This is a genomic window from Nonomuraea roseoviolacea subsp. carminata (assembly GCF_024172185.1).
GTDB lineage: Bacteria > Actinomycetota > Actinomycetes > Streptosporangiales > Streptosporangiaceae > Nonomuraea > Nonomuraea roseoviolacea.
The window spans coordinates 1,025,134-1,082,804 of record NZ_JAMZEC010000001.1; the positions used below are offsets into that span (position 1 = coordinate 1,025,134).

Consider the following 57,671-nt stretch of genomic DNA (forward strand, 5'->3'; position numbering starts at 1 on the left):
GGAGCCGCCGGCCGGGGCGGGCCCGGGCGAGCGGGTGGTGGCCGCCGCCGTGGCCATGCGTGACGCGCTGACGGGGGTGCCGTGGATCGTGGAGGTGCTCAGGGCCGACGACCTGATGTCGGCCCGCGCCCTGTGGTACCCGGAGGAGATCATCGACGCCGCCGTCCAGGCCGGGCTGACGCCGGAGGAGGCCGTGGACGCGTACCGCATCATCTGGCACTACACGGCCGGCGAGATCACCGCGCGGTCGGCCGCCGCGCGCCGCCGCGAGGACGACCGGCCCACGCATCGGGGCCGGGTGTTCGAGGACCTCGACGCGACCCGGCTCCCCCGCCTGGCCGCGCTCGGCGCGCGCTGGGAGGAGCTGACGTCCCGCGACACGTACGACAAGGGGGTCCGAGCCCTGGTCCGCGGCCTGCTCCCCCACCCATGACCGGCCATGCCAGACCCCGGCCCGCCCCCTCACCCCCGCCCCGGCCGTGTCGAACCCGTGCCCGCCCCTTACCTCCACCCCCAGCCATGTCGAACCCCATCCCGCAGTTCGAGGCCCGCCCCCTTACCCCGCCCCCGGACGTTCCGAGCCCCGGCCCGCCCGCTCCTCACCCCGACTCGGCCGTTCCGCCACGCCACCCGGCCTCAGCTCATCGCCCTGACCGCCTCCACCCCAGCCCCCGTCGCGAGCGGCTCTCCTCTGGAGACCGCGCCTCAGCTCCCGGCCGGATGCGCCACATCCGCCACCGGGCCTGCCGCCGCCCCGATGGGCTCGGCCGGATGCGCGACAGGGCTGGGTCCACCAGTGGGCCCCACCCTGAGGCCGCCTGCTTGCCTCGCTCCTCACCGGGCCGATCGAGAGCTGACCGGGCTTCTCACGTCCGAGGCCGGTCGAAAGTCTCGGCGGCTCGCTGGAGTCGAGCGCGGCGCGGGGCGAGCGCACGGCGGGCCAAGGCCGCGGAGGGCTAGCCGGCGGACGCGGCACGGGCAGACCGGCAGGACCCCCGGTCGAGGAGAGCTCGACGCCCGCCTCCCGTGGCGGGCTGGGCCTCACCCCCGGGTGCCGTCGCGGTCGCGGGCCGCCGGGGCCGCGAAGTTGAGCTGGGACTCGGCGTCGAAGCCCGCGAGCTGTAACAGCTTCTCCAGCGCGGCCTGCCGCGTCTCCTCCACGGTCTCGCCCCGCTCGCCGAAGCAGTCGGCCGCCACGTCGAGCACGGCCATGACCACCGCCGCGTCCGGGTACGGCACGTCGATCACGATGGCGCCGTCCTTGGCCCGGTCGGCGGGCACCAGGTGCAGCCGCAGCAGCCGGCGCATCTCCTCGGCCATGGCGACCCCCAGCACGGCCGCGCGCTCGAACTTCTCAGCAGCAAGCATGACACTCTCCAGTCGCACAGGTGTTCGGGAACACCAAAGCTAGCCTGCGCCACCGACAGAATCCGCCTTCCAGAACCCCGCCCCGGCACGCGCGCGGCAAGATCGGCCGCAATAGGCTCGAACGGTGTACGAGAAGTCCGTCGTCGCCGACGACCTCCACGTCGCCCTCGGCGGCGAGCCCGTGCTCCAGGGGTTCTCGCTGAGCACCTCCCCCGGCGAGATCGTCGCCGTCGTGGGCCCGAACGGCTCGGGCAAGTCCACCCTGCTCCGCTGCCTGGCCGGGTTGCAGCCGGTCGAACGCGGACGGGTCACCGTGTTCGGGGTCGCGCCCTCCGACGACGCCGCGTTCTGGCGGGACGTGGCGCTGCTGACCGACGAGCCCGCCTGGTACCCGGGCCTGACCAGCCGCGAGCACCTGGAGCTGGTCGAGGCCGTCCACGGCAAGCCCCGGATGACCGCGGAGACCGCGCTCGGCCTCTTCGAGCTGACCGGGCGCGCCGACGCGCCGCCGCAGAACCTCTCCACGGGGCAGCGTCAGCGCCTCTCCCTCGCCGCCGCCTTCCTCAGGCCCAGCCGGCTGCTCCTCCTCGACGAGCCCGAACGCGGCCTGGACACCTCCTTCCGCGTACGGCTCGCGGAGCTGGTCGCCGCGTACGCGGCCGAGGGCGGCACGGTGGTCATGGCCACCCACGACCCCGCCCTGGCGGACTGCGCGCGCCAGGTCTCCCCCGCCGGCCAGGCGACGCCATGACGCCCCCGCCCTCCCACTCCCCCGCCCGAAGGACGACCGCGTGAACGCCTCCGCGCCCCCTTCAGGAGGACGATGACCGGGCTCTCCCCGCTCCCCTCTCATCGAAGGACGACGGCAGGCTCTCCCCGCACCCCTTTCGCATGACGACGGCTGGGCTCTCTCCGCCCCTCTCCCGGGGGAGGACGGCTGGACTCCCCCGGTCCCCCCGCTCCCCCGTCTGAAAGCCCCCACCCTCCCTCTCGAAGGACGACCGCGTGAACCCTCCCCCCTCCCCCACCCCCGCCTCCGTGCGGCAGTTCCTGCGGCGGCGGCGGGGCCCAGCCGGCGCCCTGGACCGGTACGTCACCGGGTTCGGCCTGGCCCTGATCGCCGTGATCGCCGGGCAGCCGGTGTCGTCCCTGATCGCGAGCATGGCCGGGCAGGTGACACCGGCGCGCATGAGCGCGGGGCTGGCGCTGGTGGTGCTGGCCTTCGCCGGGTTCGTCGCCGCGGCCCGGGCCGCGGGGCCCGTCGCGCTGCCCGCCTCCGACGCGTCCTGGCTGCTGCTGTCGCCGCTGGCGCGGCGCGGGGTCCTGGGCCGGACGACCCGCCTGCTCGCGGTGACCGCCGTGGTGGCGGGCGCGCTGCTCGGGCTGGGGCTGCTCGCGGCGATGGGCGCTCCCGACGGGCTCCTCTGGCGGCTGGTCGCTGCGCTGGTGCTGGGCGTGTCCGCGACGGCCGGCGCCATGGCGCTGGCGGTGCTGGAGCAGGCGTCGAGGCTCTGGGACGGCTGGCTGGGGATCGCGCTGACAGGGCTGGTGACGCTGGCCGTGGTCCTGAGCGCGGCGGAAGTCGCCGCCGAGACGGCCCGCCCGGCCCTGACCGGCACCGGCCTGGCCACGGAGACCGGGTTCCTGTCCCAGAGCGGGCTGACGTCCGGCGGTGCGCTGACGTCCGGGGGTGCGCTGACGTCCGGCGGTGCGCTGACGTCCGGCGGTGCGCTGACGTCCGGGGGTGCGCTGACGTCCGGCGGTGCGCTGACGTCCGGGGGTGGCGGGCTGGTGTCGGGCAGCGAGGCGGCCTCCGGGACCGTCGCGGGGGTCGTCCCGGCGGTTCACCATGCGGTTCTGGGGGCCGTGGGCGCCGTGGCCGCCGCTCCTCCGGCGGCTGTCGCGGTCGTCGCCGCCTCGGCCGCTCTCCTCGTACGGCAGGCATGGACGGCCATCGGACGCATGCCGGCCCGTGCCGTGCTGGCCGCCTCCACCCGGACGGCGCACGTCACCCGCGCGGCCGTGCTCCTGGACCCCGGCGTGCTGACCTGGATCGCCGAGGACAACCACTGGCGGGCCGGCAGGCTCCGGTCGAGAAGGTGGCCGTCGCTCCCGGCGCCGGCGGCGCTGGCCTGGCACGACTGGCGCCGCCTGGCCCGCCGTCCGGGCCGCCTGGCCGCGATGGCGGCCTCCGCCGCGCTCCCCGCCGTCCTGGCCCGGGCCCTGGGCATCACGGCGCCGGGCACCACGGCCACCAGCATCGCTACGGGCATCACGGTGACCGGGCCGGGCGTGACCCCCGATATGTCGGCGCTTGGTGCAACGCCAGATATGTCGGCGCTGGGGATGACACCAGATATGTCGGTGCTTGGCGTGACGCCGGACATGATCGGATTAGCCGGGAGCGCGCCTGTCGCGGCCGTGGCGGCACCGTCCCTGACCGCCGTGGCCGTGACCGCCGGTGCCGTGCTGGCCGGCGCCATGGCCGTGGCCGCGGCCGTCGCGACGGGCGCGCGGCGCGACGCCGACAACCCCGCCCTGAGCCGGCTCACCGCCGTCGGCCTCAGACCGACGCTGGCCGCCCGCGCGGTGCTGCCCGCGCTGCTCGCCGCCGCCTGGACGGCCGCCGCCCTCACCGGCCTGACCCTGGTGGGCGCGCTGCCGTCCGGGGCGTGGTGGGCGTTCGGACCGGCGATCGCCCCGGCCGTGGCGGCGGGGGCACTGCGGATGGCGCGGCGGCGTCCGGTCGACCACTCCATGCCGGTCATCGACACCCCGGGCGGCGCCATCCCCACGGGGCCGCTGCTCTGGGCGCTGACCGGCGCCGACGTGGCCCTGGCGGGCTGCCTGCCGGCGCTCGTCGCCCTCCTGGCGCCGCCGGACGACCTGGCCGGGCCGCTCGCCCTCCAGGCCGTCGCGAGCGCGGCGGCGCTCGCGGCCTAGCTGGTGCGAGCCCGCAAACCCGCGAACGGCCGCTGAGCCGCTACCGGCCCGCGAACGCCCGCTGAGCCGCTACCGGCCCGCGAACGCCCGCTGAGCCGCTACCGGACCGCGAACGCCCGCTGAGCCGCCACTGACCCGGGAACGCCCACTGAGCCGCCACCGGCCCGCGGGGGCCGTCAGCGCTCGGGCTTTCAGCGCTTGGACTTGTCGGCGCTGGAGTCGGTGGACAGGGCGGCGACGAACGCCTCCTGCGGCACCTCCACCCGGCCGACCATCTTCATGCGCTTCTTGCCTTCCTTCTGCTTCTCCAGCAGCTTGCGCTTACGGGAGATGTCACCGCCGTAGCACTTGGCGAGGACGTCCTTGCGGATGGCGCGGATGTTCTCGCGGGCGATGACGCGGGCGCCGATGGCCGCCTGGATGGGCACCTCGAACTGCTGCCTCGGGATCAGCTCGCGCAGCTTCTTGGCCATGTCGACCCCGTAGCCGTACGCCTTGTCCTTGTGCACGATCGCGCTGAAGGCGTCGACCGCCTCGCCCTGCAGCAGGATGTCGACCTTGACCAGGTCGGCCTCGGCCTCGCCGGCCGGCTCGTAGTCGAGCGAGGCGTAGCCGCGGGTGCGGGACTTGAGCTGGTCGAAGAAGTCGAAGATGATCTCGCCGAGCGGCAGCTCGTAGCGGATCTCGACGCGGTCCTCCGACAGGTAGTCCATGCCCTTGAGCTGGCCGCGCCGCCCCTGGCAGATCTCCATGATCGCGCCGATGAACTCGGCCGGGGCCAGGATCGTGGACTTGGTGACCGGCTCGAAGACCTGCGCGATCTTGCCGCCGGACGGGAACTCCGACGGGTTGGTGACCGTGTGCTCGGAGCCGTCCTCCATGATCACGCGGTAGACGACGTTGGGCGCGGTCGAGATCAGCGACAGGCCGAACTCGCGCTCCAGCCGCTCGCGCACGATCTCCATGTGCAGCAGGCCGAGGAAGCCGACGCGGAAGCCGAAGCCGAGCGCGGCCGAGGTCTCCGGCTCGTAGACGAGCGCGGCGTCGTTGAGCTGGAGCTTGTCGAGGGCCTCGCGCAGCTCGGGGTACTCGTCGCCGTCGATCGGGTAGAGGCCGGAGAACACCATGGGCTTGGGGTGCTCGTAGCCGGCCAGCATCTCGCCGGCGGGCTTGGCGGCGGAGGTGACGGTGTCACCGACGCGCGACTGGCGGACGTCCTTCACGCCGGTGATGAGGTAGCCCACCTCGCCGACGCCGAGGCCGAGCTCGGACGGCTTGGGCTCGGGCGAGATGACGCCGATCTCCAGCGTCTCGTGGGTGGCGCTGGTGGACATCATGAGGATGCGCTCGCGCTTGCTCAGATGGCCGTCGATCACCCGGACGTACGTGACGACGCCGCGGTAGGTGTCGTACACCGAGTCGAAGATCAGCGCGCGGGCCGCGGCGTCGGCCTTGCCGACCGGCGCGGGCACGGAGGCGACCACGTGGTCGAGCAGCTCGCGCACGCCCTCGCCGGTCTTGCCGGACACGCGCAGCACGTCGGACGGCTCGCAGCCGATGAGGCCGGCGAGCTCCTCGGCGAACTTCTCGGGCTGCGCGGCGGGCAGGTCGATCTTGTTGAGCACCGGGATGATGTGCAGGTCGGCGTTCATGGCCAGGTAGAGGTTGGCCAGGGTCTGCGCCTCGATGCCCTGCGCGGCGTCGACCAGCAGGATCGCGCCCTCGCACGCCTGGAGCGAGCGCGAGACCTCGTAGGTGAAGTCGACGTGGCCCGGCGTGTCGATCATGTTGAGCACGTGGCCGTCCCACGGCAGCCGCACGGCCTGGGACTTGATCGTGATGCCGCGTTCGCGTTCGATGTCCATCCGGTCGAGATACTGGGCGCGCATGGAACGGTCGTCGACCACGCCGGTGATCTGCAGCATCCGGTCGGCAAGGGTCGACTTGCCATGGTCGATGTGCGCGATGATGCAGAAGTTGCGGATCAACGCGGGGTCGGTCTGGCCAGGCTGAGTGCGCACCGAAGTCCGTTTCGACAGGGTTGAGGTCAAGCGTCTTTCATGGTGACATGCCCGGGTGATCCCCCGAACCGTCATCCGCCGCGGCCTGCGCCTGCTCGCGCTTGCCTTGGTCGTCGTGGTCGCGCTGGTCGGCCTCCTGGCCGCCGCGTTCCGCGTCCAGTTTACCGGCGACCCGGCAGGCTGGGCGAAGAGCACGGACAACGACGCCCTCTGGCTCGGCCACATGTGGGTGGACGGCCGCCGCACCCGGGCGGACGTGGCGGAACTGGCGGAGCGGCTGCGGGGCACGGGCATCAGGGACCTGTACGTCCATTCGGGGCCGTTCGAGGCCGATGGCCGCCTTGATCCCGCCAAGTACCCCGCCGCCCGAAATTTCGTGAAGTGGGTGCATGCGGCGCTCCCCGGCGTCCGCGTCTCCGCCTGGCTCGGCCAGAAGGTGGACGGCGTCCTCGACCTGGACGACGCCCGCTCCCGGGCCAACGTCCTGGACGGTGTCCGCGCGGTGGTCGCGGCCGGCTTCGACGGCGTCCACTACAACTTCGAGCCCATCGGCAGCGGCGACGAGGAGTTCCTCGACCTGCTGGCGCGCACCCGCCCCCTGACCAGGCTGCTGTCCACCTCGACCCCGCAGATCGAGCCGTACCCGCTCATGCGCCCGGCGGCCCGGCTCGCCCTCTCCCACGACAAGTACTGGTCGCAGGACTACTTCCGGCGGGTGGCCGAGCGCGTCGACCAGGTGGCGGTCATGACGTACGACACGGGCATGCCGATGCGGCCGCTCTACGGCGGGTACGTCGCGCGCCAGGCGGAACTGGCCCTCGACCTGGTCCCGGAGGACCGGCTGCTGCTCGTCGGCGCCCCCGCCTACCACGACCACGGCGTCTCCTGGAGCGACGACGCGGAGAGCGTGGCCGACGCGGCCCGCGCCGCCCGGCTGGCCCTGTCGGAGCACGGGTCGGAGCACGGCCGGCGCGAGCGGTTCGGCCTCGCAATGTACGTGGACTTCGCGGCCACGGAGCAGGACTGGAGGGAGTACGCTTCGGAGTGGCTCATCGACGGAGCCCACCCAGGTCGTTGATTTGAGCAGCCACCTGGGTTATTGGTAATCTGTTCAACTGCGTGTGGCGCGCCCTCTCTCGAGCCCGCGCGCCCCATCCATCACCCAGACTTTCACCGAGGCTTCTTCGTGGCGAACATCAAGTCCCAGATCAAGCGCAACAAGCAGAACGAGAAGGCTCGCCTGCGCAACAAGGCGGTCAAGTCGTCCCTGAAGACGGCCGTTCGCAAGTTCCGTGAGGCGGCCGAGCAGGGCGACGTCGAGCAGGCCGCGGCGCTGCAGCGCGACGCCGCCCGCCAGCTCGACAAGGCCGTCAGCAAGGGCGTCATCCACAAGAACCAGGCCGCCAACCGCAAGTCGGCGATCGCCAAGCAGGCCGCCGCCCTGGCCGCCAAGTAGGACGGTTCTTCCGAGCGCCGCACTTCCTCGTGAGGTGCGGCGTTTGTGTTTGCGCGCCCGATAGCGCCCCGTGACCACGATGTCCAGCCGCGCTGTGTCACAGTTTCGATATCACATCGGTATCGCCGGGCCGTATCGGGTCCGTCACCGTTGACAAGATCCCTTGCCCTGTCCACCGCCGTTCCCCAGAGTTCTCTGAGAAACCGGCGGAAGGGGGCACGGTGCGGGGGCCGTGGGTGCTCAGGCGCGCGCTCAGCGAGCCATTGCTGCTGCTGGCGGCGTTCGGATCGATCCTCCTGGCGACGACCACGCTGGTCTCGCTCACCATGTACGCCACGTCCACGGCCGAGGCGGGCGTGCGCCGGGCGATGGAGACCGCGTCGCTGCGCCAGGTGGCCGCGATCGTCTCCACCCCCGTGACGGCCGAGACGTTCCCCCGGCTCGACGCGGCCGTGCGCGAGCGGATCGGCGCCGCCTACGCGGGGGCCCCGGTCACGATCACGACCGCCTTCCGCTCCGACTCGTACGTGCTGCCCGGCCAGGAGCGCCGCGAGCGCCCCGGGCTGCTCAGGTTCGGCTCCTACGACTCCCTGGACCGGCACGCCAGGCTGGTGACCGGCTCGTGGCCGCGTCCCGCCCCGGCCGGGGCCCCCGTGGTGGAGGCTGCCGTGTCCCTCTCGGCGGCGTCGGCGGCCGGGTGGGAGGCCGGGCAGGAGTTCTCGACCCAGGGCCGTCTCGACCACCGGACCGTGCGGGTCCGCGTCACCGGCGTCTTCCAGCTCGACGACCCGTTCGGCGACCGCTGGGCCGGCGAGCAGCTCCTCAGCCGGGGCGTGGAGAGCGGCGACTTCACCACCTACGGCCCGCTCATGGTGCCGCGCGAGACCTTCCTGCCCCGCTTCGCCACCAACGTGAACACCACCTGGACCGCGGTCCCCGACCTGCGCGGCATCACGCCCGAGGCGCTGCGGCCGTTCGCCGCGCGCGTGGCGGGGCTGCGCCAGGCCCTCCAGGACGGCGGCTGCGGCTCCTGCACCGCCACCAGCCGCCTGCCGGAGTTGCTGACCCAGCTCGGCACGGCCGCGCTGGTGGCCCGCTCCACCATGCTCATCCCGGTGCTCCAGCTTCTGCTGCTCGCCGCGTACGCCCTCATGCTCACCGCGCGCCTGCTCGCCGACCACCGGCGGATGGAGGTCGCGCTGCTGCGCTCGCGCGGCGCGGGGACGCCCCGCCTGGCCGCGCTCGCGGCCGGCGAGGCGCTGCTGGTGGCGTTGCCGTGCGCGCTGGTCGCGCCGTTCCTGGCGCCGCCGCTGCTGTCGCTCGTCGGGTCGCTGCCGTGGATCGCCGCCTCCGGCGTGCGGCTCGCGCCGCGGGCCGACCTGGGGACGTTCCTCGTCTCCACGGGCGTGGCGCTGGCCTCGGCGGTGCTGCTCGTGCTGCCCGCGCTCGCCGGCGCCCGCCGTACGTACGTGGAGGAGCAGGCGGCCCGCGGGCGCGGCGGGCGGGGCCTGGGCGAGCGGGCGGGCGCCGACGTCGCGCTGCTCGTGGTGGCGGCGCTGGCCATCTGGCAGCTACGCCGGTACGGCGCGCCCGTCACCGCCACCGCCACCGGCGAGCTGGGCATCGACCCGCTGATCGTCTCCGGGCCCGCGCTGGCGCTGCTCACGGGCGGCATGCTGGGGCTGCGGCTGGTGCCGCGGATCTCCCGGCTCGCCGAGCGGCTGACCGCCCGCCGCCGCTCGCTCGCCCCGGCGCTCGGCGCCTGGCAGGTGAGCCGGCGCCCGCTGCGGTACTCCGGGCCCGCGCTGCTGCTGACCATGGCCGTCGCGATCGGCGTCATGTCGATGGCCACGGCGGCCACCTGGCGCACCTCCCAGCAGGACCAGGCCGACCACCGGGCGGGCGCCGACCTGCGGCTGTCCGGGCCGCCCGACGGGCCGGAGCTGGGGGCGCTCGGGCGCGGGACGGCGTTCGCCGCGCTGCCCGGCGTCACGGCGGTCTCGCCCGCGTTCCGCGGACAGGCGGAGTTCGGCGGCGGCGACGCGGTCCTGCTCGGGCTCGACGCCGCGCGGCTGACGGAGCTGTTCCGGCTGCGCCCCGACCTGTCCGACCGCGGCGCGGGCGAGCTGTCGCGCGCCCTGCGCCCCGCCGGGCCGGGCTCCGGCGGGCTGGAGATCCCCGGCAAGCCGGCCGCGCTCGCCGTCGAGGCCCGCTCGGACGCCGCGGCGCCGCTGCGGCTGACCTTCTCCGACGCGCTCGGCGTGTGGCGGGAGCTGCCGCTCGGCACCCTGAAGGCCGGCGCCAACCGGCTGGAGGCGTCCCTGGACGGGCTGACCGGCCGTGACGGGAAGATCGCCTACCCGCTGCGCGTCCGCGGCCTGGCCGTCGGGCCGGTCGCGGACGGCACGGCCGAGGTGACGCTGACCGGCCTGGTCGCCGGCGGCCACCCGGTCGCCCTGCCGGGAGCCGGGACCCTGGAGGTCACGGCGGCGCGGCCGGTCGTCTTCACCCCGGGCCGGGCGCCGGCCCAGGAGCCGCTGCCCGTGGTGCTCACCGCCGGGCTCGCCGAGTCGCTGAAGCTGCGGACCGGGCAGATCGGGCGCGTCACGCTCGACCGGGACGTGGTCGAGGTGGAGGTGGCGGGCATCGTCGAGCGGATGCCCACGACGGCCGGCGACCAGCAGGCCGTCCTCGCGGACTGGGGCGCGCTCCAGGCCCGCGCGCTGGCGGCGGGACAGCAGCCGAGGCCCGCGACCGAATGGTGGCTGGCCGTGCGCGACGGCGACACCGGGCCCGCCCGCGCCGCCCTCGGCCGCCACCCCCAGTGGGACGTGACCGCGGTGGACCGGCGCGAGGTGACCGCCGCGCTGCGCGACGACCCCCTGGCCGGCGGCCTGCAGGGCGCGCTGATCCTCGGCTTCGTGGCGGCGCTGGTGTTCGCGGTGCTCGGGTTCCTCGTCAACGCCACGGTCGCGGCGCGGGAACGGTCGGCGGAGTTCGCGGTCCTGCGGGCCCTCGGGGTCAGCTCGCGGCAGATGCTCGGGCTGCTGGTCGTGGAGCAGGCGTTCGTGGTCGGGCTGTCGCTGGTCGCGGGCACAGCGCTCGCCGCCGTCATGGGTGTGCTGGTCGTGCCGCACGTCGTGCTGACCGGGCAGGCGTCGGCGGTCACGCCGGACGTGGTGCTCGACGTCCCCTGGGCCGCGACCGCCGGCATGCTGGCGCTCGTGACGGCCCTGCTGTTCGTCATCGTCGCCGGGCTCGCGCGCAGCGTGCGCGGGCGCGGCGCCCGCCTCGGGGAGCTGCAGTGAAGCCCTTGACGCGCGTCCGTCTCGGGAGGGCGCTGTGAGGTCATGTACGCCTCCGTCTCGGGAGGGCGCTGTGAGGTCGTTGGTGCCGGCGCGCGTCCACCTCGGTCCGGTGGCGCTGCTCGCCGTCCTCACGCTGAGCGCGTGCCTGCTGGTCGGCGGGCTGCCGCGCGCCCTGCAGGCGTCCTTCGACGACGCGCTGCACGCGGCCCTGCGCGGCGCTCCGGCCCTCCAGACCGACCTGCTGGCGCAGGTGGAGCCGCCCAGCGCGGAGAACAGCCTGCGCGAGCCCGCCCAGTTCGCCGCCGCCGACGCGCGGCTGCGCGCGCTCCTGCCCCCGGCGCTGCGGCCGCTCGTGCTGCCCGCCGGCCAGGGCACCAGCCACATGAGCGCCGTGACGTACGACACGCCGGTCCACGGCTCCAGCGGCAAGCGCTACCTCAACGTCGGCTGGCTGTCCGACGCCGACCGGCGGGTGCGCTGGACCGAGGGCCGCCCGCCCGGCGCCCCGAGCTCCATGACGTACCAGCGGGAGACCATCCCCGTGTTCGAGGTCGGCGTCTCCGAGGACGCCCGCGCCAGGATGGGGCTGAAGGTCGGCACCACGCAGATCCTCGGCGAGAGCGACTACGCGGCCGTCAAGGTCGTCGGCGTGTACGCGGCCGTGGACGCGGCCGACCGCTACTGGAGCCTCCACAACGACGTCGTCCGGGTCGTCGAGACGCTGCCGCCCGGCGGGCTGGAGGTGGAGCGGCGGGCGACCGCGCTCATCTCCGCCGCGAGCCTGTCCCGGCTCGACGGCGACGACCGCAACCTCGTCTACACCTGGACGCTCGGGCTCGACCCGGGCGCGCCCACCTCGCTCGACGCCGCCGACGTCGAGGCCGCCATCACCGACTACGTGCGGGCCGTGACGGTCGAGCCGGCCACGACCGCCGGCCGCTACCAGCTCAACACCCGGCTGCCCGAGCTGCTCGACAAGTTCCTCACCGCGCAGAACACGGCCCGGACCGTGACCGTCCTGGTCCTCGGCGGGCTGCTGGCCGTGGCCGTCGGCGTCATCGTGCTGGCCGTACGACTGCTGTCGGAACGCGCCGACACCGCCCTGGCGCTCGCCCGGGCGCGCGGCGCGTCGCTGCGGCGCCTCGCGGCGGCCGGGGCCGGACCGGTGGCGCTCGCCGCCGTGCCGGCCGCCGTCGCCGGGTACGCCCTGTCCTGGCTGGTGCCCGGCCCGCCCACCCTCGTCGTCCACGCCGGACCGGCGCTGGTGCTCGCCGTGGCGCTCGGCTACGCCGCCGCGCGGCCGGTCGTCGCCCACCGCACGCCGCTGCGCGAGCGCCGCGACGACGTGGCCGCCGCCCGGCCCCCGCTGCGCCGGACCACACTGGAGGCGCTGGTCGTGGTGCTCGCGCTGGCCGGGGCATATCTGCTGCGCTCGCGCAGCCTCGCCGGCGAGGCCGGGGACGACCCGTTCCTGCTGGTCGTGCCGGTGGCACTGACCGTGGCCGCCGCGCTGGTCACGATCCGCTGCTACCCCTACCCCCTCCGCCTCCTCGTCCGGCTGGCCTCGCGCGGCCGGGCGGCCGTGCCGTTCCTCGGCCTGACCCGGGCGGCGCGGGCGCGGCCGGCCAGCGTGCTGCCGGTGCTCATCCTGCTGCCGGCGCTGGCCGTGTCGGTGTTCGCCTCAGTGATCTCCGGCGCGGTGGAGACGGCGCAGCGGCAGGCCGCCTGGCAGGCCGTCGGCGCGCCGATCAAGGTGACGTCCCGGGTGGAGCTGCCCGCCGGCGTGGTGGAACGGGTCAGGGCGGTGCCCGGCGTCGAGCTGGTGGTGCCCGCGCAGACCGGGCAGGTCCAGCTCGGCTACACCGGCGAACGGGCCGAGGCCATCGCCGTGGACGTGGCCGCCTGGCGGCGGGTGCTGGAGGACTCACCGGCCGGCCTGCCCGCGCTCCCCGCGTCCGCCTCGGGGCTGCCCGCGCTGGTGTCGCCCGAGCTGCACGGGCGCGGCACGATGGACATCGGCTGGCAGGCCCGAACCAAGATCACCGAGGCGGGGGTGGTCACGGCCGTGCCCGGGTTCTTCACGCGCGGCAAGTTCCTCGTGACGCCGCTGCGGGTGAACGCGCGGCCGTCCGTGAACACCCTGCTCGTCAAGGGCGACGCCGACCCGGCGGCGGTGGCGCGGGCCGTCGGGCAGCCGCTCGCGGTCGTCACCTCCCAGGCCGCCGAGCTGGCCGCGATCCGCGACGCCCCGCTCACCGGCACCGTGCGGACCGTCCTCGGGATCACCACCGTGGCGCTGGCCGCGTACGCGCTGGTGGCCGTGGTCGTCATGCTGGTGATCGGGGCGGCGGACCGGACGCGGGCGCTGGCCTTCCTGCGTCCGCTCGGGCTGTCGGAGCGGCAGGCGCGCGGGCTGACCACCCTGGAGATCCTGCCCCTGGTGCTCGTCACCGCCCTGGTCGGCCTGGGGCTGGGGCTCGCCCTCCCGGCGGCGCTCGGGCCGGGCATCGACCTGTCGTCGTACGCGGGCGGGGTGGCCGTCCAGGGGTACGCCCCGGACCTGGCCGTGCCGGTGCTGCTGGCGGCGGGGCTCGCGGTGGCCGCCGGGCTCGGCGCGTACGTCCACACGGCGGCCGGGCGCGGACGCGGGCGCGGCTCGGGTGCGACGCTCCTGCGGACGGGCGACCTCACATGACCGGCCACGCCCCCATCCGCGATTCCCGCCCCGTCGCGGGCGGGCTCCCTTCGACCGACCCACGCCCCCACCCCGTCGCGGGCGAGCTTCCTTCGACCGACCCACGCCCTCACGCCGTCGCGGGCGGGCTCCGTTCCATCGTCACCGATCCCCACCCCCACCCCGTCGTGAGCAGGTGATCCCGCCATGAACCCCACCCTGTCCGAGCTGGAGGCCCAGGCCGGCGCGCCCAGGGCCGCCTTCGGCGGCGACGCCCACATCGTGTGCGACAACCTCGTGCGCATCTACAAGACCGAGGGCGTCGAGGTGGTCGCCCTCCAGGGCCTGGACCTGCTCATCGACGAGGGCGAGCTGGTCGCGGTCGTCGGCGCGTCCGGCTCCGGCAAGTCCACCCTTCTCAACGTGCTGTCCGGCCTGGACGTGCCCACCGCGGGCGTGGCCAGGGTGGCGGGCATGGACCTGCTGTCGATGACGGCCAAGGACCGCCTGCGCTACCGGCGGGAGGTGGTCGGGTTCATCTGGCAGCAGACGGCGCGCAACCTGCTCCCGTACCTGACCGCGCGCGAGAACGCCGAGCTGCCGGTACGGCTGGCCGGCCGCCGCGGCAAGGGCCGGGCCATGGAGCTGCTGGACCTGCTGGGCGTCGCCGACCGGGCCGGGCGCAGGCCCGGCGAGCTGTCCGGCGGCGAGCAGCAGCGGGTGGCCATCGCCGTCGCGCTGGCCAACTCGCCCCAGCTCATCCTGGCCGACGAGCCCACCGGCGAGCTGGACAGCGACACCTCGGAGGAGGTGTTCGACGCCCTGCGCAAGGCCAACAGGGAGCTGGGCGTGACCGTCGTCATCGTGACCCACGACCCGCTCGTGGCCGAGCAGGTGGACCGGACGATCGGCATCCGCGACGGCCGTACCAGCAGCGAGACGCTGCGCCGGGAGGGCGCGGAGGGGCAGGTCGTCGCCGAGGAGTACGCCGTGCTCGACCGGGTGGGGCGGCTGCAGCTTCCGCGCGACTTCATGAACGCCCTGAACATGGAGCGACGGGTACGCCTGGAGCTCGAATCCGACCATATCGGCGTATGGCCGGCCAGAGAGGAGCCCTCGAGTGAGCAGTGAGCCCTTGGTCGTGGTGGAGGGGCTGCGCAAGGTCTACCGGACCGGACCGAAGGAGGTCGTGGCGCTGCGGGAGGTGACGTTCGAGGCGTACCCCGGCGAGCTGATCGCGATCCGCGGCCGGTCCGGGTCGGGCAAGACCACGCTGCTCAACCAGATCGGCGGCCTCGACCGGCCCGACGCCGGCCGAGTGGTCGTCGCCGGGCAGGAGGTCACGGCGATGGCCGAGGACGACCTGGTGGGGCTGCGCCGGGACGTGGTCGGGTTCGTGTTCCAGTCGTTCGGGCTGGTGCCGGTGCTGTCGGCGGCGGAGAACGTCGGCGTTCCCATGCGGCTCAACCGCATGCCGGCCGGCGAGCGGGAGGAGCGGGTGCGGATGCTGCTCGCCCTCGTCGGGCTGGACAAGCACGGCAACCAGCGGCCGTACGAGCTGTCGGGCGGGCAGCGGCAGCGCGTGGCCATCGCCCGGGCCCTGGCCAACCGGCCGCGGCTGCTGGTGGCCGACGAGCCCACCGCGCAGCTCGACTCGCAGACCGGGCGGCAGATCATGGAGCTGCTGCGGGCGCTGGTGCGCGGCGAGGGCGTGACGGCGCTGGTCGCCACCCACGACCTCGGCCTCATCACGCTCGCGGACCGGGTGCTGGAGATCGCCGACGGGGTGCTGCACGAGGTGGTCCCACAGGCGTCCTGACGATCGCCGCGAGGTTCGCCGCGGCGACCAGCGCCCCGGCCGCGAGCAGCAGCCCGGTCGTCCCGGCCAGCGCGGCCAGCGGCACCGCCACGGCCAGCCCGAACGGCCGGGCCGCGAACGAGATGAGCTGGTCCAGCGACCGCACCCGGCCGAGCGCGCCCTCCGGGATCTCCTGCGCCACGACGGTCTCCCACAGCGGGCTCAGCACGCCGAGGCCGCACATGGCGGCGAAGTAGGCGCCCGCGATGACCCAGGCGGGCGCCGGGACGGCCAGGGCCGCCAGCGGCAGGGCGTACAGGGCGGCGGCGACCTGCACCACGACGATCGGCCGGCGCATCCTCGTGGTGCCGGTCGCCGCGCTGATCGGCCCGAGGATCGGCAGGCGCGGCGCCGCCAGCACGCCCAGGACCAGGCCCGCCGTGCCGGCCTGCGCGACCAGCACCCACGCGCCCTCGCCGCCGAGGTGCGCGACGGCGGTCAGCGGGCCGAGGGTGAGGAAGAGGCCGGCGGTGAGGTGCCAGACGCCGTGGCCGAGGACGCTCCGCAGGAACCAGGGCCGCACCCGGACCTCGCGCCACCCCTCGGCCAACTCCCGCCCGAACCGCTTCTCTGCGGTCTCTCGGTTCGCCGACGCGCCAGTCCGTCGATCGGCCGAAGCGTCCGTCCGGCGATCCGCTGACGCGCCAGTCCGTCGATACGCGGGCGCCTCAGCCCCGCGGAAGTCGGGCGCCTCAGCCCCGCGGAAGTCGGGCGCCTCAGCCCCGCGGTTCTCGTACGCCTCAGCCCCGCGGAAGTCGGGCGCCTCAGCCCCGCGGTTCTCGTACGCCTCAGCCCCGCGGAAGTCGGGCGCCTCAGCCCCGCGGTTCTCGTACGCCTCAGCCCCGCGGTTCTCGTACGCCTCAGCCCGGCGGTTCTCGCGCGCCTCAGTCCGGCGGTTCTCGGGCGTGACGTCGCCGGAGGTGCGGATGCCGCCCAGGGTGAGGGCCGAACCGGCGAACAGCAGGCCGGTCAGCGCGGCGGCCCAGCCCGGGCCCACGGCCATCGCCATGCCACCGGCCACCGCGGGGGCGGCCACGCCGGACACGCTCGTCACGACACCGATACGCGCGTTCACGCGCAGCCGGTCGGCCACCGGAACAAAGGCCGCCACCAGGCGCGGTACGGCCGGCATGCCGAACGCGATGGCCACACCGGACACCGCCGACAGCACGGCGAGCACGGCCAGCCGCCCGGACCCGGCGACCAGTTCGGCGCCGATCGCAACCTGGGCCAGGCAGCGTACGAGGTCGGCCAGCAGGATGACCCGCTCGGGACGCAGCCGATCGGCCAGCACCCCGCCCACCGGGAGGAACACGAGCAGCGGGACCAGCTCGCAGGCCAGCACCACTCCCAGAGCGCCGGACTCGTGTCCGTGGGTGCGCAGGACGGCGAGGGTGAGGGTCGTGGGGATGAGCGCGGTGGCCAGGGCGGACAGCCCGCGCCCGACGAGCAGGCGACGTGTCATGGCCAGGGAGCATATTTCGCCAGCGAATCTTTCGTCAACGAATATTATGTTGACTACCGTATTACGGCTCGAACGATCTTTCGCCGGCGAACGCTTCGTCGCCGAACGCTCCCGCCTCGGCCGACGTATGATCGGGTGCGTGGAGGACGACTCGGTCGATCGGCACCTGGCGCGCTGGCGCGGCAAGGCGCCCTACGACGAGCGGGTCGAGGGTGTCGTCACGCGCATGCAGTTCCTGGTCAAGCACCTCAAGCAGTTCAAGGAGGCGGCGCTGGCCCAGGTGGGGATGCAGGACTTCGAGTTCGAGACGCTGCACCGGCTGGTGGCGGCCGGCGGGTCGGCCACGCCGTCGAAGCTCGCCGCCGAGATGCTGCTGTCACCGGCGGGCATGACCGGCCGCCTCGACACGCTGGAGCGCTCGGGCCTCGTACGCCGCGTCCGCGGGTCGGACGACCGCCGCCGGGTGGACGTGGAACTGACCGCCAAGGGCCGCGAGCTGTGGACGGAGGCGATGGCCATCCGGGCGCGGGTGGAGTCGGAGCTGGTCTCGGCGCTGGACGCGGACGAGCAGCAGACCTTGGACGCCCTCCTCAAACGCCTCATGATCCAGGCGGAATCCCGCCGCTGACCTGCACCCGGCCCTCCACCACTGAGGAGCCCGAACCGGCCGACGCCCTATGAGCACCGAACCAGCGACCCCACGCCCAGCCCTCCGCCACTGAGGCGTCAAGGTAGGCCCGGACCCCGCTCCTTCGCTGCGTAGCGTATGAAGGACCCGAGGCGCCCCGAGCCGCAACTCTCCACTACTGCCGGGCAGCCCGTGCTGCGTCTCGGCTTCTATCGGCCCGTGCGGCTGGCCACGATGACCTGGACGGCGTGTTCCAGCGCGTACGCCGGGTCGGCGCCGCCGCCCTTCACCTGTTCGTCGGCGTCGGCCACGGCCTGGATGGCCCGCGACAACCCCTGCGGCCCCCAGCCGTTGAGCTGCCGTTTGACCCGGTCGATCTTCCAGGGGGGCATCCCCAGGTGGCTCGCCAGCTGGCCGCCCCGCAGGTTGCGCGGAGCCCCGGCGACCTTGGCGATCGACCTCAGCCCGCCCGCCAGCGCGCTGACCAGCAGCACGGGGGCGACTCCGGTGCCGAGCGCCCAGCGCAACTGCTCCAGGGCCTCGGCCAGCCGCCCCTCCACCGCGGCATCCGCCACGTTGAACCCCGTGACCTCCGCCCGGCCCTTGTGGTAGCGGGCCACAGCGGCGACGCCGACCGTCTTCTCCTCGGTGTCGAAGATGAGCTGACTGCACGCGGCGGCCAGCTCGCGCAGGTCGTTGCCCACGGCGTCCAGAAGTGCCTGGGCGGCGTCGGAGGCGATCGAGCGGCCCGCCCGCTTGAACTCGCTCTTGATGAAGTCGAGCCGCTCCCCCGCCTTGGTCGGCTTGGCCACGGTGACGACGTGCGCCTTGGCCTTCTTGAGCCCGTCGACCAGCGCCTTGCCCTTGGCGCCGCCCGGATGCGCCAGCACCAGCACGGTGTCACCCGACGGGTGGGAGGCATAGGAGACGACCTCCGCGGCGACCTCCTTGGCCAGGTCCTGCGCGGACCTGATCACCACCACCGACCGGTCGCCGAACAGCGACGGCGAGGTGAGCTGGACCAGGTCCCCGGTCCCCACCTTGGACCCCACGAGGTCGTGCACCTCGGCACCCGGATCGCCGGCCCGCGCCGCCGCCACGACGGCGCCGACGGCCCGCTCGGCCAGCAACTCCTCGTCGCCGACGACCAGGGTCACCAGTGCTGGATCGCTTCCCGCCATGTCGAGCAGCATCCCACGCTCCACCGACAACCGGGTACTCGACGACCCCGTCCGCCCCATCACCGACTCACCATCCCGGACCTGCCCTCTCTTGGGACGAGCGACGTTCGCACAAGACCCAACCCACCATCCGTCAGGCAGGACCTGGGCCAGCACCCGACAGGCAAGCCTTAGACCACCTGACAAGCAAGATGTGGACCAGCACCGGACAGGCGCGACCCAGGCCACCCACCTGGCAGACTGCCCCAGCATCACGGAGGCGGCTCGGAATCCTCCTGACCGGCCGCTATCACGGAAGAGGCCCGGAATCCTCCCGTCCCCCGCCATCACGGAGGAGGCCGGGCATCACCTTGCCTGCCCCGGGACACGATGGCCAGGCGTCCCTCCCGTTCCACCACCGCGAGATCTCCCGACCGATCCGTCCGGTACACGCGGGCGCCCAGGCGTTGCAGAAGCGACAGAGTCGGTTGCGCCGGATGGCCGTAGTCGTTGCCCGCGCCCACGCTGATCAGGGCGGCGCGGGCTCCGACGGCGGCGAAGAACGCGGGGTCCTGCCGGGGTGAGCCGTGGTGCGGGACCTTGAGGATGTCGGCCTGGGGAAGCAGGCCGCCGCGCAGCAGATCGTCCTGGGCCTCGGTCTCGATGTCGCCGCTCAGCAGCGCCGAGCCGGTCCGCCAGCGTACGTGGACGACGACACTGGAGTTGTTGGCGGCGCTGCCCTCGCCCTGGCCGGCGGGCGCGGCGCGGGCGGGTTCGGGGGCCAGGACGGTCAGCTCGGACGGGCCCAGCCGCCAACGGGCGCCCGGCGGCGCGGTCCACTGGGGGATGCGGCGCCGGGCGAGGTCCGCCGACAGCCGGGACGCCTGCTGTTCGAGTGTGCGCTGCGGGCTGACGACGACGGCCCCCACCCGCCGGCCCCTCAGGACGCCGGACAGTCCGTCGATGTGGTCGGCGTGCGGATGGGTGAGGATGACCAGCGGGACGTCGGTCACGCCAAGGCGGCGCAGGCAGCGGTCCATGGTGACGGGGTCGGGGCCGGTGTCCACCACGACGCCCCGTCCCTGGCCCGCCGCCAGGACCAGGCCGTCACCCTGGCCGACGTCGCACACCACCATCAGCCACGCCTTCGGCGGCCACGGAGCGACGATCGGCCGTACGACCAGCAGCACGACCAGCGCGCCCGCCGCCACCGCCAGCGCCACGGCCCGCCAGGCGCGGCGCCTGGTCAACAGCGTCGCGACGACAGCCGCCAGGGCGAGCAACCCGAGACCCGCGAGGCCGCCCGGCCACGGCAGGGTGGCGAGCGGAAGGCCGACAGCCCAGCCGGCCACCGTGATGATCCAGCCCACCGCGTAGCCGGCGGGGACGACGATCAGCTGCGCCGCCGCCGGCCAGAACGGCGCCACCAGCGCGGCGGCGAACCCGAGCAGCGTCGCGGGCGCCACCGCCGGACCGGCGAGCAGGTTGGCCGGGATCGCCGCCAGGGACACCTGGCCGGCCATGAGCACGAGCACCGGTGTCACGGCGACCTGCGCGGCGCAGGGCACGGCGACGGCCTCGGCCGCCCATCCGGGCAGCCTCGTCCTCAGCTTCAACCGGTCGCGCCAGCGGGGCGCCAGGAGGAGGATTCCGGCCGTCGCGCAGACCGACAGGGCGAAGCCGTACGAGACCGCCAGGTCGGGCGAGAAGAGGAGCAGCAGGAGCACCGCCGCCGAGAGAGCGGCGATCCCGTCCTTGGGCCGGCCGGTGGCGAGGGCGACGGCCGCGACCAGGCCCATGAGGAGGGCTCTCAGCACGCTCGGCGAGGGCCGGGCGACCACGGCGAAGCCGATCATGGCCATGGCGGCGAAGCCCGCCCTGAGGGTGAGCGGGAGTCCGACGAGGCGGGACAGGGCGAGCGCCGCGCCCGCCACGATGGACAGGTTCGTGCCGCTCACGGCATTGAGGTGGTTCAGGCCGGAGTCCTTGAGGTCTGCGCTGACGTGGGGGTCCATGCGGGAGACGTCGCCCACGACGAGGCCGGGCAGAAGGCCGCGCTGATCGGCGGGGAGGACGTCGGCCGCTGTGCGCAGACCTTGCCTCAGGGTGCCGGCGACGGCTTGGACGCGGCTCGGGGGCGTGAGGACGCTGGGGGTTCCGCGGACGAACAGGACGGCGGCGGTCAGTTCGCCCGGGGTGGGCTCGGCGAGCCGCGCGGTGACCTGGACGCGCTGGCTGGGTAGGAGAGGACGCCATCCGGGGCCGTGGGCGAGGACGAGGACGGGGAGGCTCACTGCTTCGCGGCGGCGGGGTGTCCGGTAGGAGTCGAGGGTGGCGTGGACGACGGCCTGCTCCTGGCGGAACCGGCCGAGTTTGATCCTGGGGTCGTCGGTGAGGGTGATCTCGGCGGTGATCGTCGCTCCTTGGTGGGCGAGCACGGCGACGGGGCCCGTGGTGACGGCGTGAACGCGCGCGGCGACGGACGCTGAGGCGGCGGCCGTGCAGACCAAGGTGGCGATGATGAGGTTGCGCCAAGGGCGTGGGCGGTGGCCTCGATCTTGGTGGCGATCGTGGCCGGGTCGGGTGTTGCCCGCGCGACTGTCTTCTCCTTGGGTGTGCCGGTCATGGTGGGGGTTGTCGCCTAGGTGGCGCGTGGTGTCTGCGTGGGAGTCATTGTCCGCGCGAGGGGTGCCGTGCAGGCGCAGACGGTCGTCTGTGTGCGGGCTGCCGTCCGTGCAGGGTTGGGCGCCATGGGGCTGCTCGTGCGAGTGGGGGTGGTCGCGGGAGTGCTGCTTCGTGTTGCCTCCGGAGTGCCTGTCTGTGTGGACGTTGGCTTCGCGGGTGCGGTCGGCGTGGTCCGCTCCTCCGGAGCTTTCGTGTGTGTGGGGAGTGGCTTCCTGGGTGAGGTGGCTGCGGCGGCGGGTGATGAGTGCCGCGGTGAGGGATCCGAGGGCGGCGAGGGCTGACACGGTGAGGGCGGCGGCGGGAGAACTGTGCAGGAGTGCCAGGGTTGCGGCCCAGGTGGCGAGGGCCGGGCAGGTGAGGATCCAGACGTGAGCTCCGGCCGCCGCATTGGTTGTTTCCTCGGCCGGTGGCGTGACTGGGTGCGGGCTGGTGGTTCGATCGCCGGATCCGTCGAGGGCGGGGTCGGAGGTGGAATCGCGCGGCGTGTCGGAGGTCGACCCGGGGGTGGCGTGGCGGGGCATGTCAGATGCGGACCTTGTCCTTGAGTTCCTCGTACTTCTTGGTGCCGATGCCGGGGATCTCCTGGAGCTGGGTCACGCTGGTGAAGCCGCCGTGGGTGGTGCGGAAGTCGGCGATGCGTGCTGCCAGGACCTCGCCCACGCCGGGAAGCTGCTCCAGTTGGTCGGGGGTGGCGGTGTTGAGGTCGAGGACCGTGGTGGCGGGGTCCGTGAGAGGCGGGGCTTGGGGGTTGCCGACGCCGGGGGCGCCGACGGTGATCTGTTCGCCGTCGATGAGGCGTCTGGCGAGATTGACCGTGGAGGCCGCGGCGGGCTGACGTACTCCCCCGGCGGCCTTCACCGCGTCGGCCACGCGGGCGCCCATGGGGAGGGTGTACATGCCGGGCTTCCGTACCTTGCCGGTGATGTGGACGGTGACCTCGCCCGTGGGGGTCGGCGAGAGGAGCGGCGTTGGGCGGGACACCCTTTCTTGGGGTGTGGGGGATGTGATGGGGAGCGGCTCCGGGGTTGGTTCTGAGCGCCAGAGGAAGACGCCTGCCGCCAGGGCTGCCAGGGCCGCGAGGAGGACGAGCACGCGCAGGCCCGGGCGGCCGGGGTCGAGGGCCGGTGCCTTGGCCGTGATGGCTGCTCGGAAGGCTTCGAAGGAAGGGGGCAAGGTCGGGGGCAGTGGTGGTCGGGATGGGGGTGGGGCGGGTGCCGTCCTCTCACTGCCCCCAACCTCGTCGCTGCCCGGCGTCTCGGTGACGCCACCGATGTGCCGGCTGAGGGCATGCCAGTTCAGAGCATGAGGGCTCAGGGCATGCCGCACTGTGTTTTGGGGGCGCTGGGCAAGGTCGTGCGGGGTTGGGGCGTAGGCGTCGCCTACGGGGATGTGCGAGGCGTGCCGGACATGGGTGTCGGCGTCCGTGGAGTGGTCGTCAGCAGCGTGGGGGTCCCAGGAGGCAGCCGTCAGAGAGCGCGAGTCCGTGGAGCGGGCGGGTCGTGTCGGGGCGGGGTGAGGGCGGCGGTGCGGTCTGGCGGCGTCCCATGCGCGCGCGTCGTCAGGAGGGTTGAGGGTGCGGGAGTCGGCCTGCGTCGGGTGAACAGCGGGGTGGCCGGCGGCGCTCGGGGCGCTCTCTTGGGGATGTACGTCGGCGATGTGGTGGGCGGCTGCGTGGTTCGTGGAGTGCGTGTACGGGTGGCGGCGTTCACCGGCGCGGATCGACGGGGCGAGCGGCGCAGTGGGTTGAGGGTGGTCCTGCGGGAGGGCGGGCGGCCGAGCAGCCGGAGTGTCCTGGAGGGCGGATATGGGGCGGGGGCGGCGGCGGGCAGGAGCCGTGAGGGAGCGCAGCCGCGCCTCGGCCACGGTCCGCTCGTCGATCAGGTCCTGGGAACGCACGTCCCAGAACGTACGGCCCCACCCCGCTCCCGGAATCGGGCGAACGAGGTTCTGGGGATGAGGGGCCGAGCGTCGCGCGTTGCTGTGGAGAACCGGCCGGAAGCCGGCCTACGGGCCGGCTTCCGGGCACACCGTCAGGCCGAGCATGCCGGGTCCCACGTGCACCCCGATCACCGCCCCCACCTCGACGAGCTGTAAGTCCGTCACCTCGGGCAACCGCTTCGGCAGGCGCTCCGCCAGGGCCCTGGCCCGGTCCCACCCCGCCAGGTGCTGGACCGCCACCCGCGCCGGACCCCGGCCGGCCGCCGCGACCGCCAGGTCCTCCAGGCGGGCGATGGCCCGCGTGGCCGTGCGGACCTTCTCCAGCAGGACCACTCGCCCGTCCACGAAGTGCAGCAGCGGCTTGATGGCGAGCGCCGAGCCGAACAGCGACGCCGCCGTGCCGACGCGGCCGCCGCGGCGCAGGGACTCCAGCGTGTCGGCGTAGAAGAACGTCCGGGTACGGGCCGCGCACCCCAGCGCCGCCCGGACCACCCCCTCCAGCTCCTCCCCCCGGGCGGCGGCGTCGGCCGCGGCCAGGACCGGGAAGCCGAGTCCCATGGCGATGGAGCCGCTGTCGATCACCTCCACCGGCAGCGGCGCCTCCTTGGCGGCGATCCGGGCCGACTCGGCCGTGCCGGACAGCTCCCCCGACAGGTGGATCGACACGATCTCGGTGGCTCCGGCCGCGGCCAGGGCCGCGTAGCAGGAGGCGAAGCGGGCGGGCGCGGGACGCGAGGTGGTGGCCGCGTGCAGGTCTCCCGTGAACGCCCCCTCGTCGCACGACGTGCCGCCCGACACCACCTGTACGGGTACGACCGAGACGCCCGGCGTCGGGGGCAGGTAGGCGGTGGAGTCCGTGACGACGGCGACCGAGGGCGGCATATCAGGAGAGTAGCCAGTTCGGGATATTTCAACCCTGCCGGTCAAAGGCCGGTCGGACGATGCGCCGTTCGCGCGTCACTGGACGGGGATGCCGCCTCGCCACACCCGCCGCGGCTTGAGGCCGAAGGACCAGGCGAAGGCGCCTTCGTGGTCGGCGTCCCACTGGACGATGTCGGCCAGCCGGCCCGGGGCGAGGACGCCGCGGTCGGGCGCGCCGAGCACCGTGGCGCCGCCCAGCGTGGCCGCGCGCAGGGCGTCGTTGACGCTCATCCCGAACGCCGACACCGCGAGCGCGATGACCAGCGACATCGAGGTGATGCCGCAGTAGCCGGGGTTGTGGTCGCTGCCGAGCGCGATCTGCACGCCGTGCTTGATCATCTGGCGCACCGGCGGGAGCTTGCCGCGCTGGAGCGCCGTGGCGGGGCTGACCACGGCCGGCACGCCGTACCGGGACATGATCGCGATGTCCTCGTCGGACATGTGGTGGAGGCCGTCGGCGGAGGCGCAGCCCAGCTCGGCGGCGAGCTGCACGGCGCCGCGGCGGCTGAACAGGCCGGCGTGGATGCGCGGCAGCAGGCCGACGTTGCGACCCGAGGCGAGCACCCAGCGGGACTCCTCGGTGGTGAAGTGGCCCTCGTCGCAGTAGACGTCGACGCTGTCGGCGCCCGCCGCGGCGGCGTCGGCGCACCAGGCGCCCACGGCCTCGACGTACTCGCGCTGGCGGCCGAAGTACTCGGGCGGCACGACGTGCCCGGCGAGGAACGTGACGTGCACCCGCGGCATCATCGGCTCCTTCTCCAGCTCGCGCAGGAGCCGCACGTCGGCGAGCTCGCCGTCGCGGGTGAGGTGGTAGCCGGTCTTGGCCTCGACGGTCGTGGTGCCGCTGAGCAGCCAGCCGCGCAGGCGCTCGCGCACGCCGTTGCACAGGGTCCACGGGTCGGTGCCGCGGGTCACGGTGACGGTGGAGCCCACGCCGCCGCCCGCGGCGGTGATGGCGGAGGAGGTGGAGCCGCTGGTGCGGATCGCCAGCTCGGCGTAGCGGTTGCCGGCGTAGACGGGATGCGTGTGCGCGTCGATGAGGCCGGGAGTGACCAGGGCGCCGCCGAGGTTCTCGACGTGGTCGACGTCGACGATGTCGTCGACGACTCCGGGGACGCTCTGCGGGAGGTCGGGAGCCCGTCCGACCCAGGCGATCCGGTCGTTGTGCACGAGAATGGCCGCGTTGCTGAGGACCTCGTTGCCGGTCCACAGGCGGCCGATGTTGGTCAGCAGCCGAACGGTCACCGCATCACCACCCCGCACGAGCACGTCACCCAGCGCACGGAACGCGCGGCGGCGCCCACTGAGTCGGCTCCGGGTAGGGACGACATGGGGGAGTCTCCTGCTCTCATCCGCTTGGCTGTGCGGTGACCGGATCGCCGGACTCATGATCCGGCGATTTCAGTTCAGTTACGTTATTTCACAGGCTGGCTCGGTGTACAGGGTTATTCGGAAGAAAGCCCAATCATCCCAGTGGTCACCGCGCCCCGATCGTTCCCTGAGACCCCCGCAGGCACCAAGAATCGTCATCTGAAACCCGCGACGTTAGTGTGGTAAGGCTCGGCATATCCTAGCAATCCGAGGGTTCCACGGCCACTGTCGCTTTTGGGCAGCTCTGCGAACTATTTCGACAGAGCTGCCCAACCATCGCATCAGGAAGAGACGCGTTCCACCGGTTTGCCCACGCGCTCCAATTCCTGGAACAGGCCGCCCAGCACCCGCGCGTGAAGCACGGTGCCGTCCTCGACGTGGTCCACCGAGAGCACCTCGCCCTCCTTGTGGGCCCGCGAGATCAGGTCGCCCCGCTCGTACGGCACGAGCAGCGTGACCTCGTGGTCGAGCCGCGGCAGCCGCTCCTCGATGAGCTCCATCAGCTCGGCGATCCCGGCGCCGGTGCGCGCGGAGACCACGATGCTGTCGCGCTCGCGCCGGGAGATCCGGTCGATCACGTCGGGGTCGGCGGCGTCGGCCTTGTTGATCACCACGATCTCGGGCAGGCCGGAGGCGCCCTCGATGTCGGCGATGACCTCGCGGACCGCCGCGAGCTGGCCCTCGGGGTCGGGGTGCGAGCCGTCGACCACGTGCAGGATCAGGTCGGCGTCGCCGACCTCCTCCAGCGTGGAGCGGAACGCCTCGACGAGCTGGTGCGGCAGGTGGCGCACGAAGCCGACGGTGTCGGCGATCGTGAACAGCCTGCCCTCCGGCGTGCGCGCCCGGCGCACGGTCGGGTCGAGCGTGGCGAACAGCGCGTCCTCCACCAGCACGCCCGCGCCGGTGACGCGGTTGAGCAGGGAGGACTTGCCGGCGTTGGTGTAGCCGGCGATGGCGACCGCCGGGACCTCGCGCTTGGCGCGCCGCTGGCGCATGGTCTCGCGCGAGGTGGACATGCCGCTGATCTGGCGGCGCAGCTTGGACATCCGCTCGCGGATGCGGCGGCGGTCCAGCTCGATCTTCGTCTCACCGGGGCCGCGGCCACCGATGCCGACGCCGCCCGCGGCGCGACCGCCGACCTGGCGCGACAGGTTGCCGCCCCAGCCGCGCAGGCGCGGCAGGAGGTACTGCAACTGGGCCAGCTCGACCTGCGCCTTGCCCTCGCGGCTCTTGGCGTGCTGGGCGAAGATGTCGAGGATCAGCGCGGTGCGGTCGATGACCTTCACCTTGACCGTGTCCTCGAGCTGGCGGAGCTGGCCGGGGGTCAGCTCGCCGTCGCAGATCACGGTGTCGGCGCCGGTCGACTCGACGATGTCGCGCAGTTCGAGCGCCTTGCCCGAGCCGATGTAGGTGGCGGGGTCGGGCTTCTGACGGCGCTGGATGAGGCCCTCCAGGACCTCGGATCCGGCCGTCTCGGCCAGGAGCTTCAGCTCCATCAGGGAGTTCTCGGCGTCCTCCGCCGTGCCCGAGGTCCAGACGCCGACGAGGACGACCCGCTCGAGCCGCAGCTGCCGGTATTCGACCTCGGAGACATCCTGGAGCTCGGTGGACAGGCCGGCCACGCGCCGCAGCGCCTGGCGCTCCTCAAGGTCCATCTCGCCGGTCTCGAACGGTTCGAGCGCGGAGTATTCGTGCATTCGTGTCATCTCTAATAGGCAACGTCTGGACACCGTGGTGTCTTCCCCGATGGTGACACGACATCCGCGCTGCGAGCACCTGGTTATCGGGGCAACACGCGGCTAGGCGGGCGAGACGGTGATGTCGCCCGACCCGGCCTCCAGCGTGAGCTTGCGCGGAGAGGAGTCGTCGTCCTTGACGGAGATGTTCTCGTCGCCCGAGCCGGTCTTGGTGGTCACCGCGTACGAGCCGTCGGGGACGCGCAGCCCGATGTCGCCCGACCCGGCGTCGATCTGGACGCTGTCCGGCGCCGCCACGTACTTGAGCTCGACGCCGCCCGAGCCCGCCTCGGCGATGGTGGACTTGGTGCCGAGGCCGGTGCCGTCGATGTCGCCCGAGCCGGTCGAGACCTCGGTCGTCCCGGTGAGCGAGCGCAGCGTGATGTCGCCGGAGCCGTTCTTCACGGTCACCGCGAGGCCCTTGGGGACCTCGACCTTGTAGTTGACGTCGCAGTCGCCCCAGCCCTTGATGCCGCTCGCGCAGGTGTAGGTGAGCAGCAGGGTGTCGCCCTCGACCTTGTGCTCGGTCTTCGGCTTGTTCTCACGCCACTGGACGGTCTCGGTGACGCGCACGGCGGTCCCGTCGTACTCGGTGACCGCGACGTCGCCCGACCCGCTCTTGACCTGGAGCCGGGAGACCTTGTCGGTGACCTGGTAGTCGACGGTGTCCTGGTTGGTGGGACCGGCCAGGCTCTTGAGCCCGCAGCCGGTCAGCAACGCCGTCGAGGCGAGCAGCCCGCCCGCGATCACGATCGTCTTCATGTCCTGGATCCTCGCGCGCGACGGGCCTTCCGGCATCGGGGATCCCCCCTGAACCGGCCCCGGGGTACCCCCACCTTTGACCCTGGAACGGGCGTGAAGTAGCTTCGCTTCCATAACTCGGAAGTGAATTTCCACAATGCGGAAAAGGGAGCGACATGGAGATCAACGGCCCGATCCTCGACCGGTTCGACGAGATCCTCACGCCGGAGGCGCTCGGCTTCGTGGCGGCGCTCCAGAAGGAGTTCGGCCCCCGCCGCCTGGAGCTGCTCGAGGCCCGGCGGGCCAAGCAGGAGGAGCTGGCCGCCGGCGGCACCCTCGACTTCCTGCCCGAGACGCGGACGGTCAGGGAGGAGGAGTGGAGCGTCGCCCCGCCCGCACCCGGCCTGGAGGACCGCAGGGTCGAGATCACCGGCCCGGTCGACCGCAAGATGACCATCAACGCGCTCAACTCCGGCGCCAAGGTCTGGCTGGCCGACTTCGAGGACGCCAACTCCCCGCTCTGGGCCAACTGCGTCGGCGGCCAGCTCAACCTGCGCGACGCGCTCGACCGCGCCATCGACTTCGAGTCGGGCGGCAAGACGTACGCGCTGCGTCCGGACGACGAGCTGGCGACGATCGTCGTGCGCCCGCGCGGCTGGCACCTGGACGAGAAGCACGCCAAGGTGGACGGCCGGCCCGTGTCGGCGTCCCTGTTCGACTTCGGCCTCTACTTCTTCCACTGCGCGCAGCGCCAGCTCGACAAGGGCAAGGGCCCGTACTTCTACCTGCCGAAGATGGAGTCGCACCTGGAGGCGCGGCTCTGGAACGAGGTGTTCGTCCGCGCCCAGGAGCTGCTCGGCATCCCCCGGGGCACGATCCGGGCGACCGTGCTCATCGAGACCTACCCTGTTGCGTTCGAGATGGAGGAGATCCTCTACGAGCTGCGCGAGCACTCGGCGGGGCTGAACGCGGGCCGCTGGGACTACCTGTTCAGCGTCATCAAGAAGTTCCGCACCCGCGGCCGGGAGTTCCTGCTGCCCGAGCGCAACGCGGTCACGATGACGGCGCCGTTCATGCGCGCCTACACCGAGCTGCTGGTGCGCACCTGCCACAAGCGGGGCGCGCACGCGATCGGCGGCATGGCGGCGTTCATCCCGTCGCGGCGCGACCCCGAGGTCAACGCGGTGGCGCTGGAGAAGGTCCGCGCGGACAAGACCCGCGAGTCGGGCGACGGCTTCGACGGCTCGTGGGTGGCGCACCCCGACCTGGTGCCGGTCTGCCGCGAGGTGTTCGACGCGGTCCTCGGCGACCGGCCCAACCAGCTCGACCGCAAGCGCGAGGACGTCAGCGTCTCGGCGGCCGACCTGCTGTCCGTGGCCAAGACCCCCGGCGAGATCACCGAGAAGGGCCTGCGCAACAACGTGGAGGTGGCGCTGCGCTACCTGGCCGCCTGGATGGGCGGCATGGGCGCGGTGGCCATCCACAACCTCATGGAGGACGCCGCCACCGCCGAGATCTCCCGCTCGCAGATCTGGCAGTGGATCCACAACGACATCGCGCTCGCCGACACCGGCGAGCGGGTGACCAAGGAGCTCGTCGAGCGGATCATCGCCGAGGAACTGGAGGGGATCGCCGCCGAGCCGGGGCACGACGAGGAGTTGTACGCTCAGGCCACGGCGCTGTTCAAGGAGGTCGCCCTGGACGACGAGTTCGCCGAGTTCCTCACGCTTCCCGCGTACGCGCGCATGCCGTAGAAGGAGCCGTATGATCCCGAGCCCACCCCCCTCGATCGCTCCCCTGACGGCCGCCCTGCGCTCGGCCCTGCCCGGCGACTCGGTGATCACCGATCCCGTGCGGCTGCGCACGTACGAGTGCGACGGCCTGACCCACCACCGGGCCGTCCCGGCCGTCGTGGTGCTGCCCGAGACGGCCGAGCAGGTGGCGCGGGTGGTACGGCTGTGCAACGAGCACGGCGTACCGTTCGTGGCCCGGGGCTCCGGCACCGGGCTGTCGGGCGGCGCGCTGCCGCGCGAGGACGGCGTGCTCATCGTCACCTCGAAGATGCGCCGGATCCTGGAGATCGACCTGCCCGACCGGCGGGCCGTGGTGGAGCCGGGCGTGACGAACCTCGCCGTCACCGAGGCCGTGCGCGACCGGGGCCACTACTACGCGCCCGACCCGTCCAGCCAGCAGGTGTGCTCCATCGGCGGCAACGTGGCCGAGAACTCCGGCGGCGCCCACTGCCTGAAGTACGGCTTCACCGTCAACCACGTCGAGGCGTGCGAGATCGTCACCCCCGACGGCGACCTGGTCCGGCTCGACCGCATGGACCCCGGCTACGACCTGCTCGGCGCGTTCGTCGGCTCCGAGGGCACGCTGGGGATCGCCACCAAGGTCACGGTACGGCTGAGCCGCGCGCCGGAGGCGGTGACGACCGTGCTGGCCGCGTTCCGGAGCATCGAGGAGGGTGGCCGGGCGGTGTCGGCGATCATCGGCGCGGGCATCGTGCCGGCGGCGATCGAGATGATGGACGCGCTGGCCATCGAGGCCGCCGAGGCGGCCGTGGCCTGCTCCTACCCGGCGGGCGCCGGCGCGGTGCTGATCGTGGAGCTCGACGGCCCGGCGACGGAGGTGGAGGCGCAGTTCGCCCGGCTGCGCGAGCTGTGCTCGGGCGCGTTCGAGCTGCGGGTGGCGGCCGACGCGGCCGAGCGGGCGGCCGTGTGGAAGGGCCGCAGGTCGGCGTTCGCGGCGGTGGGGCGCATCAGCCCGGCCTACATCGTGCAGGACGGCGTGGTGCCGCGCACCTCGCTGCCGCGGGTGCTGGCCGCCATCGACCGGCTGTCGGCCGAGCACGGCATCCGGGTGGCCAACGTCTTCCACGCCGGTGACGGCAACCTGCATCCGCTGGTGCTGTTCGACGACGCCGAGCCGGGCGCGGGCGAGCGGGCCGAGGTGGTCTCGGGTGCGATCCTCGACCTGTGCGTCGAGCACGGCGGCTCGATCACCGGCGAGCACGGCGTGGGGGTGGACAAGGCCCGCTACATGCCGAAGATGTTCACCGGCGACGACCTGGACACCATGCAGCTCGTCCGGTGCGCCTTCGACCCGAGGGGGCTGTCCAACCCGGGCAAGGTGTTCCCGACGCCGCGGCTGTGCGGCGAGGTGCCGGGCGTGCGCAAGGGCGTCCACCCGCTGGTCGAGTCGGGGAAGGCGGAGCAGTTCTGATGCCGCGCGAGCTGCTGGAGAAGACCGGCGTGACGCTCAGGGACGCCGTGGCCGACGACGCGGTGGCCGGGGTGAGCCCGCGCTGGGTGGCGCTGCCGGAGACGGTCGAGGAGGTCTCGGCCGTGCTGCGGGCCTGCGCCGAGGGCGACCTCGCGCTCACGCCGGCGGGCGGCGGCACGAAGCTGCACTGGGGCGCGCCGCCGGAGCGCTGCGACGTGCTGCTCGACCTGTGCTGCCTGAACGAGGTGCTGGAGCACGCCGCGGGCGACCTGGTGGTACGCGTCCAGGCCGGGGTGACGATGGGCGCCCTCGCCGGCGCGCTCGCCGCCGAGGGGCAGGAGCTGGCGCTGGACGCGCCGCCCGAGGCGACCGTGGGCGGCACGCTCGCCACCGCCGCGTGCGGCCCGCGCGCCTTCCGGTACGGCGCGCCGCGCGACCTGCTCATCGGCGTCACCGTCGTGCTGGCCGACGGCACCGTGGCCCGCTCGGGCGGCAAGGTGGTCAAGAACGTCGCGGGCTACGACCTGGGCAAGCTGTTCACCGGCTCGTACGGCACGCTGGGCGTGATCGCCGAGGCCGCGTTCCGGCTGCACCCGCTGCCCCCCGCCCGGCGCTGGCTGGTGGTGGCGGACGCCGCGCGGCCCCGCGAGCTGGCCGCGGCCCTGGCGGCCTCCCAGGCCGAGCCCAGCGCGGTCGAGCTCGACCGGCCCGGTCCCGGCGCGCCGGCGACGATGGCCGCGCTGGTCGAGGGGACGGCCGCCGAGGAGCGGGCACGGGTGCTGCGCGACGCCGTGGGCACGGGTGAGGTCTCGCCCGAGCCGCCCGCCTGGTGGGACGCGCCACCGTACGAGGAGGTGCTGGTGGAGGCCCGGTTCGTGCCCTCCGCGCTGGACGGGGTGCTGGCGGCGGCGGACGCGCACGCGCTGCGGCTGCGCGGCTCGCCCGTCTCCGGCCGGCTGCGCCTGTCCCCCGCGGGCGAGATCAGCGAGGAGCGGCTGGCCGCCGCCGTGGCCGCGCTGCGGGAGCGGGCGCACGCCGTGATCGTGCTGGCCGCGCCGTACGAGGGCGTGGACCGGTGGGGACCCGTCGGCGCGCTGCCGCTGATGCGGCGGGTCAAGCAGCAGTTCGACCCGGGGCGCCGGATGTCGCCCGGACGCTTCGCGGGAGGGATCTGAGATGGACCCGGAGCTGATCGACGACTGCGTCCACTGCGGGTTCTGCCTGCCCACGTGCCCCACGTACGTGCTGTGGGGCGAGGAGATGGACTCGCCGCGCGGCCGCATCCACCTGATGAAGCAGCACGTCGAGGGCACGCCGGTGACGCCGGAGATGGCCGGGCACTTCGACGCCTGCCTGGGCTGCATGGCCTGCGTCACCGCCTGCCCGTCCGGGGTGCGCTACGACCGGCTCATCGAGCAGACACGGGCCGAGGTGGAGCGCGCCCGCGAGCGGGAGCCGCGTGAGCGGGCCGTGCGCGGGCTGGTCTTCGGCCTGTTCCCCTACCCGCGCCGGCTGCGGCTGTCCAGACCGCTGACCGGCCTGACCCGGCGGCTGGCGCCGTTCCTGGAGCGGGCGCATCCGAGCCTGGGCGCGATGGCCGCGCTCACGCCCGTCGTCGAGCGGCGGCAGCGCCTGCCGCGGCTGGTGCGCGCCAGGGGACCGCGCCGCGCCGTCGTGGGCATGCTCACGGGTTGCGTGCAACGCGAGTTCTTCCCGCAGGTGAACGCCGCCACCGCCCGGGTGCTGGCGCTGGAGGGCTGCGACGTGGTCGTCCCGCCGGGCCAGGGCTGCTGCGGCGCGCTCAGCGTCCACTCCGGGCGCGCGGAGCAGGCCAGGCGGCTGGCCCGCCGCACGGTCCGCGTGTTCGAGCGGGCAGGGGTGGACACCGTGGTGGTCAACGCCGCGGGCTGCGGCTCGTCGATGAAGGAGTACGGCGAGCTGCTGGGCGCGGAGCCCGCCTTCCGGGTGCGCGACCTTTCGGAGTTCCTGGCCGAGCTCGGACCGGTGGCGACGCGGCACCCGCTGCCGCTCGTCGCGGCCTACCACGACGCCTGCCACCTGGCCCACGCCCAGGGCGTACGCGCCCAGCCGCGCGCCCTGCTGGCCGGCATCCCGGAGCTGGAGCTGCGCGAGGTGCCCGAGGCGGCCATCTGCTGCGGCTCGGCCGGCACGTACAACATCTTCCAGCCCGAGGCCGCCCGCGACCTCGGCGACCGCAAGGCCAAGGGGGTGGCCTCGACCGGCGCCGAGCTGCTGGTGTCGGCCAACCCCGGCTGCACGATGCAGATCGCCGCGGCCATGCGCCGGGCCGGGGCGGCGATCAGGGTGGCGCACACCGCCGAGGTGCTGGACGCCTCGCTGCGCGGGGTGCCGCTGTGACGGGATCCGGCGCGGGAGACGGGGGTACGGGCGCGTGAGCGTGCAGTCGATCGAGCGGGCGCTGGACGTGCTGGAGAGCCTGGCCGAGCACGGCGGCGCGGCCGGCCTGTCGGAGATCGCCGCCAAGACCGGCCTGCCGTACGGGACGATCCACCGGCTGCTGCGCACGCTGCTCGCCCGGGGCTACGTGCGCCAGGAGTCCGACCGGCGCTACGCGCTCGGGGCGGGGCTCATGCGGCTCGGCGGGGTGGCCGAGGGCATGGTCGGCGCGTGGGCGCGGCCCTACCTCGCGCGGATGGTGGAGCTGTCGGGCGAGACGGCCAACCTCGCCGTCATGGAGGGCGACTTCGTCGTGTACGTGGCGCAGGTGCCCTCGCCGCGGCGGCTGCGGATGTTCGCCGAGGTGGGCCGGCGGGTGCTGCCGCACAGCACGGCCGTGGGCAAGGTGCTGCTCGCCGACCGCGCCGCCGACGACGCGGTGACGCTGCTGGAGCGCACCGGCATGCCGCGCCGCACCCCCAACACGATCACCGAGGCCGGGGCCATGCTGGCCGAGCTGGACCGGGTCCGGGCGCTCGGCTACGCCATGGACCTGGGCGAGGAGGAGCTGGGCGTGCACTGCCTGGCCGTGCCCGTGAGCGACGGCGAGCGGGTGGTGGCCGCCATGTCGGTGTCCGGGCCGGCCGAGCGGATCGACGCGGTGGACCGGGAGGAGCTGGCCGAGGGCCTGCGGGGGATCGCGCGGGCGTTCGGCGCGGAGCTCGCGCCGATGACCGGCGAGCGCTGACTGTCACAGTCGGTGGCTACGGTTGGGGCATGTGCCGAAGTATCAAGACGCTGCGCCCGCCGTACGCCGAGGACGTCACCGAGGACGACGTGCGGGCGGCGGCGCTGCAGTACGTGCGCAAGATCTCCGGTTTCCGCTCGCCCGCCCCGCACAACGCGGAGGCGTTCGAGCGGGCGGTCGAGGAGATCACCCGGGCCTCTGAGGAGCTGCTGGGGGCGCTGAAGGTCCGCGGCTCCCGCTGAGCCCCTCCGCGGCACGGGCCCCTGACCGCGCGGGTCGTTGACAGCGGCCCCCGCCGGGAGAAGTCTCCCCGGTGTACCCCATCGGTCGCCAGGGAGCTGCCATGATCAGCGGGCTGTATCAGGGTGAGGACGGCGGATCGCGACTGGAGCTCCGGGTCGACGTGGACGGGGCGCGGCCCACCGGCCGGGTCAGCGGCGACCTGTTCTCCGTGGCCGGCTCGACCACCACCTACGCCGGCTCGTTCGTGGTCCACTCCCCCACGGTCCGGGCCGAGGGCGACCAGGCGCGCATCGCGGGCCGGGGCGCGTTCAGCTTCGACACGCCCGCCGAGGACGTCACCGTCACGCTGACCGGCGGCTCCGGCACCGCCGAGGTCGCCGGGCGCGTCTACCCGGTGGCGTTCGCCTTCCCGCACTTCCGGCAGGTGCTGCTGGAGGTCGACTCGGTCGTCGGCACGGTGCCGTTCGCCTCCTACGCGACCTCCGCCCTGCCCGCTCCCTCCGGGTGCCCGCCCCGCGAGCTGAGCGTGGCCGCCGCCTACGCCGAGGCCGGGATCGGGCTGACCGTGGCCGAGCCGGGCGTCATCCCGGCCGACGGCTCCGGCGCCGACCTGGCCTGGGACGACGCCGAGCTGCACCACGCGATGACGCAGCAGTTCGGCCTGTTCGCCGACGCGCCGGCCTGGCGGGTGTGGCTGCTGGTGGCCAGCCGGCACGTGGGCGGCTACCGCGGCATCATGTTCGACTACAACGACGCCCACCAGCGGCAGGGCTCGGCGGTGTTCTACGACGCGATCAAGGGCGACACGCCCCAGGCCCAGCGGGCGCAGCTGCGTACGTACGTCCACGAGCTCGGGCACGCCTTCAACCTGCTGCACTCCTGGCAGAAGAACCTGGCCGTCCCGCCGCAGCCGCTCGGCCCCGACGGCGGCTTCGGCGACCTGTCGTGGATGAACTACGTGCAGAACTACCGCCTCGGCGGCGAGCCGGGCTACTGGGCGGCGTTCCCGTTCCAGTTCACCGACGCCGAGCTGCTGCACCTGCGGCACGGCTTCTACCGCGACGTCGCGATGGGCGCCAACGCCTTCGGCACCGGCGCGGCCGAGATCGCGCCGTTCGAGCGGCCGGTCGAGGACCTGTCGGGACTGCGGCTGGAGGTGCGGGCCAAGGAGTGGTTCGGCTTCGGCGAGCCGGTCGTGGTGGAGCTGAAGCTGTCGTGCACCGGCGAGCCCCGCGTCACCCACAGCCACCTGCACCCCGACACCGAGTTCACGCAGATCGCCATCACCCGGCCGGGCGGCCGCACCGTCCTGTACCGGCCGATGATGCGCCACTGCGTGGACCACTCCGCCGAGGTGCGGCTCGACCCGGGCAACCCGGCCGTGTACCGCAGCGCGTACGTGGGGCACGGCCGCGACGGCCACTACTTCCAGCAGCCCGGCGAGTACCTCGTGCGCGGCCAGTACATCGCCGCCGACGGCTCGCGCATCGTCTCCGACCCGTGCCTGGTGCGGGTGCGCTACCCAGCCGGCGCCGACGACCACCGGGTCGCCGAGCTGATGCTCGGCGAGGAGCAGGGCAAGCTGTTCTCGCTGCTCGGCTCCGACTCGCCGGAGCTGCGCGCCGGCAACGAGGCGCTGGACGAGCTGATCGACCGGTACGGCGCGCACCCCCTCACGGTGTACGCCCGGATGGTCAAGGGGCTCAACGCCGAGCGGGAGTTCAAGGCGATCACGGCCGGCAAGCGGCTGCGGGTCCGGCCCCCCGACCCCGAGCAGGGCGTCGAGCAGCTCTCGGCCGTGGCCCGCGAGGCCGCCTCGGGCGGGCTCATCGACAACATCACGCTCAACATGGTGATGCGGCGGCTGGCCAGGGCCGAGGCCCGGCAGGGCGACCTCGGCCGGGCCCACGCCGTGATGGACCGGATGGTGACGGTGTTCGAGGAGAAGGGCGTCAACCCGATCGTGCTGGGCCAGATCAGGCGGCAGGCGGAGCTGACGAAGGCGGCGCTCGGCGCGGGGTCCTGACCCCTGGACCGGATTTTTCCCCGCCGTTCCCGCTGGTCAAGGGCGATTCGGTCGATCTTGTGCGAATTTCTGGACGTTCTCTGTGCGGGTGATCCGCAATCTTGATCCCCAGCAAGCGCGTTTCACAGAGCCAACACAGCTCGGGCGCCGCGCGGGACTCCTCCCCGGCGCCCGTGGAAGGAATTCGCATGAGATCCAAAGGGATGCTCACGTTGGGCTTCGCCCTGTTGATCGGCCTTGCATCGGGCCAGGCCGCCGCGTCGGCCAGCACGGTCTACGCGCCGACGGCGACGACCACGCCCACCCCCAGCACCAGCGCGACGGCGACGCCCCCCGCGGAGGACGAGGGCGAGGGCGGCGACCCGGCGGACGAGGTGAACGTCCCCTTCGCGGCCACCCTGGCGGCGCCGAAGTTCCAGCTTCCCTTCCCGTGCGGCCAGTCGTGGACCGGCAACTCCAGCAACAGCAGCGCCCACCGGTCGTACGAGATCGACTGGAACCGGGGCAGCACCGCGGACGCCGACCTCGGCGACACCGTCGTGGCCGCGGCGGCGGGCACCGTGGTCATCTCGGCCCACCAGGGCTCGACCAACGGCTACGGCAACCTCGTCAAGATCGACCACGGTGGCGGCTACACGTCCTTCTACGCGCACCTGAACTCGCGCGTCGTCTCCGCGGGCGCCAAGGTCTCGCAGGGCCAGAAGATCGGCACGGTCGGCAAGACCAGCAAGCCGGGCAACAACATCAGCCCGCACCTGCACTTCGAGATCCGCAAGGGCAGCAGCTACCCGTCCAACATCCAGAAGGCCGTCTTCAACGGCTCGACCTTCGGCTACCCGACCCAGACGCTGACCTCCAAGAACTGCGGCGGCGGCGGTGGCACCCCGGGCAACCCGGAGACCCCGGCGTCCGTGTGCGGCAGCGGCTTCAAGGTCATCGACCAGCAGGCGCTCGGCACGGCCGGCACCGTGTACCTGACCTACAACAGCGCCAACGGCCAGAACTGCGTCGCCACGCTCAAGAAGACGTCGCTCGGCACGAAGACCGCCACCAGCGCCTTCCTGGAGGTCCAGGGCAAGACCCGCGCCACCGACAGCGGCAGCTTCACCTACTACGCGGGCCCGGTGAAGGCCACCGCGTCCGGCAAGTGCGTCAAGTGGGGCGGCAAGGCCGGAACGGCCACCTACACCAGCCCCTTCGAGCACTGCGACTGACCTCCGGCGGCCGCCCGCGCCTGGGGCGGGCGGCCGATCCCAGGTGACCGCGGCCCGTCGTCTCACCCCACGAGACGGCGGGCCGCGGTCACCTCTGCTTCGGGAGGCTCACGGGCCGGCCGCCGGAGCAGGCGATCGTCACCTCGACCTCCTCGCCCTCCTCCGGCTCGAACTCGACCTTGGCGCGGAGCGCGGGACCGGGCTCGACGCCGTCCACGGAGTAGCCCTGGGCGGGGCTCCAGGAGCGCAGCCGTACCCGGTCGCCCTCGCAGGAGGCGATGACCGTGCCGCCGGCCGTCTGGAGGAGCCGGCCGCCCGCCGCCGGAGCGGCGGTGCCCGCCGGTGAGGGCGCGGGTGTGCCGGTCGGGGGCGCGGGTGTGGCCGCGGGGCGGGGGCGCGCGGTCGCGGAGGCCAGCGCGGCGCGTACGTCGTCCCGGTCGAGCACCCGCCCGGAACCGGCCGTCAGCGAGCCGCCCAGCAGGCCGAGCACCGCCACGGCGGCACCGGTCGCGGCGGCCGCGGTGGCGGCCCACGCCACGACGTACCTCTTCACCGCCCCAGCTTCCCCCCTCCGTGGCTAAGCCGCCGTTAACGCGAGGATAAGAGAGCCGGGCCACCCGCCGGCACCGTCTACGGTTTCCTCATATGGCTGACATCCTGCTCATCGAGGACGACGGGGCGATCCGGACCGCGCTCAGCCGCGGGCTGCGCGACCTGGGCCACGCCGTCTCCTCCTCCCCCACCGCGTTCGAGGGGCTGCGGCTGGCCGTCGAGGACCGGCCCGACCTGGTGGTCCTCGACCTCGGGCTGCCCGACCTCGACGGCGTGGAGCTGCTGCGCATGCTGCGCGCGGTGAGCCGGGTGCCGGTGATCGTGGCCACCGCCCGCGACGGCGACTCCGAGATGGTGCCGGTGCTCGACGCGGGCGCCGACGACTACGTGGTCAAACCGTTCAGCGCGGCGCAGCTCGACGCGCGCGTCCGGGCCGTGCTGCGGCGCGCCGGCGAGCCCGCGCCCGCCGCGCTGCGCGTCGGCGGCCTCAGCGTGGACCCGAGGGGGCGCGCGGCCACGCTCGACGGCGCGCCGCTGGACCTGACGCCGCGCGAGTTCGAGGTGCTGCACTACCTCGCCGCCCGGCCGGGCGAGGTGGTGACCAAGCGGCAGCTCCTGACGGAGGTGTGGCAGCTCCCGTACGGCGGCGCCGACAAGACCGTGGACGTCCACCTGTCGTGGCTGCGCAGGAAGCTCGGCGAGACCGCCGCCGAGCCCCGCTACCTGCACACGGTGCGCGGGGTCGGGGTGAAGCTGGTCGATCCGTCGTGAGGCGCTGGCTCGCGCTGCTGGTGGCGGCCACCACGTCGGTGGTGCTCATCGCGCTGCTGGTGCCGATGGCGCTGCTCATCCGCGCCGTGGCCGAGAACGGCGCGATGAGCCGGGCCACGGGCGCGGCGGCGTCGGTCGGCGTCGCGGCCGGCACCGGCGACCTGCCGCTGGCGGTGGAGCGCGTGGAGCTCCCGGTCACGGTCTTCCTGCCGGACGGACGCACCCTGGGCGCCCCCGCCCCGCGCTCCGACGCGGTACGCCTCGCGGCGACCGGCCGCAGCGTGACGGCCGAGGCGCCGGGCGGCAGGGAGGTGCTGGCCGCGGCCCAGTCGCCGCAGGGCACGGTCGTGACCCGGGTGTTCGTGAGCGAGGACGAGCTGACCCGCGGGGTGCGCGAGGCGTGGGGCGCGCTGGCGGGCCTCGGCCTGGCGCTGGTGGTGCTCGGCATCCTGCTGGCCGATCGGCTCGCGCTCGCGGTGACGCGGCCGGTGGACGGGCTGGCCCGGGTCTCGCACCGGCTGGCGGGCGGCGACCTGGAGGCGCGGGCCGAGCCCGGCGGGCCGCCGGAGGTGCGGTCGGTGGCGCTCGCGCTCAACCACCTGGCCGGGCGGATCGGCGACCTGCTCACGGCCGAGCGCGAGTCGGTGGCGGACCTGTCGCACCGGCTGCGCACGCCGTTGACCGCTCTGCGGCTGGACGCCGAGTCGCTGCGCGACCCCGAGGAGGCGGCCCGGCTGGGGGCGCGCGTGGACGCGCTGGAGCGGGCGGTGAGCGCGGTCATCACCGGCGCGCGCCGCCGCTCGGCCGGGCGGGAGACGTGCGACGCGGCGGCGGTGGTGCGGGAGCGGGTGCGGTTCTGGTCGGTGCTGGCCGAGGACCAGGGGCGCGAGGTCGAGGTGTCCGTGCCCGGGACGGCCCTGCCGGTGGCGGTGGGCGCGCAGGACCTCGCGGCGTGCGTGGACGCGCTGCTGGGCAACGTCTTCGCGCACACGCCCGAGGGCTCGGCCCTCGTCGTGCGGCTCGGGCCGCGCCCGGAAGGGGTGGCGCTGGTCGTGGCCGACCAGGGGCCGGGGTTCGATCCGGCGCTGCTCAGGCGGGGCGACAGCGGCGGCGGCTCGACCGGGCTCGGGCTCGACATCGCCCGCCGTACGGCGGAGTCGTCGGGCGGCTCCCTCGGGGTCTCGCGCGGCCCGGACGGCGGCGCGGTGGTCGAGGTGGTCCTGGGCGGCGGTTGAGGCCGGCGGTGTCCTGCTGGCCGCGCAGGGTGCTCGCGCGGTAGACCGGGGAGATGACGCCGTACCTGGTCGGACCGGACGGGCTCCGGGTGGAGCCCGTCGAGCTGCGCGTGGACACGGTCCTCTGGCTGTTCGCGCGCATGATCGAGCCCGCGGCCCGGCCGGGCGAGGTCTGGTACCGGGTCACCCGGCACGGCCACGCCCTCGGCGCGGGCTACTACCAGCTCGACCAGCTCCAGGAGATCGTGGACCTGGCCGACCTGCGCGCCCCGGCGGACGCCGGGGAGGAGACGGCCTGAGAGCTCCTCCGGGGTCCAACCGCGTACGGCGCTAAAAACTCCCTAACCACGGCTTAGCGCCGGCTTACCGCTCGCCACGCTTACCTGGGAACATGCAGCTCACGAAGAGATTCATGATCGTCGGTACCGGTGTCGTCCTGTCCGTCGCGGGCGGGAGCTACGCGCTGGCGGCGGCCGCCACCTCCGAGGACGGGGCCCGCGACCGGGCCGTCTCCGTCGCGGCCCCCGCCGCGGCGCCCAAGGTGCTCGCCGAGCAAGCGCTCAAGATCGCGGAGAAGGAGGTGCCGGGCGGCTGGGTCGCGCACCTGTCGCTCGACCGGGAGAACGACGGCAAGGACGTCTGGGACGTCGACGTCGTCAAGGGCGACACGCGCAGCGACCTGGACATCGACGCCACCACAGGCAAGGTCCTGTCCAACAAGGTCGACGACGACCACCAGGACGACAACGACGGCCGGGACGACCGGGACGACGACCACGACGACGGCAACTGACGGGTCGCCCCCGCTCCGGCGCCGCGCCTGCGCGCGCCGGAGCCCCGGCCACGTGACAGGTCCCGGGTGGGAGCGCGGCTCAGCAGGAGGACAGGATGCCCTGCATGGCGTCCTTCTCCCCGCTCGTGACCCACACGCCGTACTTCGCCTTCACCTCGATCTGCCGGGCGATGTAGGCGCACCGGTACGCCTTGCGCGGCGGCAGCCAGGTGGCGGCGTCGGAGTCGCTCTTCTGGCCGTTCAGCGGGCCGTCGACCGCGAGCAGGTTGAGCGGGTCGTTCGCGAACTCCTTGCGCTTGGTGGCCGTCCACTGCTGGGCGCCCTTCTGCCAGGCGTCGGAGAGCGGCACCAGGTGGTCGATCTGCACGTCCGTGCTGGTGTCCTGGCCGCGCTTGAACTGGATCGTCTTCCCGCTGTAGGGGTCGTCCAGGACGCCGCTGAGCACGATGCAGTCGTGCGTGCCGGCCTTGAACTTCTCGTCGCGCAGGTCGCGCTTGAGGATGTCGTTGCGCGTGTCGCAACCGTTGCGGTCGACGTCCGCCCACGCGGGCCCGAACTTGTCCCGCTCGAAGCCGGTCCGCGGGGCCCGGCCCTTGACCTCCAGAGTCCCCAGCTTCTTCCGCGCCTCCCCGACGTCGATCTTGCCGGACTTGGAGGAGGAGGACGAGGTGCCGGTGTCCGCCCCCGTCCGGGCCTCCAGGCCCCCGCACCCGGCGAGCGCCACCACCGCCGCTAATCCAGCCAGCCCTGCCCGAACCCGCACGTCCACTCCCCCAGACTTCAGAATTGAGTAAAGCCTAGGTAGAGAAATTACCCCTATTCGACCAAGTATCCCGCCATGCCGCTGAACAGCCATTTCACGAGATACGCGGCGTACGCGGCGGTGACGCGCCGCGACCCGGGTAAAGCGTCGCGATCGAGCGCCGACACGACGGGAAGGGGGCGGCTCGCGCAGGCCGGGGAGCGTCCATACCCTGGGGAAGGTGGAGGGCGTCGTACACGTCGGCGAGGTTCCCCAGGTCACGCTTCTCGGCGGGCCGGACCTCATCGACGCGATCGAACTCACACTCGTGCGGGCCGACCGGGGAGTCTCCCGCCACGAGCAGCTCGGCCACGGCCTCGGACACGCCTGCCGATCCCGTCCCCCACACCGCCCACCGGCCACGCTCCTGGTGTCACGCGACGGGTTAGTCCTGACGTCGTCGCCGGATGAGCGACCGCGCCGCCGTCCCTCGCCCGAGCCGTCCTGGTACGGCAGGCGGGCTCGACCTCGCGTACCGGTGGGCCAGGGTGACCAGCCGCCCGATCCTCGGGCCCGGCGGGAACCACGTTCCGCGCTCAGCCGCGCGACATGCCCGCACCTGACGACCCGCCAGCGCCACCGCGACCTCGTCGCCGGACGCGCAGAGCCCGCCCAGCGCCCGCCGTCGCGCGCTCCGGAGCGGCCCGGCCACGGCCAGAGCCCGTCCGAGACCGACCGGCGGCCACAATCTCGCGCGCTGCCCGGCGGCGACCAGATCGGCCTGGGCACCCCGCGCCCCGACCCGGCCACGTATGTACGGGGGGACGATCTCTACCCGGCCGAGCCGGTCGGAGCAGGGGCGTCCCCCGATGTTCAGCCGGTCGATGCTCAGCCCGCGTCAGCCGTCCGCGCAGGCGCTCTCGGTCACCTCGGACGGCACGGCCGGGAAGACCAGGCCGCAGGTGGGCGGGCCGGGGCCGCGGTCGTGCAGGCCGGAGACGCAGGCGTACGAGCCGCAGCCACCGGCGTGCGGGCCGGAGACGCAGGCTACGTGCGGCTAGCCCGGGTCGACCACGGTGAGGTCGGCCCAGCCGGGTCCGGCGAGTTCACCGATCCAGCGTTCGGCGAGTTCGCCGACCAGGGCGTGACCGGCGACGCCCGCACCTGTGACGCCGAGACGTGGCCGGTCTACCCCGCGCCCTCCGGGTTCTTATTACGCAGCCGGCCCCTGATCACGTGACGACCAGGGGCCGCCGGCCGGGGCCGGCCGCCGCGAGGGCGTCAGGAACGCCCGTAGGAGTCCTCGAGCCGCTCGATGTCGTCCTCGTCGAAGTGGCCGAACGCGATCTCCAGGATGCGCGTGGCCGGGCCGGAGGAGCTCAGCCGGTGGGTCTGCCCGCGCCGGATCAGGATGCGCTCGCCCACCTCGGGCTCGACGCGCTGCCCGTCGACCTCGAACACGCACCCCGGGTCGAGCGCCACCCACAGCTCGTCGCGGTGCTCGTGCCGCTGGAGGCTGAGCCGCTCTCCGGGCAGGACCTCGATGATCTTCACGGTGGACGGCTCGTTGAGCGTGAACCGCTCGAAGCCGCCCCAGGGCCGCTCGTCCCGGATGACCGCGGCCAGCCTGTCGATGTCCTGCATCGTCCCCTCCACGTGTGCCGCGCGGGCAGGCGCGCCCGCGCGAGGTGTACGGCGCCGGAGCGGGCCCGGGGCGCGTCCGGGTCCTCTCCGATCCGCAGCGCAAGTTATCAGGTGATCCGCCACCGTCATCCGGCGGATCACGCTCCGCCGGGTGCGACGTCCGCGGCCTCGGTCAGAGGCCGTACTCCTTCACGATGCGCTCGTGCCGCTCGACCTCGACGTCGACCTCGCGCGCCAGGTCGAGCCAGGCCAGCGGGTGCGACCAGCGCTCGGTGGCGTCGTCGAGCAGGGCGTCGACCTCGACCGCCGACACGCCCGGGGGCACCGCCACCCAGCCGAAGACGCCGGGCAGCGCCTCGCCGCTGGTGGGGTGGGTGACCGTGTAGTTCTCGTCGCTGTAGACCCACATCGGCCAGCCGCGCTCGGCCATGGTCTCGGTGAAGTCGGCCCAGTCGTCCTCGGCCGGCGCGGCGCCGTCGAAGAAGTAGCTGGTGTAGCCGCCGGGCCGCAGGATGCGCACCGCGGCGAACGGCGGCACGAAGTTCTGCGCCTCCTGCGGGTCGTCCGGCACCGGCTCCAGGAGCTGCGGGTCGAACACGACGAGGTCGCCCGCGTTGTAGTCCATGCCGCGCGGCTGCGGCAGGGCGAGGCGGGCGGTGGCCGGGCCGGTGCGGATGGACAGCACCTGGCGCTGGCCGCCGTCGGGCGCCGGGAGGATGACCCGGATGAGGCCCATCTCCTCCTCGATCGGCCCCGACGTCGACTTGATCGGCATGCCGATCTTGGCCGCGCCCTTGCGCACGGTGTCCCAGTCCTCGGCGGAGGTCGCCATGACGATCATGCGCCAGGTGTCCTCCTCGGTGAGCTCGTCGAGGATCTCCAGCAGCGCCTGGGCGCCCTTGGCGTTGTCGTCGAGCTGCTGGGCCGCGGCGCCGACGATGCGGCGGGCGTCGAGGCCGGCCCCGGCCGCGACGGCGTGCTCGGCCGCCTCCAGCGCCTGCTGCCAGCGCTCGCGCGCCATGTGCAGGCGGGCCAGCGTGAGGTGCTGCTGGTCGTGCGGGAGGAGCGCGGCCATCTGCTCCAGCCGCTCGTCCTGGCGGGCGTCGACGAGCAGGGTGGTCAGGTACGCGATGTCGTCGGCGTCGGCGGAGGCGACATCGCCCTCGTCGACGAGCAGCTTCCAGAAGATGTCGGCGCCCGTGGCGGGGTAGCCGAGGTAGCCGAGCGTGGTGGTGTGCCGGCGGGTGGTCTCGAGGTCCTGGCCGGACAGCGGGGACAGCCAGCCGGCCCAGCGCTCGGGGTCGGCGTTGTGGCCGTCGGCGGCGTCGAAGTAGGCGACGCGCTCGGCGACCGGGCCGGGCGCGGGCGGCTCGGGGGTGGCGTCGGCGGCGGCGCGCAGGGCCGCGACGCGCTCGGCCAGGCCGGTGCTGTCGCGCAGCTCGCCCGTGCCGGAGTCGGCGAGGTCAGCCAGCAGCCGGGCCTGCCACACGCCCTGCCGGGCGATGGCCAGGTCGCCGGCGACCAGGGCCAGCTCGACGCGGGCGCGGTAGCCGCCCATCATGCCGAAGTAGTCGATCCACTGGCGGATCACGCGGCCGAGCTGCCAGGTGTTGGTGATCTGGGACGAGCCGGCCAGCAGGCTGACCGCGCTGGTCCACTCGACCCAGGCGCGCGGGTGCTCGCCCACGACGTCGAGGTCGGGCAGCGCGTCGACGGCCTCGGCGACCCGGCCGAGCGTGGCGAGGATGAGCGCGCGGCGCACGCCGTCGCGGTAGGGCTTGGCCACCGGGTCGTCGGCCTGGAAGTCGGCCGCGGCCTGGAGGGCGCTGAGCGCGTCCTCGGCGCGGCCGGCGGCCAGCAGCGCGCGGGCGCTCTCGGCGCCCAGCTCCCAGCTCGCCTGGCGGCCGGCGGCGCCGAGCCGCTGCACGGCGGACTCGGCGTAGGAGACGGCCTCGCCGGCCCGGCCGGCGTCGGTCAGGGCCGAGACGTACTGCGTGACCAGGCCGGTGTAGACGGGGTCGGACGGGTCGGCGGCCTCGATGGCCGGGCCGAGCTTCTCCAGGCGCAGCGGCGCGTAGCCGGGCCCGTCGGCGTTGGCCCAGGCGAGCGCGAGCGCCTCGACCGCGGCCGGGGCGGCCGGGCAGTCGCGGACGTCTTCGCGCTGGGCGAACGCGAGAAGCTGCTCAGCGTCGCCGATCGCGACCGCGCCCTGGGCCCGGTCGCCGACGCGGCCGATCAGATGCCAGTAGCGGGCGTAGAACTCCAGCCAGGGCAGCTCCAGGGTCTCCGCCTGCTGCGCGATGGCCGGGGCCATGACGTCGAGCTGCGGGTAACGGCCCTCGTAGGCCTGTGCGGGGAGGTCTCCCAGCGCCATGGCGAGGCCCACGTTGCCCGCCTCGGAAAGCTGCTGCTGGGTGTCTCCGACCCAGGCCCAGATGTCCACGTCCATGGCATGCCAGTCTGCCAGGTCAATGAGCCTGCCCAAAACGCAGAAGCCCGATGAGCTCGTCCGATTCATCCTCGTTAAGCACCGAAAACACCGGTGCCATGAGGTCGTCCGTGGCGTCCTCCACGGCCGCCCGGCGGGCGACGAGCTCGGGCGCGGGCTCCGGATACGGCTCGGGCCACTGGAAGAATCTCGCCATCGTCTCTCCGGTCACGTGCCCGAAGGGCGATCCGTCGTGCGGGCAGGCGAGCATCGCCTCCAGCGGGCTCATGCCCGCCGCGATCACCGCGTTGGCGTGCAGGCCGCCGCGCAGCTCGCGTACGACGTGCATGAGCTGCGCGGCCCGCGCGGGCGGGTCGCCGGGCAGCGGAACGGCCCGCCACCCGGCGAACAGCGGCGCCCCGGGCGACGGGGCGCGCGCGACGACGCGTTCGAGCAGTTCGGCGATCCGGGCGCAGCCGTCGAAGCCGCCGAGCTTGCGCCGCCCCCACGCGTGGCAGACCCCGGCGTAGAGCTCGACCGCCTCCTCGGCTGCCAGCTTTCGCCCGCCGTTCCAGCTCTCCTCGACGTGGGCCGGCGGGAAGAAGACCGCGACCGAGGTGACGACGTCGGCCGCGCACTCGCCGAGGACGCCGCAGCGCCCGCGGAAGTACAGCTCGCGGGGGCCGAGAGCGAGCTTCTCGCACAGCGCCTTGGCCTCGCGCGAGACCATGAAGCCGCCGCCGTACTGCCCGATGGGCGCCTTCACCTGTCGTGCGGTGGTGCGTGGGTCGGCCATGGGTCCACCCCTCTCGGTTCGGGAAGTGGACCCAGCATCGCTCAAGAGAACATTATTCTGCAAGCATGAGCTCGCCGGCCGCGATGATCACGGCGGGCCCGGCCAGGTAGCTGGTGTCCGCGGTGAGCGTGACGGTCAGCGTGCCGCCCAGCACCTCGATGGTCCAGGAGCCGGTGGTCTCGCCGCTGAGCGCCGCCGCCGCGACGGCCGTGGCGACCGCGCCGGTGCCGCACGCGCGGGTCTCGGCCGAGCCGCGCTCGTACACCCGCATGACCGCGCGCGCCGGGCCCACCGCGTTGAACAGCTCGACGTTGACCCCGTGCGGGAAGACCCCCGGGTCGAAGCCCGGCTGGTGCGACAGGTCGAGCTGGACCACGGGCTCCCCGATGGCGCAGGCCAGGTGGGGGTTGCCCATGTCGACGTGCAGCCCCTCGAACTCCTGGCCCGCGACCGTGGCCACGCTGCGGCCGTGCACGGCGGGCAGGCCCATGTCGACGGTCACGTCGCCGGAGACGTCCAGGCTGACCCGCCTGAGGCCGCCCCGGGTCGCGATCGCGAACTCGCCCGGCTCGGCCAGCCCCGAGTCGACCAGGTGACGGGCGAAGACCCGCGTGCCGTTGCCGCACATCTCGGCCACGCTGCCGTCGGCGTTGCGGTAGTCCATGAACCACTCGGCCTCGCCCGCGAGGTCGGACACCTCCGGGCTGACCTTGGTGCGCACCACGCGGAGCACGCCGTCGGCGCCGATGCCGGCGCGCCTGTCGCAGATCGCGGCCACGAGGGCGACGGACAGCTCCAGCTCGCCGTCGGGATCGGGCAGGATGACGAAGTCGTTCTCGGTGCCGTGCCCCTTGAGAAAACGCATCGAACGATTTTATACGGGCCTGTGTCAAGGGCTGGTGAAGGGGCTGTTTCAGGCCGTCGCGCCGCGCGGTTTGACGAGCCCGCAGTCGTAGGCGAGGACCACGGCCTGGGCGCGGCTGCTGAGGTTGAGCTTGGTCATGAGCCGGTTCAGGTGCGTCTTGACCGTGGCCTCGCTCACGTGCAGCCGGTCCGCGATCTCCCTGTTCGACAGCGCCCGCCCGACGGCGCGCAGGACCTCGGTCTCGCGCGTGGTGAGCTGCGCGAGGTCGGGGACCTCGCGCGGGGCCGTCGCGGGCGCGCCGGCGAACGCCTCCACGAGCCTCTTGACCGCGCCGGGGACGAGCAGCACGTCACCGGCCGCCACGGTGTGGATCGCGGAGATCAGCCGCTCGGGCGGGGTGTCCTTGAGCAGGAAGCCGCTGGCTCCCAGGCGCAGCGCGTTGTAGACGTACTCGTCGATGTCGAACGTCGTGAGGATCAGCACCTTCGGCGCCCGCTCGCCGCCCTCGGCCAGGATGCGCTCCGTCGCGGCCAGCCCGTTCACTCCGGGCATCCGGATGTCCATCAGCACCACGTCGGGCCGCGCCGAGGCCGCCAGCGCCACGGCCTCCTCGCCGGTGGCGGCCTCCCCCACGACGTCCAGCCCGGGCGCGGCGCGGATGAGGGCGGCCAGGCCCGCCCGGATCAGGACCTGGTCATCGACCACCAGCACGGTGACCATGCGCGTCCTCACGGGTAGGGGGGCGTCCGGCCGGCGGGCGCCCGGCGTCACCCACGTCCGTCGGGCACCGGCAGCGGGAAGGTGGCCCGCACGTCGAATCCGCCCTCCGGGAGTGGGCCTGCGGTGATCGTTCCACCGTAGAGCCTGACACGTTCGGTCATGCCCATCAACCCGTGCCCGGTCGAGCCGGACGCGGGCTGCGGCGCGGCGCCGTCGTCGGTCACGCGGATGGTCAGGTCCTCCGGCCCGTACGCCAGCACGACCTCCACGCGGGCCGCCCGGGCGTGCTTGAGCACGTTGGTGAGCGACTCCTGGATGATCCGGTACGCGCACAGGTCGAGCCCCGGCGGCAGGGGCCGGGCGGCTCCCTCGACCCGCGTCTCGACCGCCGGGCCGGCCATGCGGACCCGCTCGACGAGCGGCTCCAGCCGGGCCAGGCCGGGCGTGGCGGCGTACAGGTCGGCCCCGTCGTCCCGGTCGTCGTCGCGCGGATGGCCCTCCATGCGCAGGATGGACAGGATGCGCCGCATCTCGGTCAGCGCCTCGTGGCTGGTGTCGGCGATGACCTCCAGGGTGGCGTGCGCGGTGGCCGGGTCGGACAGGGCCACGTAGCGGCCCATGCCCGCCTGCACCGAGATCACCGACATGTGGTGCGCGACGACGTCGTGCAGCTCCCGCGCGATGCGCACGCGCTCCTGCGTGGCCGCGTGCGCGGCGGCGGTGGCCTGCTCGCGGTGCAGCTCCACCGCGAGGTCGGTGAGCTGCCTGGTGCGCAGGGCCAGCAGCCGCATGCTGGTGCCGACGCACACGGCGATCGCGGCCACCACGAGAGCCTGCCCGAGCGCGGACCACCACGCGATGCCGGGGTGCAGCGTGCCGGCGTGCGCCCACTCCGCGGTGACCAGCACCGCGCCCGCGACGACGAGGGCGGTCGAGCGGTACAGGGTCACCGTGTACAGGGCCAGCAGGGGGCCCATGCTGTTCAGGCCGTAGTTGTAGCCGAGCGCGTGGTAGAGCGCGGCGGCCGCCGTCGAGACGACGAGCACGGTGAACGGGGCACGCCGCCGCAGCGCCAGGGGCAGGCCGGCGATCGCCGTCAGCAGCACCGACACCGCGTCCAACGGCCGCGTCGCCCGGCCCGGCTCGTACACGGCCCACAGCCAGGTGCCGCCGAACAACAGCAGCGCCAGGCCGACGTCCAGCAGGAGGGGATCGACGGAGGGAAGACGCCGGAGCATCGAAGCGGCACCACCGTGCATCGTTGGATGCTAATCCGGCGCCGCCGCGCCGCACATCCATCCTTCGATTGACGTGGGCGTACCGCGGAAGGTGGAGTCATGGGCGCCGCGACCGGAGTAAGCCGGGCGGATGACGCCGCTCCGCGCTACCGCGCCCGTTTGACGAAGAATTCCATTCGCCGGCTGACGCCTCGCCGGAGGGCCACGAATTACGTTGTGACTCCACCGGACCGAACGGAGTCCCGGTCACCGGAAAAGCGATTCGGGACTCCACGACCGAAGGAGAGGATTCGTATGGCCGTATCCATGGGACGCGTTCTCGGCAAAGGCGCCGTGATCGCCGCCACGATCTGCGCGGTGGGCGCCGCCGGTGCGACCCTGGCCTCCGCGGAGGGGGGCTTCACGACCAGCATGTCGAACGTCGCCGGCGGCTTCGAGTCCCGTACCTGGAAGGACCGCAACAGCGACCACTGGCGGACCGCCGTGGAGCTGTCCGGCTGCTCGTCGAACTCGCCGCAGGCCGCGCCCGCGCTCGGCCTGTACCGCGAGCGCCTCGGGCCGGACAGCAACTACGGCACGAGGGGGTACGGCGGCTGCGACCGGCGGATGGTGCGCGGCGACTGGGGGGACGTCCGCTCCGGCAAATACCACTTCACCGTCAAGAACATGCCCGAGAGTTGGTACCGGGTCTCGGCACGCAAGGTTCAGGTCTGGTATTAGGAATCGCGAGATCGCTGCCGGTCGGTACCCGGAGAATGAGCGGGACGGCCGGCCGCGGTTTCCCGCGACATGTTTCCCGGATTCTTATCGCGGCAGGCGAGGAAAGAGATGCCGATTTCCTTTCAAGGGTGCGCCTTCGGCCATCGCCGGGGCTCCCGCGTCTTCACCCGGCTGGACCTCGACGTCCCGGCGGGACGCACCGCGCTGATCGGCCCCAACGGGTGCGGGAAGTCGACGCTGCTCGGCCTGGCCGCCTCGGCGCTGCGGCCGGGGGCGGGCCGGGTCTCGTACGAGGGGCTGGACCCGTTCCGGCGCGGGAACCTGGCGCGCTACCGCGCCCTGGTGGGCTGGATGCCCCAGGGGATCAGGCCGCTGCCCGGTCTGACCGCGCGCGAGCAGGTGGGCTACGCCGGCTGGCTCAAGGGCATGTCCCGCGCGGACGCCTGGCGCCGCTCCCTGGAGGCCCTGGAGGCGGTCGAGCTGGGCCCGCTGGCGGACACGAGGTGCTCGGAGCTGTCCGGCGGCCAGCTCCGCCGGGTCGGGCTCGCGCAGACGCTCGTGCACGACGCCGAGGTGGTGCTGCTGGACGAGCCCACGGCCGGGCTGGACCCGGAGCAGCGGGAGAAATTCCGCGGGATCGTGGCGCGCATCGGGGAGCGCGGGCACCTGATCGTGGCCACGCATGACACGGCGGACCTGGCGCGGACGTACGACTCCGTGGTGCTGCTCGGCCGGGACCGGGTCCGCTACGCCGGGCCGGTCGCGGGGCTCGGGGCGCTCGCGGGGCTCGGGGCGCTCGCGGGGATCCCGGGCTTCGCCGGGGAGGTGTGAGCCGTGCCGATTCGCCGCTGGGCGCGTTCCTCCGCGGCCGTGCTCGCCCTTCCGGTCCTGACGGCCTACCTGTTCTTCGTCATGAGCCGTTCGGTGGACGTCCTGGAGGACAACTGGCTGTCCGCCACCGTGCTCGTCTCCTCGGCCGCGGTCCTCGCGGCCGGTCCCGTGTGCGGCGCGGCCGGCGCGTGGGAGGGCGCCAGGCTGGCGCGGGGCGGGGTGGACGGCGCCGCCGCGGTACGGTCGCGGGCGGCGATCCTGGCCTGGTCGCTGCTGCCGATCCTGGTCGCCGCCCTGGTGGCGATGCTCGGCGGGCTGGCGCTGGCCGGGGTCGCGATGGCGGGCGTCCCGGGTCTGCCGGACCCCCTCGTGCTCGCGGTGGCGCTGCTGGTGATCGTCGCCTGGACCCTCGCCGGGTTCGCCGCGGGCCGCCACCTGCACCCGCTGGTCGGCGTGCCCCTGCTGCTGGTGGGCACGTGGCTCTGGCTGGCCTACCCGGCCGCCCTGGAGACCTTCTGGGTACGCCACCTCACCGGCGACAACCTGGGCTTCTGCTGCGAGACCGACGCCGTCTACGACCAGCGCGCCCTGTACGCGCAGGCGGTCGTCGCCGTCTGCCTGGCCGGTGCGGCCTACCTGTTCTGGAGCCGGCGCCGGGGCGCCCGCCTGGCGTGGGCGGGGATCGCCGGGCTGCCCCTGCTGGCCATGGCCGTGGCGTTCCCGCTGGTACGGGACATGGGGCCGGAGGCGCAGGTGCCCCGTACGAGCGGCCTGGCGTGCGGCCGGAGCGACGGCGTCGAGGTGTGCGTGTGGCGGGAACGCGAGAAGCAGCTCGGAACCACTGCCCTGATCGCCGTGCCGGCCGCGCGGCGGCTGGCCACCGGGACCGGGCAACCGGCGCCCCGGCGCGTCACGGAGGGACCGGCCGACGGCGCGGACTCCTGGCGCTTCGCGGCGCCGCCCGGCGCGAGGCCGGACGACGTGCTGTTCGGGCTGGCCACGGGCCTGCTGCCGGCCGAGCCGCCGGTGTGCGGGCCCGGCTGGTCCGGCGCCGACGCCTACGGCCCGCTGAGCGCCTGGCTGGCCCTGACGGCGGGCGCCGGTCAGGACGCGGTCGAGCGCAGGACCGGGCCGGAGTCCCTCGGCGCCGCCCGGCGGGTGCTCGGCCGGCCCCCGGCCGCGCAGGTCCGCTGGTTCCGGCACAACCTGGACGCGCTGCGCCGCTGCGACGTCTCCCCCTCGGAGGTGACGCTCCCGTGAGGACCTGGCTGCGGGTGCACCGCGCCGCACAGGTGTGCGTGGCGCTCGCCCTGACGGCGGGGCTGGTGGCGGCGGCCGGAGACGTGCTCGTGCCGGTCCCCCGCCCGACCCTCGACGACCTGGCCGGAGTGCCGGTGGCGCTGGTCGCTCCGCTGGTGGCGAGCTCCGTGCTGGTACGCGGCGCGCTCGCGGGCGGCGGGAGCCTGGAGGCGGTCGCCGTGCGTCCCGTGCTCGCCTACCGCACCGGCCTGGTCGCCCTCACGTGCGCGCTGTCGCTGGTCATGGCCGTCGTGGAGACGGTGCCGTACGGGGCGGCCGCGGCCCGCAACCTCGTGGGCTTCACCGGGCTGGCGGCGCTGGCCGCCCTGTGGCGGCGCGACGCGGCGACCGCGGCGCCGGCCGCCTACCTGGTCGCCGCGATGCTCCTGGGCCGGCCGGGCGCCGGGTCGTGGTGGGACTGGCCGGTCGAGCCGTCACCGCACCCGGCGACCTGGGTGGTCCCGGCCGCGTGCCTGGGGCTCGGGCTGGCCGCCCCGGCGCTTCCGCGCCTCATGCCGCGCCGCCACCGGCGGTGACGACCAGGCCGCTTCAGGCCGCGCCACCTCCGGCGGTGACGAGGGCGAGGGCGCGGTCGAGCAGGTCGGGCGCGTCGTACGGCAGCCAGCGCACCCGAGGGTCGCGGCGGAACCACGACTCCTGCCGCCGGGCGAAGCGCTTGGTCGCCCGCACCGTCTCCTCGAACGCCTGCTCCTCCGTCCACTCCCCCTGCAGGAAGCGCAGCACCTGGGCGTACCCGAGGGCCCGGCTCGCCGTGCGGCCCCGCGCGAGCCCCTGCCCGAGCAGCCCGCGCACCTCCTCCACCAGGCCGGCCGCCCACATGCGCTCCACCCGCAGCGCGATCCGCTCGTCCAGCTCCGGCCGCGGCACCTCCAGCCCGATCTGAACGCACGGGTAGACGCCGTCGTAGGAGGGCATGGTCGCCGAGAACGGCCGGCCGGAGTGCTCGATCACCTCCAGCGCGCGCACGATGCGGCGGCCGTTGCTCGGCAGGATCGCCGCGGCGGCGACCGGGTCCTCGCGGGTGAGCCGCTCGTACAGGGGCGCGGGGCCGCTCTCGGCCAGCTCCGCCTCCAGGCGGGCCCTGATCGCCGGGTCGGTGCCGGGGAACTCCAGGTCGTCGACCGCCGCCCGTACGTACAGGCCGCTGCCGCCGACCAGCACGGGCACCGCGAGCGTGTCGAGCAGCGCCCGGGCGAGCTTCTGGTACTCGGCGACGCTGGCGGTGACGGTGACGTCCCAGATGTCCAGCAGGTGGTGCGGCACGCCGCGCCACTCCTCGGGGGTCAGCTTGGCCGTGCCGATGTCCATGCCCCGATAGAGCTGCATGGAGTCGGCGTTGACGCATTCACCCCCCAACCTGAGGGCGATGTCCACGGCGAGATCCGACTTCCCGGCCGCCGTGGGACCCACGACGGCGATGACTGGCTGCTGGCGCACACCGATAAGTGTGTCAAGTGTCGGGGTATGGGGTGACAGACGGCACCCCTCAGGAGCCGTCCGGGGGGATCACTGATCGGGGGATCAGATGTCCATTCTCGAGAAGATCAGGGACATGTTCACCGCTCACGGCAAGCACCACCACGTGCCCGGCCAGGCCGGGGAGGCGGAGCGGCCGGCGTCGGAGCACGAGGATCTGCTGGACCGCCTGCGCGAACGGGTCTCGGGCCCGACCGGCTCCGGCAAGGCGCCGGAATCGGAGACGACCGGATCGGACACGGCGGACACGGCGGAATCGGCGGAAACCGACACGGCCGCCACCGGTCGTACCGGCCAGGACATGGGCCAGGACATGGGCGGTGAGACGACCGGCGGGCTGGCCGGCGCCGCCGGGGCCATGGGCGGTGTGACCGGCGCCGCCGCCGGAGGAGCCGTGGGCGGCGCCGCCCGCGAGAGCGCGGAGCACGACGGCGACGAGGGCGGCCCGGCGGAGGGCACCGAGGGCTGACCCTCCGCGGACGGAGGCGAGGCGCTAGAGGTCGAGCAGGGTCGGCTGCAGATAGCCCTCGTGGGTCAGCAGCCAGCGCTTCGTCTCCACGCCCTCGCCGCCGCTGAACCCGCCGAGCCCGTTGCCCGCGATCACGCGGTGGCAGGGCACCACGATCGGGATCGGGTTGGAGCCCATGATGGAGCCGATCCCGCGGGCCGGCACGGCCGATCCGCTGCGTCCGGCCAGCTCCCCGTACGTCACCGCGGTGCCGAACGGCACCCGGTGCAGCGCCTGGAGCACCACGCGCCGCGAGCCCGACGTCAGCCGCCAGTCGATCGGCGTCTCGAACGCGCGCAGCTCACCGGCGAAGTACGCCTCCAGCTCGGCGACCACCTGGGCCGTGCGATCGGGGTCGCGCACCTCGGCGATGCCCGTCCCGAGGCGCTCGCGCGCCACCACCATGCCGCCCCAGCCCAGGGCGACGAGCCCCGTCTCGGTGACGGCGGGCACCAGCGTCCCCACCGGGCTCTGCACCTCGGCGAACGCCACTGTGGTCATCATGTCCTCGCGTCGACTCGTGCGGCGCCGCCCGCGCGACGCCTCCCTGTCACCGTAACTCCTACGGCTGGAAAATCCTTTCGAGTAGTGAACACCGATCGGCCCGCGCGGGATGCGGCAACCGACCTCACGGGGGAGGCCGTACGATCCGGGGATGGACCTCCGCCGCCGAGACCGTCATGTCGTCGCGTGAGCTGGTGGTGCTGGGCACCTCCAGCGCCGTCCCCACCCGGCACCGCAACCACAACGGCTACTTCCTGCGCTGGGACGGCCAGGGTTTCCTGTTCGACCCGGGCGAGGGCACGCAGCGGCAGATGGCGTACGCCGGGCTGAGCGCCAACGACGTGCACTGGCTGTGCGTGACGCACTTCCACGGCGACCACTGCCTGGGCGTCCCCGGCGTCGTGCAGCGCATCGCCCGCGACAAGGTGCGTCACCCGGTGCGCGCCGTGTTCCCCGCCTCCGGCCTGACCTACTGGCAGCGCCTGCGCCACGCCACGGCGTTCGCCGACACGGACGTCATCACCGAGCATCCCCTCGACGGCGACCACGCGGTCCTCGGACAGCTCTCCGCCCGCCGCCTGTCGCACCCGGTCGAGTCCTACGGCTACCGCATCCAGGAGCCGGCGGGCCGCCGCATGCTCCCCGACCGGCTGGCGGCCCACGGCATCGGCGGCGCGGAGATCGGCGAGCTGCAGCGCACCGGGTCGGTCAGGGGCGTCACCCTCGACCAGTGCAGTGTCCCGCGGCCCGGCCAGAGCTTCGCCTTCATCATGGACACCCGCCTCTGCGACGCGGTCTTCGAGCTGGCCGACCGCACCGACCTGCTCGTCGTCGAGTCCACGTTCCTGTCGGCCGAGGAGGGCCTGGCACGGGAGTACGGGCACCTCACCGCCGAGCAGGCCGGCCTCGTCGCCGCCCGCGCGGGCGCCCGGCGCCTCGTCCTGACGCACTTCTCCGAGCGGTACGGCTTCGCCGACGAGCCCGCCTTCCTGGCCGAGGCGCGCCGCCACTACGACGGCGACGTCGTGGTGGCCCGCGACCTGACGACCGTTCCCGTCCCGAGCCGGCCCCGGCACCTGGCCCTCGGGTGACCGGCGGGTCCGGTCAGTCCCCCTGGGACCAGGCGGCCACGGGAAGCGAGAGGTAGACGCCGAAGTCGTCCAGCCCCGTCGCGTCGGCGACGCTCTCGTGCAGCAGGTCCACGCGTTCCTGACGGTTGGCGGCCCGGCTCTCGAACCACTTCGACCGCACCTCGATCACGACGTCCAGGCCGCCGCGGTCCAGCGGGCCGTACGGCCGGAACCTCAGGTCCACGTCACCGGGCTGGAGGTCGCCGTCGTAGGGCTCCTCGGGGCACTCCACGGCCTTCGAGACCAGGTGGGGCAGCGCCGAGGCGAGCTCGCGCAGGGTGGACTCGGCGACGTGCGGGGCGTAGGTGATCTCGACGAGCGGCATCGCACCAACCTAGCGCCACCCGTACGCGAGCGCGTCGGAGCGGCCAGGCGGCGGGGTCAGGTCCAGGCGGCCACGAAGTAGCCGACGCCGTAGGGGGCGACGTCGGCCAGCAGCCGCCCCTTGAGCCCTCCTGGGCCGCCGCGGCCCGCGGCGCCCGCGAGGACCTGCAGGGCCGCGCGCCCGGCCACCCACAGCTCCTCCGCCCGCTCCGGGTCGAGCCCCGCGAGCGCCGCCGCGTCCGCCTCGGCCACCGCCCGCACGAGCATCCCGTTGTACGGCTCGGCGTCCGGATGGTGGTAGCCCGGCGACTTGGCGGTCAGCCGGGCGGAGCCGTCGGCCATGACCAGCAACGCCACCCGCCCGTCGCGCGCCAGCGACTCCCCCAGCGCCAGGCAGCCGGCCGGCTCCGCGTCGAACGCCACGGCCTCGAACCCGTCCGCCGGCCGATCCCCCAGCAGCAACCGGCCGATGGTCAGCGACAGCGGCAGCACCGGCTCCCCCTCGCCGACCACCACGTCCGCGCCCCACGGGCGCAGGCTCCCCGCCGCCCGGCCGCCGTAGGAGCCCGCGGACTCGGCCCCGCCCACCACGACGAGCCGGTCGGGGGCGGCGGCGTCGAGCTCGGCGAGCGCGTCGCGGCAGGCCGCGCGCAGGCCGTCCAGCTCGTGGGCGGCCGCACCGGCCAGCTCGGGGACCATCAGGGGCGGATGCGGGCAGACCGCCGCGGCGACAAGCACACGGCCAGCGTATGCCCACCCGGAGATCACCACGAGCAAGGCGGCGCCCGGCACCGAACCGGTCAGGATCGGAGAAGCGACGGCCGCCAGGACTCCGTAACGTGACGCTCACGTGCGACAGCACCCACTCGTGAAGGAGACAAGGCATGAAGGCACACGTCAGCTCCATCCTCCTCGGCGTCCGCGACA

The 57,671-nt window shown here is 73.8% G+C and carries 51 protein-coding genes (2 of these 51 only partly in view); 29 read left to right on the forward strand and 22 right to left on the reverse strand.

All coding sequences use genetic code 11. From position 1 onward, the window contains the following. On the forward strand, positions 1-433 hold the 3' portion of the coding sequence (locus HD595_RS04710; protein WP_253765940.1) for a TetR/AcrR family transcriptional regulator. It extends 218 nt beyond the left edge of the window; only the last 433 of its 651 coding nucleotides appear in the window; its start codon lies off the left edge, out of view; the stop codon is at positions 431-433. 608 nt (positions 434-1,041) lie between these two features. Here the strand turns inward: HD595_RS04710 and HD595_RS04715 are convergent. Further along, positions 1,042-1,368 carry a hypothetical protein gene (locus tag HD595_RS04715; protein WP_253765942.1) on the reverse strand — a complete coding sequence of 109 codons (327 nt, stop codon included), beginning with the start codon at positions 1,366-1,368 and terminating at the stop codon, positions 1,042-1,044. Between the two features lie 124 nt (positions 1,369-1,492). Here HD595_RS04715 and ccmA point away from each other — a divergent pair, with 124 nt between their 5' ends. Both ccmA and HD595_RS04725 read left to right on the forward strand, forming a co-directional pair. Continuing rightward, complete coding sequence (gene ccmA / locus HD595_RS04720; RefSeq protein WP_253765944.1) at positions 1,493-2,119, forward strand: heme ABC exporter ATP-binding protein CcmA; 627 nt, start codon at positions 1,493-1,495, stop codon at positions 2,117-2,119. A 254-nt stretch (positions 2,120-2,373) separates the two neighbouring features. After that, positions 2,374-4,311, forward strand: coding sequence for a DUF6297 family protein (locus HD595_RS04725; protein WP_253765946.1), 1,938 nt, complete (start codon positions 2,374-2,376; stop codon positions 4,309-4,311). A 191-nt stretch (positions 4,312-4,502) separates the two neighbouring features. Here HD595_RS04725 and lepA read toward each other — a convergent pair whose 3' ends face one another. Beyond that, the gene (gene lepA / locus HD595_RS04730; protein WP_253765948.1) at positions 4,503-6,332 is read right to left on the reverse strand and encodes a translation elongation factor 4; all 1,830 of its coding nucleotides are present in this window, start codon (positions 6,330-6,332) and stop codon (positions 4,503-4,505) included. Positions 6,333-6,387: 55 nt separating this feature from the next. Here lepA and HD595_RS04735 point away from each other — a divergent pair, with 55 nt between their 5' ends. The 6 genes from HD595_RS04735 (at position 6,388) to HD595_RS04760 (ending at position 15,589) form a co-directional block, all read left to right on the forward strand. Beyond that, entirely contained in the window at positions 6,388-7,410 is a 1,023-nt protein-coding gene (locus HD595_RS04735) for a glycoside hydrolase family 18 protein (RefSeq protein ID WP_253765950.1), read from the forward strand. A gap of 108 nt (positions 7,411-7,518) precedes the next feature. Then, positions 7,519-7,788, forward strand: coding sequence for a 30S ribosomal protein S20 (gene rpsT, locus HD595_RS04740; protein WP_175594977.1), 270 nt, complete (start codon positions 7,519-7,521; stop codon positions 7,786-7,788). 221 nt (positions 7,789-8,009) lie between these two features. Further along, positions 8,010-11,096: an ABC transporter permease gene (locus tag HD595_RS46600; protein ID WP_253765952.1), complete on the forward strand. Its 3,087-nt coding sequence runs from the start codon at positions 8,010-8,012 to the stop codon at positions 11,094-11,096. 70 nt (positions 11,097-11,166) lie between these two features. Beyond that, positions 11,167-13,791, forward strand: a complete 2,625-nt coding sequence (locus HD595_RS04750) for an FtsX-like permease family protein (RefSeq protein ID WP_253765954.1) — start codon at positions 11,167-11,169, stop codon at positions 13,789-13,791. A 186-nt stretch (positions 13,792-13,977) separates the two neighbouring features. Further along, the gene (locus HD595_RS04755) at positions 13,978-14,901 is read left to right on the forward strand and encodes an ABC transporter ATP-binding protein (RefSeq protein ID WP_253765956.1); all 924 of its coding nucleotides are present in this window, start codon (positions 13,978-13,980) and stop codon (positions 14,899-14,901) included. Next, positions 14,891-15,589 (forward strand): ABC transporter ATP-binding protein, encoded by a 699-nt coding sequence (locus tag HD595_RS04760; RefSeq protein ID WP_253765958.1) that lies wholly within the window; start codon positions 14,891-14,893, stop codon positions 15,587-15,589. The genes HD595_RS04755 and HD595_RS04760 overlap by 11 nt, the downstream gene beginning before the upstream one ends. Here the strand turns inward: HD595_RS04760 and HD595_RS04765 are convergent. Next, positions 15,519-17,093, reverse strand: coding sequence for an MFS transporter (locus HD595_RS04765; RefSeq protein ID WP_253765959.1), 1,575 nt, complete (start codon positions 17,091-17,093; stop codon positions 15,519-15,521). The genes HD595_RS04760 and HD595_RS04765 overlap by 71 nt on opposite strands. A 139-nt stretch (positions 17,094-17,232) precedes the next feature. Here HD595_RS04765 and HD595_RS04770 point away from each other — a divergent pair, with 139 nt between their 5' ends. After that, positions 17,233-17,721 (forward strand): MarR family winged helix-turn-helix transcriptional regulator, encoded by a 489-nt coding sequence (locus tag HD595_RS04770; RefSeq protein ID WP_253765960.1) that lies wholly within the window; start codon positions 17,233-17,235, stop codon positions 17,719-17,721. Between the two features lie 209 nt (positions 17,722-17,930). On the opposite strand, the gene holA is transcribed toward HD595_RS04770, so the two are convergent. The 7 genes from holA to HD595_RS04805 all read right to left on the reverse strand — a co-directional run bounded on the left by holA (position 17,931) and on the right by HD595_RS04805 (position 28,294). Next, positions 17,931-18,914 carry a DNA polymerase III subunit delta gene (gene holA, locus HD595_RS04775; protein WP_253765961.1) on the reverse strand — a complete coding sequence of 328 codons (984 nt, stop codon included), beginning with the start codon at positions 18,912-18,914 and terminating at the stop codon, positions 17,931-17,933. 314 nt (positions 18,915-19,228) lie between these two features. Then, a complete protein-coding gene (locus HD595_RS04780; RefSeq protein WP_253765962.1) occupies positions 19,229-21,391 on the reverse strand; it encodes a ComEC/Rec2 family competence protein in 2,163 nt (720 codons plus the stop codon). A gap of 697 nt (positions 21,392-22,088) precedes the next feature. Further along, positions 22,089-22,547 (reverse strand): ComEA family DNA-binding protein, encoded by a 459-nt coding sequence (locus tag HD595_RS04785; RefSeq protein WP_253765963.1) that lies wholly within the window; start codon positions 22,545-22,547, stop codon positions 22,089-22,091. Between the two features lie 1,023 nt (positions 22,548-23,570). Next, positions 23,571-24,386 (reverse strand): DegV family protein, encoded by an 816-nt coding sequence (locus HD595_RS04790; protein ID WP_253765964.1) that lies wholly within the window; start codon positions 24,384-24,386, stop codon positions 23,571-23,573. Between the two features lie 75 nt (positions 24,387-24,461). Beyond that, entirely contained in the window at positions 24,462-25,670 is a 1,209-nt protein-coding gene (gene hutI / locus HD595_RS04795) for an imidazolonepropionase (RefSeq protein WP_175594966.1), read from the reverse strand. Between the two features lie 407 nt (positions 25,671-26,077). Then, a complete protein-coding gene (gene hflX / locus HD595_RS04800; protein ID WP_420540686.1) occupies positions 26,078-27,502 on the reverse strand; it encodes a GTPase HflX in 1,425 nt (474 codons plus the stop codon). 93 nt (positions 27,503-27,595) lie between these two features. Next, positions 27,596-28,294 carry a DUF4097 family beta strand repeat-containing protein gene (locus HD595_RS04805; RefSeq protein WP_253765965.1) on the reverse strand — a complete coding sequence of 233 codons (699 nt, stop codon included), beginning with the start codon at positions 28,292-28,294 and terminating at the stop codon, positions 27,596-27,598. Positions 28,295-28,449: 155 nt separating this feature from the next. Between HD595_RS04805 and aceB the strand changes: the two genes are divergently transcribed. The 8 genes from aceB (at position 28,450) to HD595_RS04845 (ending at position 38,147) form a co-directional block, all read left to right on the forward strand. Further along, positions 28,450-30,027: a malate synthase A gene (aceB, locus tag HD595_RS04810; RefSeq protein ID WP_253765966.1), complete on the forward strand. Its 1,578-nt coding sequence runs from the start codon at positions 28,450-28,452 to the stop codon at positions 30,025-30,027. A 10-nt stretch (positions 30,028-30,037) separates the two neighbouring features. After that, positions 30,038-31,498 (forward strand): FAD-linked oxidase C-terminal domain-containing protein, encoded by a 1,461-nt coding sequence (locus HD595_RS04815; RefSeq protein WP_253765967.1) that lies wholly within the window; start codon positions 30,038-30,040, stop codon positions 31,496-31,498. After that, the gene (locus tag HD595_RS04820; protein WP_253765968.1) at positions 31,498-32,673 is read left to right on the forward strand and encodes an FAD-binding oxidoreductase; all 1,176 of its coding nucleotides are present in this window, start codon (positions 31,498-31,500) and stop codon (positions 32,671-32,673) included. The genes HD595_RS04815 and HD595_RS04820 overlap by 1 nt, the downstream gene beginning before the upstream one ends. A gap of 1 nt (position 32,674) precedes the next feature. Further along, positions 32,675-33,877, forward strand: coding sequence for a (Fe-S)-binding protein (locus HD595_RS04825; protein WP_253765970.1), 1,203 nt, complete (start codon positions 32,675-32,677; stop codon positions 33,875-33,877). 34 nt (positions 33,878-33,911) lie between these two features. Next, the gene (locus HD595_RS46605) at positions 33,912-34,664 is read left to right on the forward strand and encodes an IclR family transcriptional regulator (RefSeq protein WP_253765972.1); all 753 of its coding nucleotides are present in this window, start codon (positions 33,912-33,914) and stop codon (positions 34,662-34,664) included. Between the two features lie 29 nt (positions 34,665-34,693). Further along, positions 34,694-34,906, forward strand: a complete 213-nt coding sequence (locus tag HD595_RS04835; protein ID WP_175599772.1) for a DUF2277 domain-containing protein — start codon at positions 34,694-34,696, stop codon at positions 34,904-34,906. A gap of 101 nt (positions 34,907-35,007) precedes the next feature. Beyond that, a complete protein-coding gene (locus tag HD595_RS04840; protein WP_253765974.1) occupies positions 35,008-36,933 on the forward strand; it encodes a hypothetical protein in 1,926 nt (641 codons plus the stop codon). A gap of 188 nt (positions 36,934-37,121) precedes the next feature. After that, positions 37,122-38,147: a M23 family metallopeptidase gene (locus tag HD595_RS04845; protein ID WP_253765976.1), complete on the forward strand. Its 1,026-nt coding sequence runs from the start codon at positions 37,122-37,124 to the stop codon at positions 38,145-38,147. Positions 38,148-38,235: 88 nt separating this feature from the next. Here the strand turns inward: HD595_RS04845 and HD595_RS04850 are convergent, their stop codons facing one another. Continuing rightward, positions 38,236-38,700 carry a hypothetical protein gene (locus tag HD595_RS04850; protein WP_253765978.1) on the reverse strand — a complete coding sequence of 155 codons (465 nt, stop codon included), beginning with the start codon at positions 38,698-38,700 and terminating at the stop codon, positions 38,236-38,238. Between the two features lie 92 nt (positions 38,701-38,792). Here HD595_RS04850 and HD595_RS04855 point away from each other — a divergent pair, with 92 nt between their 5' ends. The 4 genes from HD595_RS04855 to HD595_RS04870 all read left to right on the forward strand — a co-directional run bounded on the left by HD595_RS04855 (position 38,793) and on the right by HD595_RS04870 (position 41,498). Then, on the forward strand, positions 38,793-39,470 hold the full coding sequence (locus HD595_RS04855; protein ID WP_253765980.1) for a response regulator transcription factor: 678 nt from the start codon (positions 38,793-38,795) through the stop codon (positions 39,468-39,470). After that, entirely contained in the window at positions 39,467-40,705 is a 1,239-nt protein-coding gene (locus HD595_RS04860) for a sensor histidine kinase (protein ID WP_253765981.1), read from the forward strand. Before HD595_RS04855 ends, HD595_RS04860 begins: the two co-directional genes overlap by 4 nt. Positions 40,706-40,758: 53 nt before the next feature. Beyond that, complete coding sequence (locus tag HD595_RS04865) at positions 40,759-41,004, forward strand: hypothetical protein (protein ID WP_253765983.1); 246 nt, start codon at positions 40,759-40,761, stop codon at positions 41,002-41,004. A 113-nt stretch (positions 41,005-41,117) separates the two neighbouring features. Continuing rightward, complete coding sequence (locus tag HD595_RS04870; RefSeq protein WP_253765985.1) at positions 41,118-41,498, forward strand: PepSY domain-containing protein; 381 nt, start codon at positions 41,118-41,120, stop codon at positions 41,496-41,498. Positions 41,499-41,577: 79 nt separating this feature from the next. Here the strand turns inward: HD595_RS04870 and HD595_RS04875 are convergent, their stop codons facing one another. From HD595_RS04875 to HD595_RS04905, 7 genes are all read right to left on the reverse strand, one after another. Continuing rightward, positions 41,578-42,261 (reverse strand): HNH endonuclease family protein, encoded by a 684-nt coding sequence (locus HD595_RS04875; RefSeq protein ID WP_253765987.1) that lies wholly within the window; start codon positions 42,259-42,261, stop codon positions 41,578-41,580. 1,260 nt (positions 42,262-43,521) lie between these two features. Continuing rightward, positions 43,522-43,884 (reverse strand): phosphomannose isomerase type II C-terminal cupin domain, encoded by a 363-nt coding sequence (locus HD595_RS04880; RefSeq protein ID WP_253765989.1) that lies wholly within the window; start codon positions 43,882-43,884, stop codon positions 43,522-43,524. Between the two features lie 172 nt (positions 43,885-44,056). Next, positions 44,057-46,333, reverse strand: a complete 2,277-nt coding sequence (locus HD595_RS04885; RefSeq protein ID WP_253765991.1) for a tetratricopeptide repeat protein — start codon at positions 46,331-46,333, stop codon at positions 44,057-44,059. Positions 46,334-46,352: 19 nt separating this feature from the next. Continuing rightward, positions 46,353-47,108, reverse strand: a complete 756-nt coding sequence (locus tag HD595_RS04890; protein WP_253765992.1) for an SCO6745 family protein — start codon at positions 47,106-47,108, stop codon at positions 46,353-46,355. A gap of 52 nt (positions 47,109-47,160) precedes the next feature. Then, positions 47,161-47,973, reverse strand: coding sequence for a diaminopimelate epimerase (gene dapF, locus HD595_RS04895; protein ID WP_253765994.1), 813 nt, complete (start codon positions 47,971-47,973; stop codon positions 47,161-47,163). A gap of 48 nt (positions 47,974-48,021) precedes the next feature. After that, positions 48,022-48,693, reverse strand: a complete 672-nt coding sequence (locus HD595_RS04900; protein WP_253765996.1) for a response regulator — start codon at positions 48,691-48,693, stop codon at positions 48,022-48,024. 47 nt (positions 48,694-48,740) lie between these two features. Continuing rightward, complete coding sequence (locus tag HD595_RS04905) at positions 48,741-49,931, reverse strand: sensor histidine kinase (RefSeq protein ID WP_253765998.1); 1,191 nt, start codon at positions 49,929-49,931, stop codon at positions 48,741-48,743. A 306-nt stretch (positions 49,932-50,237) separates the two neighbouring features. On the opposite strand from HD595_RS04905, the gene HD595_RS04910 reads away from it, so the two are divergent. From HD595_RS04910 to HD595_RS04925, 4 genes are all read left to right on the forward strand, one after another. Beyond that, a complete protein-coding gene (locus HD595_RS04910) occupies positions 50,238-50,651 on the forward strand; it encodes a hypothetical protein (protein WP_253766000.1) in 414 nt (137 codons plus the stop codon). 108 nt (positions 50,652-50,759) lie between these two features. After that, complete coding sequence (locus HD595_RS04915; protein ID WP_253766002.1) at positions 50,760-51,482, forward strand: ABC transporter ATP-binding protein; 723 nt, start codon at positions 50,760-50,762, stop codon at positions 51,480-51,482. A gap of 3 nt (positions 51,483-51,485) precedes the next feature. Beyond that, positions 51,486-52,742, forward strand: a complete 1,257-nt coding sequence (locus HD595_RS04920; protein WP_253766004.1) for a DUF7224 domain-containing protein — start codon at positions 51,486-51,488, stop codon at positions 52,740-52,742. After that, complete coding sequence (locus HD595_RS04925) at positions 52,739-53,317, forward strand: hypothetical protein (RefSeq protein WP_253766006.1); 579 nt, start codon at positions 52,739-52,741, stop codon at positions 53,315-53,317. Before HD595_RS04920 ends, HD595_RS04925 begins: the two co-directional genes overlap by 4 nt. 13 nt (positions 53,318-53,330) lie before the next feature. On the opposite strand, the gene miaA is transcribed toward HD595_RS04925, so the two are convergent. Further along, complete coding sequence (miaA, locus tag HD595_RS04930) at positions 53,331-54,239, reverse strand: tRNA (adenosine(37)-N6)-dimethylallyltransferase MiaA (RefSeq protein WP_253766008.1); 909 nt, start codon at positions 54,237-54,239, stop codon at positions 53,331-53,333. 88 nt (positions 54,240-54,327) lie between these two features. Here miaA and HD595_RS04935 point away from each other — a divergent pair, with 88 nt between their 5' ends. After that, positions 54,328-54,747, forward strand: coding sequence for a hypothetical protein (locus HD595_RS04935; RefSeq protein ID WP_253766010.1), 420 nt, complete (start codon positions 54,328-54,330; stop codon positions 54,745-54,747). A gap of 24 nt (positions 54,748-54,771) precedes the next feature. Here HD595_RS04935 and HD595_RS04940 read toward each other — a convergent pair whose 3' ends face one another. Continuing rightward, positions 54,772-55,290 carry a methylated-DNA--[protein]-cysteine S-methyltransferase gene (locus tag HD595_RS04940; RefSeq protein WP_253766012.1) on the reverse strand — a complete coding sequence of 173 codons (519 nt, stop codon included), beginning with the start codon at positions 55,288-55,290 and terminating at the stop codon, positions 54,772-54,774. Between the two features lie 176 nt (positions 55,291-55,466). Here HD595_RS04940 and HD595_RS04945 point away from each other — a divergent pair, with 176 nt between their 5' ends. After that, positions 55,467-56,381, forward strand: a complete 915-nt coding sequence (locus HD595_RS04945) for a ribonuclease Z (RefSeq protein WP_253766014.1) — start codon at positions 55,467-55,469, stop codon at positions 56,379-56,381. A gap of 13 nt (positions 56,382-56,394) precedes the next feature. Here HD595_RS04945 and HD595_RS04950 read toward each other — a convergent pair whose 3' ends face one another. Together HD595_RS04950 and HD595_RS04955 are read right to left on the reverse strand one after the other, a co-directional pair. Next, positions 56,395-56,745, reverse strand: a complete 351-nt coding sequence (locus HD595_RS04950; protein WP_253766015.1) for a hypothetical protein — start codon at positions 56,743-56,745, stop codon at positions 56,395-56,397. Positions 56,746-56,801: 56 nt separating this feature from the next. After that, a complete protein-coding gene (locus HD595_RS04955; RefSeq protein ID WP_253766017.1) occupies positions 56,802-57,482 on the reverse strand; it encodes a class III extradiol ring-cleavage dioxygenase family protein in 681 nt (226 codons plus the stop codon). 146 nt (positions 57,483-57,628) lie between these two features. On the opposite strand from HD595_RS04955, the gene HD595_RS04960 reads away from it, so the two are divergent. Continuing rightward, positions 57,629-57,671 carry the beginning of a VOC family protein gene (locus HD595_RS04960; protein WP_253766019.1) on the forward strand. The gene runs 371 nt beyond the window's last position, so only the first 43 of its 414 coding nucleotides appear in the window; its start codon is at positions 57,629-57,631; the stop codon falls past the right edge of the window.

Bases quoted from the DNA above. Each gene is read 5' to 3' on its own strand.
- HD595_RS04870 (WP_253765985.1), top strand. From the start codon at position 41,118: ATGATCGTCGGTACCGGTGTCGTCCTGTCCGTCGCGGGCGGGAGCTAC.
- HD595_RS04910 (WP_253766000.1), top strand. From the start codon at position 50,238: ATGGGACGCGTTCTCGGCAAAGGCGCCGTGATCGCCGCCACGATCTGC.
- holA (WP_253765961.1), bottom strand. From the start codon at position 18,914: ATGCTGCTCGACATGGCGGGAAGCGATCCAGCACTGGTGACCCTGGTC.
- HD595_RS04825 (WP_253765970.1), top strand. From the start codon at position 32,675: ATGGACCCGGAGCTGATCGACGACTGCGTCCACTGCGGGTTCTGCCTG.
- HD595_RS04835 (WP_175599772.1), top strand. From the start codon at position 34,694: ATGTGCCGAAGTATCAAGACGCTGCGCCCGCCGTACGCCGAGGACGTC.
- HD595_RS04820 (WP_253765968.1), top strand. From the start codon at position 31,498: ATGCCGCGCGAGCTGCTGGAGAAGACCGGCGTGACGCTCAGGGACGCC.
- HD595_RS04905 (WP_253765998.1), bottom strand. From the start codon at position 49,931: ATGCTCCGGCGTCTTCCCTCCGTCGATCCCCTCCTGCTGGACGTCGGC.
- hflX (WP_420540686.1), bottom strand. From the start codon at position 27,502: ATGACACGAATGCACGAATACTCCGCGCTCGAACCGTTCGAGACCGGC.
- HD595_RS04900 (WP_253765996.1), bottom strand. From the start codon at position 48,693: ATGGTCACCGTGCTGGTGGTCGATGACCAGGTCCTGATCCGGGCGGGC.
- HD595_RS04765 (WP_253765959.1), bottom strand. From the start codon at position 17,093: ATGACACGTCGCCTGCTCGTCGGGCGCGGGCTGTCCGCCCTGGCCACC.
- dapF (WP_253765994.1), bottom strand. From the start codon at position 47,973: ATGCGTTTTCTCAAGGGGCACGGCACCGAGAACGACTTCGTCATCCTG.
- HD595_RS04715 (WP_253765942.1), bottom strand. From the start codon at position 1,368: ATGCTTGCTGCTGAGAAGTTCGAGCGCGCGGCCGTGCTGGGGGTCGCC.
- HD595_RS04815 (WP_253765967.1), top strand. From the start codon at position 30,038: ATGATCCCGAGCCCACCCCCCTCGATCGCTCCCCTGACGGCCGCCCTG.
- aceB (WP_253765966.1), top strand. From the start codon at position 28,450: ATGGAGATCAACGGCCCGATCCTCGACCGGTTCGACGAGATCCTCACG.
- HD595_RS04880 (WP_253765989.1), bottom strand. From the start codon at position 43,884: ATGCAGGACATCGACAGGCTGGCCGCGGTCATCCGGGACGAGCGGCCC.
- HD595_RS04945 (WP_253766014.1), top strand. From the start codon at position 55,467: ATGTCGTCGCGTGAGCTGGTGGTGCTGGGCACCTCCAGCGCCGTCCCC.
- HD595_RS04890 (WP_253765992.1), bottom strand. From the start codon at position 47,108: ATGGCCGACCCACGCACCACCGCACGACAGGTGAAGGCGCCCATCGGG.
- HD595_RS04755 (WP_253765956.1), top strand. From the start codon at position 13,978: ATGAACCCCACCCTGTCCGAGCTGGAGGCCCAGGCCGGCGCGCCCAGG.
- HD595_RS04950 (WP_253766015.1), bottom strand. From the start codon at position 56,745: ATGCCGCTCGTCGAGATCACCTACGCCCCGCACGTCGCCGAGTCCACC.
- HD595_RS04915 (WP_253766002.1), top strand. From the start codon at position 50,760: ATGCCGATTTCCTTTCAAGGGTGCGCCTTCGGCCATCGCCGGGGCTCC.
- HD595_RS04840 (WP_253765974.1), top strand. From the start codon at position 35,008: ATGATCAGCGGGCTGTATCAGGGTGAGGACGGCGGATCGCGACTGGAG.
- HD595_RS04805 (WP_253765965.1), bottom strand. From the start codon at position 28,294: ATGAAGACGATCGTGATCGCGGGCGGGCTGCTCGCCTCGACGGCGTTG.
- HD595_RS04865 (WP_253765983.1), top strand. From the start codon at position 40,759: ATGACGCCGTACCTGGTCGGACCGGACGGGCTCCGGGTGGAGCCCGTC.
- HD595_RS04790 (WP_253765964.1), bottom strand. From the start codon at position 24,386: ATGCCGCCCTCGGTCGCCGTCGTCACGGACTCCACCGCCTACCTGCCC.
- HD595_RS04855 (WP_253765980.1), top strand. From the start codon at position 38,793: ATGGCTGACATCCTGCTCATCGAGGACGACGGGGCGATCCGGACCGCG.
- HD595_RS04885 (WP_253765991.1), bottom strand. From the start codon at position 46,333: ATGGACGTGGACATCTGGGCCTGGGTCGGAGACACCCAGCAGCAGCTT.
- HD595_RS04845 (WP_253765976.1), top strand. From the start codon at position 37,122: ATGAGATCCAAAGGGATGCTCACGTTGGGCTTCGCCCTGTTGATCGGC.
- HD595_RS04935 (WP_253766010.1), top strand. From the start codon at position 54,328: ATGTCCATTCTCGAGAAGATCAGGGACATGTTCACCGCTCACGGCAAG.
- HD595_RS04940 (WP_253766012.1), bottom strand. From the start codon at position 55,290: ATGATGACCACAGTGGCGTTCGCCGAGGTGCAGAGCCCGGTGGGGACG.